The organism is Martinezella dioscoreae (assembly GCF_009176305.1).
Classification (GTDB): Bacteria; Pseudomonadota; Alphaproteobacteria; order Rhizobiales; family Rhizobiaceae; genus Rhizobium; species Rhizobium dioscoreae.
In genome coordinates, this window is the sequence record NZ_BLAJ01000010.1 from 56059 (window position 1) to 113097 (window position 57039).

The following is a 57039-nucleotide window of genomic DNA, read 5'->3' on the forward strand; positions in this document are numbered from 1 at the left end:
CCCATGCCGGTGACGCCCTTGACCATGCCGGCGATGAAGAAGGTCGCGAAGATCGCCGCGAGAAGCCATATCGAATGATCCATCATTCCCTTTCAGTAGCAGAGACAAAGACTGGCACAATGCGGATGATGCGAAGCCAGCCTTCGGCTATTCCGAAGACTGGACATGCGGTAATCTGCACGTCATGCGCTTCGATCTGACCGACCTTCGCCTTTTCCTCGCCGTCGTCGATGCCGGCAGCATCACGCATGGAGCCGCCGATATCGGGCTTTCGTTGCCGGCCGCCAGCGAGCGGCTGCGTGACATGGAGGCAAATGGCGGCGTACGGCTTCTGGAGCGCGGGCGACGCGGCGTGAGTCCGACGCCCGCCGGTGAGGCATTGGCCCATCATGCCCGGTTGATCCAGCGGCAGCTCACGCAAATGCGCGGCGAGCTTGGCGAGCACGCAAGCGGCCTGCGCGCAACCGTCCGGCTTCTCGCCAACACCGCGGCGATTGTCGAATACCTGCCGCCGCGCCTTGCCGAATGGATGGCCAGAAACCCGCGAACGGACATCGATCTCAAGGAGCGCCAGAGCATCGAGATCGCCCGGGCCGTTTCGGCCGGGCTGGCCGAGATCGGTATCCTGTCGGACGCGGCCGATACCTCCGGCCTGACATTGCGACCCTTCGCGATCGACCGGCTGGTGGTGGTGATATCTAGCGATCATGCGCTGGCAGCGGCAAAGCAGATCGCTTTCACGGAGATCCTGCATGAGCATTTCGTCGGACTTGCCGGCGGAGCGCTGCAGGATCACATCGACGCGCAGGCGGCCCGACTCGGCAGCCGGTTGAAAATGCGGGTGCGGATGCGGACATTTGAAGCCATCTGCCACATGGCCGGCCAGGGCATCGGCCTCGGCATCGTGCCCGAAACGGCGGCGCGTCGCTGCAGCCGATCCGCGAAAATTGCAGCCCTCCGCCTCACCGACCCATGGGCAACGCGCCGGCTTTCACTCTGCGCACGCTCCCTCGAAGAGCTTCCGTCGCCGGCCCGCGATCTTTTCGAGCATCTGGCAACGATATGACCGTAGCCTGTTGAAAAGACGCGTTGGGATCGACTAGTCTCGCCACGTGGCTGTCGGGGAGAGACGGCGCAATGGGAGGTCGGTATGGAATTTCACGACGACGAGCTTCACCGCTTCGAAGCCGAAGGGGCCGCTCCCTTGCCGCATACCGAGGTGGAAGGCCATGTCGATCATGATGGCGCGCGTATCTGGTATGCGTCCTACGGCAGCGGCGCTCCGGTGATCCTCCTGCATGGCGGGCTCGGAAACAGCGGCAATTGGGGCTACCAAGTACCCGCGCTCTTCGACGCTGGCCATCAGCCTATCGTCATCGACAGCCGCGGCCATGGCCGCAGCACACGCGACGAGCGGCCTTATACCTACGAGCTCATGGCCACAGACGTTCTCGCCGTCATGGACAGGCTGAAGATCGACAAGGCGGCAATCGCCGGATGGAGCGACGGCGCCTGTATCGGCATGGTGCTTGGAAAAACCCATCCGGAACGCGTTTCCGGTGTCTTCTTCTTTGCCTGCAACATGGACCCGAGCGGTACCAAGGAATTCGTGGCGACGCCGATCATTGAGCGCTGCTTCTCCCGCCATACGAAGGATTATGCCGCCCTCTCCGCCACACCCAGCGAGTTCGATGCTTTCGTCGAAGCGGTTGGCCTGATGCAGCGGACCGAGCCGAACTACACGGTCAAAGATCTCACGGAGATCAATGTGCCTGTCGCCATCGTGCAAAGCGAGCATGACGAGTTCATTAAGCGGGAGCATGCCGATTATCTCGTGCGGCACATTCCAGGCGCGAAGCTGATCCTTCTGCCCGGCGTCAGCCATTTTGCCCCCTTGCAGCGTCCGGCGCAGTTCAACGCCGCCCTGCTCGGCTTTCTTGCAACGATTTCAGCCTGACGGCAGATTCAGTTGCGCACGTCCGATCGTTCGGATAAATGATGATCATCATCTTATTCGAACTCCCGAGACCGAATCGCCGCTGACAGGCCCTTCCGCCCCGGGGAGCAATTTTGGCTCCAGGCAGGAGAATTTTATGACAGCCACTTTGTTTTCGCCTCTTTCCATTGGCCCTTATGAATTTGCGCATCGCGTCGTCATGGCGCCGCTGACCCGCATGCGGGCGAGCCAGCCGGGCAATGTGCCTTCGGCATTGAATGCCGAATATTACGCCCAGCGCGCCAGCGAGGGCGGGCTCATCATTTCCGAAGGGTCGCAGATTTCCCGAACAGGTCAGGGCATGCCGGCAACGCCGGGCATCCACACGGCCGAACAAATCGCCGGCTGGAGGGCCGTGACGGATGCGGTTCATTGCAAGGGCGGCAAGATCTTCCTGCAGCTCTGGCATGTCGGCCGCATCTCCCATTCCTCACACCAGCCGGGCGGAGCGGCGCCGATCGCTCCTTCAGCCATTGGCGCCAAGGGTGATGCGTTTACCGCTTCCTTCGAGCGCGTTCCCTTCGAGACGCCGCAGGCGATCGATATCGACCTGATGCCGCTTTTGATCGACGTCTACGCCCAGGCTGCCGCCAATGCCAAGCAGGCGGGCTTTGATGGCGTCGAGATTCATGGCGCCAATGGCTATCTGATCGAACAGTTCCTGCAGGCCCGCACCAACCAGCGCACTGACCAATATGGCGGCTCGATCGAGAATCGTACGCGGCTGCTGCTTGAGGTGGTCGAGGCGGTGTCCGAAGTTTGGGGTTCGGATCGCGTCGGTGTGCGCCTTTCGCCCTTCGGCATCGCCAATGACAGCGGCGAGGACGATCCATTGCGCCTCTACGGCCATGTCATTCGCGAACTGGACCGCCTCAACCTCGCCTATCTGCATCTGATTGAGCCGCGCGCCAGTGGTGCCGGCCAAGCCGAAGTAGACCACAAGAATGTGCCCTCGGCTGCGGAACTCTTTCGACCCGCCTGGTCCGGCAAGCTGATCGCCGCGGGCAATTTCCGGCCGGATACTGCCGAGGCAGCACTTGCCGCCGGCCATGCCGATGCCATCGCCTTCGGTCGTCTCTTCATCGCCAATCCCGACCTGCCGGAGCGCATTCGCCTCGGTGCCCCGCTCAATCCTTATCATCGCCCGACCTTCTACGGCGGCGGCGCCGAGGGTTACACCGATTATCCGACGCTGGATGCCAGGGAGGCCGCCGAATGAGCACGCCGAGCGCTATCATCGTCGGAGTAGGAGCCGAACAGGGGCTGGGGGCGGCGCTCTGCCGGCTTCTCGCGGACAAGGGCTATCATGTCGTCATTGCCGGCCGGACGGCGGCAAAGATCGATCAGGTGGCGGCTGCCATCCAGGCGTCCGGCGGCAGTGCCGAGGCGATCGAAACGGACGCCACGGATGAAGCTGCGGTCATCCGGCTGTTCGATCATGCCTTTACCGCTCGAGACGATATTGCCGCGCCTGACTTCGTCGTCTTCAACGCCGGCATCAATCGCCAGATCGGTTTTCGTAATCTGACGGCCGCTCAGTTCGAGGAATTCTGGCGTGTCTGCTGCTTTGGCGGCTTCCTCGTCGGCCGTGAGGCCGCGCGGCATCTGGCGCCGCTCGGCCGCGGCACCGTGATCTTCACCGGCGCCTCCGCGAGCCTGCGCGGCAAGGCGGGTTTCGCCCAGTTCGCCGCTGCCAAAGCCGGTCTTCGAATGATCAGCCAGAGCATGGCGCGGGAATTCGGACCGCTCGGCCTTCATGTCGCCCACACCATCATCGATGGCGGCATAGACGGCGAGCGGCTACGTTCGCGCCGGCCGGATGCGGATGCCGATGGGCTGCTGAACATCGATGCCATTGCCGAGAGCTACTGGCATATTCACCGGCAGCATCCTTCTGCCTGGACACAGGAACTCGATCTGCGTCCTTACAAGGAAAACTTCTGAGGCCGCCGTCGGAGCAACTCATGGCGTTGCTCTAGCAATTCCGCGACAGGGCTTTAGCGATGGCCAGGAATTTCGGGTCTTCTAACCCGGTGCGATGCTGGATCTCTGCTTCGCTCTCCGCGGCCGATATCTCGCTCGGAATCGTGAAGGACCACGCCGATGGTCGCTTCCGGCCGCGGAAGAACTGCGCCAGCCGGCTCAGCACGCTCTGTTTGTCAGCCCCGCCTCCACGTTCTGAAGGCGGATCGACGGCATTCGGATTGCAGGGATCACCCCATCGTTCATCATAGAGATCCTTGAAGAGATAATTGGTCAGCACTGGTTTGTCCTTATTTTGAATCGATTCAATTCCAGGTTACGCGACTTTCTTGAATCGGTTCAATCCTACGCTTCAAAAATCCGCTGTCAAGAAGAATTGAACCGATACAACTTCATTGCTAGTATCCGCCAGAAACAATTGGAGGATTTCATTGGCCAAAGGCACCATCAGGCTCGCGGACGTCGCCAAGGCAGCAGGCGTATCGCAGGGAACCGCCTCCAATGTTTTCAGCCGGCCCGAAGTGGTGCGCGAAGAAGTGCGCGAGCATGTGCTCGAGACGGCCAAGCGGCTTGGCTATGCCGGGCCGAGCCTGACGGGCCGGCTGCTGCGGGCCGGAAAGGTCAATGCCATTGGCGTCGCCGTCGTCGAGCCGCTTTCCTATTTCTTCAACGATCCCTGGGCCAGGGCGCTCCTGGCCGCTGTGTCCCAGGTCTGCGATGCCAGCGGCACAGGTCTCGCCCTGGTCTCGGCCAAGGATCGGCACAAGCTCGACTGGAACATCAAGAGCGCGTTGGTCGACGGCTTCATTCTGCTCTGCGTGGAAGGCGGCGAAAAGCTGGTTCAGTTGACGCGCGAGCGGCAATTGCCCTTCGTCGCCCTCGCTCTGAATGACGAAGATGCGTCGATCCCCTCGATCAGTGTCGACAATCTTGGTGGTGCGGCCGTTGCGGCCCGGCATCTGGCGGAACTCGGCCACAGGCGTTTCGGCGTGCTCGCGACCGAGCTTTCGGACGATCATGTCGGGCCGGTCAGCATCGCCGGGATCGGGCGGGCGATGTATTCCACCTCGCGCGATCGCGCACTCGGCTATTGGCAGGCACTCGAAGCCTTCGGAATTGGGCGCGAAAACGTGCCGATCTTTGAGACGCTCAACGACAAGCCAAGCGTCGAAGCCGGGCTTGACTACCTATTTTCCGCGCAGGAACCGCCGACGGCGATCCTTGCCATGTCCGACAATATCGCGCTTCTGGCGATCAATTGGCTGCGGGCACGGGGCCTCTCAGTACCGCAAGACGTCTCCGTCATCGGCTTCGATGGCGTGCCCGAAGGCGGCATGGTGGAGCCGGGCCTGACGACGATGGCCCAGCCCTTTGCCGAGATCGCGGAACGCGCGGTGCAGGCCGTTCTCCACGATGCCGTACCCGCAGAGCGCGAGATGATCGGCGTCACGCTGATCGTACGCGGCAGCACGGCAGCGCCGAGACCCGACCGAATCTAGTACTACAGTTGTAAATGAAATCAAATCATGATTCTCTTCAAGGGATTTCTTGAAGGAGATGCGGCATGTCGGTTTCGGAATGGTCGGGTTCGGGGATTTCCTGGGAAGGGGAACTGTCGGCGCTGAAGGCGCGTCTCGGCGTGGTGTTCCGCCGTTCTGAAGCGCGAGAGGGCTGCGGGGCGTTTATCGACGGGCTTTTATCGGGGATTGAGCGCAAGACCGGCTGGCTTCTTTCCGAGCAGGCCGGCCTTGGGCGCCCGTGGCGGATCCAGGCACTGCTGGGGCGCTCGCAATGGGATGCGGACCGGTTGCGCGACATCGTTTGCGACTACGCCATGGAGGCGCTCGGCGATCGATCGGGGGTGCTGGTGGTGGACGAAACCGGTTTTTTGAAGAAAGGCACCCATTCGGTCGGGGTGGCGCGGCAATATTCAGGCACCGCCGGCCGCATCGAGAGCTGCCAGATCGGCGTGTTTGTCGCCTATGCCAGCCGCTTTGGCCAGACGCTGATCGACCGGCGGCTCTATCTGCCGGAGGCCTGGGCGAAAGACCAGGCGCGGCGCAAGGCGGCCGGGATTCCACAGGAGACGGAGTTCTTGACTAAGCCAGCAATGGCACGCGCCATGCTGGCTGAAGCGCTTGATCGCGGCGTGCCATGCGCCTGGGTTCTGGCCGATGCGGCCTATGGCGGGGATTACCAGACGCGCCGCATGCTTGAGGAGCGCCGACAGCCTTATGTGCTCGCGGTGCGCTCCAACCATACCTTGCGAATGCTGACCGATCAGGGGTTGCTGCAGACGGACCCGAAAGAGATGGCCGAGGAACTGCCCGCTGCGGCCTGGGCCGCCTGTCCGGCCGGCGAAGGCGCCAAGGGATTGCGTCTCTACGACTGGGCCCGGATTGCCCTGCCTTATGTCGTCGAGGAAGGCTATGCCCGCTATGTCCTCATCCGCAAAAGCCGAACGGATCCGCGCGCCCTCAGCTACTATCTGGTCTTTGCGCCCGCCGAGGCTACGCTTCCGGAACTGGCCGGGGCGGCAGGATTGCGCTGGACGATCGAGGAATGCTTCCAGCGCGCCAAGGACGATCTCGGCCTTGACCATTGCGAGGCGCGCTCCTGGCATGGCTGGCATCGCCACATGACGCTCGTCATGGCGGCCGCTGCCTTCCTCGCCAAGCTCGGCGCCGATCTACGCCGCTCGGCCTGCGGCAAACCGAACGAAACGAGTCCAAATCCGCCAATCGCTGCCTGACGCGCAAGCTCAGCCTCATCCCCACCATCGCCGAAATCCGCACACTCATCGCTCGGCTGATCATGCGAAAGCCCGCAAAACGGGCCTTCATTCTCGCCTGGTCTCTCTGGCGACGAACCCATCAGGCGCAGGCTATGCTCGCCCACTACAGAAAACGAGGCCATTTACAACTGTAGCACTAGAGCGGTTCAGCTTTTCACGGAATCTCTGAACCGCTCTATCTCTTTGTTTTCACGCAATTCCGGACGCAAAACCGCTTCGCACTTTTGCCGGAAATGCTCTAGCTCGCCTGCTGCGCGCCATCCACGTTTGCAGCCCGCATCTCGATGAGCTGCCGGGCAGCGGCGACAGCGGCGTCCTTGTCGCTTGCCACCTGCACGGTGGGGAAGGCGAACTGGATGCCGTTCTCGTCGAAGGACTGCTTGATCAAAGCCAGCGCGCTGCGGCGGATGACGGAGAGCTCGTCGGGCTTGGCGGTGATGGCCAGCCTGATCTCGATCGCGAAATCGCCGAACTGCTCGACGCCCTTCATCTTCAGCGTCTGGATGATGCTCGGTTTCAGCTCCTCGTCGTCGAGCAGGCGCTGGCCGATGTCCTTGATAATGCGCTTCAGTTTCACGAGATCCGTATCGTAGGTCACCTTGACGATGATCTTATCGATTGCCCAGTCGCGGTTCATGTTGTTAACCGCACCGAGCGAACCGAAGGGGATCGTCGCCAGCGGGCCGCGCTGGTGACGCAGCTTGACCGAACGCAGGCTGAAGGATTCCACCACGCCCTTGTAATGGCCGCTTTCGATATATTCGCCGATGCGGAAGGCATCGTCCCAGAGGTAGAAGATGCCGCTGATGACATCCTTGACGATGGTCTGTGCGCCGAAGCCTACCGCGACGCCGACAACGCCGGCGCCGGCGATCAGCGGCCCGATCTGAACGCCAAGGCCCGACAGCACCATCATGACCGCAATGATGCCGATGACGACGGCAAGAATGTTGCGGAAGATCGGAAGCAGCGTCTGCAGCCGGGCGCGGCTCGCCCTCATCTCATCCGATTCGCCGGCGGCCGGCAGGGATTGCATGACTTTGCCGTCGATATAGGTTTTTGCCAACTGCCAGACGAGATCGGCAACCAGGAGGATAATGATGCCGCCCAGAATGCCGCGAGCGATGCGGCCGACATTCGATTCGCTGCCACTCATCATCGCATGCGCCTCGACCCCCAGCATGTGGCCGAGCCATAAAGCCGCAAAGGTAATGATCAGCGCGCGCAAGCCGCGGTCGAGCAACACGGCCGCGATCTTGCCGGTACCGAAGATGCCGTCGGCGGCATCATGCAAGGCTTCGATCGCCTTCGTCGATACCGAGAGGACGCGCGGCAGCAATATCGCATAGATGCCGAGCCACAAAAGGCCATCGAAACCGGCCACCCAGAGACACCATAGCGCCGCGAAGAAAATCGTCAGCAGCCAGGAAATCGTCTTCGCTCCACGCTTTTCCGGCGGAAGCGGCCTCGACCACACGGCAGCCGTAGCGATCAGAAACAGACCGATGCCGAGGGTGTAGCCGATGAGGTCGCGCGCCCCGACAGAAAAGTCCAGCGACGTGACGGCCTGTATGATCGCCCAGCCGCAGGCAAAATAGATAGCAAACAGCGTGCAGCGTCGATACCAATAGGATGCGACGCGCCGCCGTTCGGCGATGCGGGCGGCACCGCCGTCCTCATCCAGAACGTCGTTGGCGCGACGCATCGCTATCAATTCCATGACAAGCTTGCCGATGGAGATCGCCAGCCTGATCGACACCATCGCAATGACGCAAGCGATGGCAAAATTTTCAATAGCTGGCGGCCAATCGAAGGCAAGAAGCGGAACGAGCGTCACCAGGCCATGGATGATGGCGGGCACGACGCCGCCCAGAAACTGGAAGCGCGCTGCCTGCAATTCCGTCTCTGTACCGGCAGCCCTCTCGGTGCGCTGCATATGCCTGGTGTTGATGAAGCGTGCAACGGCGAGTTCGGCCGCCAACCCCAGGAAGAAGAGTAGGACAATCTGAATGATGATGCGTACGAGGCCGACCGACTTGCCTTCGCCTTCCAGCTTTTCCGATGCGGTCATGACCTCGTAGGGCAACGTCATCGCAGCGCCGGAGACTAGCTCAAGGTGATGCCGCGTATGGCCGAGCATGCCTGATAGAACCGACATCTGATTGCCGTCGGTCGGCGTCGGATCGCTGATGGTTGCGGGTTTATCGCTGGCGGGTGTCGGTTGACTATTGAGCTGCGCAGTAAGCCATTGCCTGACATCCGGCTCGTTCATCAGCTGGATCAGCTCGCGAACCTTGTCGGGCGGCGGGGCGGCCGGCTGTGGGGCAGCGGCATTCTGCGCGAACGCAGTCACAGGTGCAGCCAATGCAAAAAGACAAAAAAACAGGCCTCCGATCGTCCACCTGCCGCCCCCGACATTTCTCATCTGCGCTGCCCTTCCCGCAATCTGACCATTCGGCCCGCTCCTGCAGACTATACGCGTTTTTTGTACGGGCAAGCAGGCACTTACGGCCCCCACCCCCATCATGCCGCCATTGCCCCGCAACGGCTGCCGCGCTAGGTTCTACAGCAATACCGTTCGGTACTCGGGGATGCGCGTGTTCAATTTCCTGAAAAGGCTCTTCGGCAGAGGCAAGCGCGCGGAAATGCGCCCCGGCCAACCCTATCCGATGCAGGAGCCCGAGAGCGCGGCCATTGCCAAAACCCTCGATCTCAACATTCCCGACGAAGCCTTGCAGGATGAAGCAGCCTTTGCCGCCTATCTGCAGGAACGCCTGCCGTTCTTCGGAGATCTGATCCGCGTCGATTACGATGCTGCCGCCGGCAGTCTGACGCTGCACAGCCGCAACGGCGATACGATGACGAAATTCCTGAGCAATGCGCTGCTAGCGCTGCGCGAAAAGCGCGGGCCGGCACGCGCGCAGGCGCTCCTCAACTATCTCAACATGACGGAAGCCATGGTCGACAGCGGCGAGCTCGCCAAGGTCCTGCCGGTTCTGAAAGCGCGCGATTTCGTCGAGGTTGCGCGGCAGCAGATGATGCAGGCCGCCAAAGACGAGCCCAATCCGCCGCAATTCGTCTACCTCGATGAGGCCGAAAACCTGATCAAGCTCTTCGTCGTCAACGGCGAGACGACGGTCAACTACGTGATGGCCGAAGCACTCGACGACTGGGGTATCGATGTCCGAGAACTCGCCGAAACGGCACAGGCCAACCTGCAGAAATTCCTTGCTAAGACCGGCGTTCAAATCGCCAAACGCAGCCGGTTCCAATATGTCGAGGTGGACGGCCAGTTCGAGTCCAGCATTGCGTTCCTGCCGAATTTCTGGGCGCAGGTGCAGGAGCAATCCGGTGGCGCCGCGCCGATCGCCGCCTTCCTGTCGCGCGACAAGGTGTTCTTCACGCATGAGAACGATATCGAGGGCCTGCAGCTTCTGGAGCTGATCAGCGCCGATCTCAGCGACGTGCCCTACGGTATTTCGCCGGATCAATATCGCTGGGAAAATGGCCGCTGGACGCTATTTCGCCGTGTCGCCCGGATGGAAGCGGCGATCCGCCACTAGACCTTTTACGCATTGCGGACGGAAAACGCCTTAAACCAGCACTTCCTGATCGACGCGATCCTCTGCACCGAAGAACTTCAGATAACGCTCGACTTCCGCAGGCTCGCCCGTCGCCTTCTGAGGATTGTCCGAAAGTTTCACGGCCGGTCGGCCATTTGCCTCGATGACCTTGCAGACGATCGAAATAGGATTGAGGCCCTTGAGTTCGGTGGGCGCGCAGCCGGCGAAATCGTTGGTAAGGTTGGTGCCCCAACCAAAACTCATGCGGACTCGACCGTCGAAATGCTTGTAGGTGTCGATGATGGCATCGACATCGAGGCCGTCGGAGAAGATCAGTAGCTTCTGGCGGGGATCGCGGCCCATCTTCTTCCACCAGTCGATGATCTTCTCGCCGCCTTCGATGGGTGGGGCGCTGTCGGGGCGGAAGCCGGTCCAGTCGGCCACCCATTCCGGTGCGTTGCGCAGGAAGGAAGCCGTGCCGAAGGCATCGGGCAGCACGACGAGCAGATTGCCGCCATAGAGGCGGTTCCAGTCACGCAGCACCTTGTAGGGTGCCTTTCCGAGCTCTTCATCATTTTTCGCAAGTGCTGCGGCGACCATCGGCAACTCATGGGCATTGGTGCCGACGGCTTCGAGATCGGAATCCATGGCCAACAGCACGTTGCTCGTGCCGGTGAATGCGTGCGGCACGCCTTCCTTCAATGCCTCGACGCACCAGCGCTGCCAGAGGAAGCTGTGACGGCGGCGCGTCCCGAAATCGGAGATGCGCAAACCGGGCAGCTCGCGCAGCCGCTCCACCTTTTCCCACATCTTGGCCTTGGCGCGGGCATAGAGCACATCGAGCGTGAAGGGGCCGAGCGCCTTTAGAGCCGAGCGCGAACGAAGCTCGTTGATGATGGCGAGCGCGGGGATCTCCCACATCGTCGTTTCCTTCCACGAGCCGTGGAAGTCAAGAATATATTGGCCGTCGCGCTTCGAGAGCTCGTATTCCGGCAGCTGGAAATTCGACAGCCAGGCGAGGAATTCCGGTTCGAAGATCTGGGCGCGGCCGTAGAAACTGTTACCCGCCAGCCAGATCATCTCCTTCTTGGAGAGGCGGAGCGTGCGGGCATGGTCGAGCTGCTCACGCAATTCCTTCTCGTCGATCACTTCTGCGAGGCGAACGCTCTTGGTGCGATTGATAAGCGAGAAGGTGGCATCGACATCCGGATAGAGCTTCCAGATCATCTGCAGCATGAGGAGCTTATAGAAATCCGTATCGATCAGGCTGCGGATGATCGGATCAAGCTTCCAGGTATGGTTATAGACGCGGGTGGCGATATCCGTCTTGGTCATGTCGTTCCTGCCCCGTCTCCTGCCCTGCGGACGTCATGCTTTTCGCCAGCGGCGTGCCGGCATGCGGTTGTAGCGCCCTGTTATCAAAAAATGTTGAGCGAAAGTCCAGTCGCTGAAAGAAAATTGATACCAGGGCAAATGGGTCGCATTTTGCCGGCGCCAGCCGCGGCATAAGGCCCCGACCACCGCCATCCGAAGATAGACTTAGTAACCCCGACCGCGATCTACCAGATGCTGCAGCGGTTCGCCGCGTTCGAAGCGGGCGATCTGCTCTTCGACGTAGCGCATCAGTGCCTTTTCGTCAGACACGGCGGAATCATGCGGCGTAATGATGACATTTTCCAGGTCCCAAAGCGGATCGTCCGCAGCCAGAGGCTCGACGGCGAAGACATCGAGCGAGGCGCCGCCGAGGACGCCGGTGCGAACAGCCAAAGCGATATCGGCCGCAACCTGGCTCTTGCCGCGGCCGGCATTGATGAAGACCGGCTTGCCGAGCGGGCCGTTGCGATGCAGCTTGGAAAAGAGCGAAGCGTTGTAAATTCCTGTCGTCTCTGCGGTCAGCGGCAGCAGACCGACGAGAATGTCGGTACGCGCCAGAAACGCATCGAGCCCGCCAGCATCGAAGGTTTCCATGCCGTCGATCTCTTTCCTGCTGCGGGACCAGCCGATGACGTTGAAGCCCATAACTTTCAATTTCGCGGCTGCATCGCAGCCGAGAACGCCGAGGCCCATGACGCCGACGGTAACGTCAGCGGCTTCCGGACCATGCTGCGGCACCCAGACGTGCTGTCGCTGATTCCTGAAATGCCCCTGCACATCGCGCAGATGCATCAGGCATTGCATGACTACCCATTCGCTCATCCGCGTCGTGAGACTGCGATCGACGAAACGGACCATCGGAATATCGGGCAGGCCAGCGATCGACATCATGGAATCGACACCGGCGCCGCCCGAGAAGATGACCTTCAGATTGGGGGCGCGCTCGAAAAGATCGGCATCCGGCTTCCACAGCAGCGCGTAGTCGACATGCCTCAGATCCAGCCCCTTGCTGGCGGGGTCAGCGAGATTGATGCTGCCGCGATCGGCAAAAGCGGTTTCGAGTGCCCTGGCGACGGTCTCGGGGTTGAATTTGAGGTCGACGAGAACGGGGCTTTTGGCCGGCATGATGGTGGTCTCTATTGCTGGATGGCGGCGGTTGACACCGCCTCGATGTTGAAGGCGGCAGCGAGAAGCGCCCTGGTGTAATCCTCTTTCGGCGCCCGGAAAATATCGGCGGATGCGCCTTGCTCGACGACCTTGCCGAAGCGCATGACGATCAGCTCGTTGGCGAGCGCCTTCACCACCTTCAGGTCGTGGCTGATGAAGAGATAGGCGAGATCGTGCTTCTGCTGCAGGTCACGCAACAGATCGACCACCTGCGCCTGCACGCTCATGTCGAGCGCCGAGGTGGGCTCGTCGAGCATGACGAAGCGTGGCTTCAACACCATGGCCCGGGCGATGGCGATGCGCTGACGCTGGCCGCCGGAGAACTCGTGCGGAAAACGCCAGCGGGTGGACGGATCGAGGCCGACCTCCTCCAGTGCCCAGCAGACGCGCTTGTCGCGCTCATCGGCCGAAAGCGACCGCTCATGCACTTTGAGCCCCTCGGCAATGATCTCGCCGACCGACATGCGCGGGCTGAGCGATCCATAAGGATCCTGGAAGACCACCTGCAGCTGATTGCGCAGCGGCCGCATTTCGCGAAACGAATAGCCGGCTATATCCTTGCCGACAAAGGCGATACGGCCCTTGGAGGAAATAAGCCGGGCGAGCGCGAGGCCGAGCGTGGTCTTGCCTGAGCCGGATTCGCCGACGACACCGAGCGTCTGGCCGGCGCGGAGCTTCAGATCGATGCCATCGACCGCCTTCACATGATCGACAACCTTGCGCATGAAGCCCGCCTTGATCGGGAACCAGACGCGAATATCGTTGCCTTCCATGACCACGGGCTTGTTCGTATCGCTTGCGGGCGGTTCACCGCGTGGTTCAGCGGCGAGGAGATGGCGGGTATAATCATGCTGCGGCCGCGTGAAGACATCCTCCACCGTGCCGGTCTCAACGATCTTGCCCTTGGTCATCACGCAGACGCGGTCGGCGAACTTGCGGACGATGCCGAGATCGTGGGTGATGAACAACATCGACATGCCATGCTGACCCTTGAGCTCGCGCAGCAGTTCGAGGATCTGTGCCTGCACGGTGACGTCGAGCGCCGTCGTCGGCTCGTCGGCGATCAGGAGTTCGGGACGATTGGCAAGCGCCATGGCGATCATTACGCGCTGGCGCTGGCCGCCCGACAGCTCATGCGGATAGGCCTTTAGGCGCTTTTCCGGTTCGCGGATGCCGACCTGGTTCAAGAGCTCCAGCGTGCGGCTGCGGGCCGGCTCGCCCACCATGCCCTGATGCAGCGCCAGGATCTCGCTGATCTGCCGCTCGATGGTGTGGAGCGGATTGAGTGAGGTCATCGGCTCCTGAAAGATCATGGTGATGTCGTTGCCGCGCACGGCGCGCAGCTCGTTGTCCGATGCCTTCAGCAGGTCCCTGCCTTTGAACAGGATCTCGCCGGAAGGGTGGCTTGCAGCCGGATAGGGCAAGAGCTTCAAGATCGAATTGGCCGAGACCGATTTGCCTGAGCCGGATTCGCCGACCAGCGCCACGACCTCGCCCTTGCGGATATCGAAGGAGACGCCATCGACGGCGATCGACGTCTGCCCGCCCTGATGAAAGGCGACGGAGAGATTGCGGACTGACAGCAGCGATTCGGTCATTCGGCCATGCTTTTTAGGAGGGATGTCAGAGTGGGCTCATCGGGGCGAAGGATCGTCAAAGGGGTGATATCCAACGGCCCCGAGACAGGATGGACAAGGTCTGTGATATCGCCGATGCCCTTGTCCGCAGTCAGGAAGTGAGTGCAACGGCTATGAAGCGCGGTAGCGAGGTGGATCGCATCCGGCAATTTCAAACCGCCACGCGTTGCCCGCAGCAAGGCCGCACCATCAAGGATCGGCGGCGTGATGGACCAGATGTCCAGCCAGGAACGCGACGACGACCATTCTTCATAGGTTCTCAAAAGCTCGAAATTCTGCTGCTGTAACGGTTTGACCTTCAATTCGGCAAAGGTCAGCGCGCTGGTGGAGACGTAGACGGGTTTCTTCTCGATCACCTCTAAGATGGCCCAGAGAAGATCGTGAACGATGCCGCTTTGCTCCATCAACGCGACAACGACGTTCGTGTCCCAATAGATGCCCCGTGGTGCGGTCATCTATCATCCCACTCATCGCGCAGTTCACGAATACGGGCAACGATCTCTTCAGTCGTGGCAGTTCCGGCGTATCTATCGGGGTGCGCCCTGCGATCCCGTAAGAGAGCCTTGAGATTCGCGGACTGTGCACTTTTCGGAGAGAGCGAAGCAAATGGCGAACGGCTGTCGGTGGAAGACTTCTCTTCCGCCTCCACCACAACGCGCACCAATGCTTCCTTGGGCAGATCGCCGCGAATATCGTCCGGCAACCTAGACGCCGGATAATGTTCCAGTACCACCTTATTCATCGCATCCATCCATTGCCTGTCGTCGCCGACTGCAGTTTATCTTGTGCGCTGACCAATTGCGAGCACTCCTCATCGGAACGTCTTCCTCGGATCGAAGGCGTCGCGCACGGCTTCGCCGATGAAAATCAGCAGCGACAGCATGATCGACATGGTGAAGAAGGCCGAGAGCCCCAGCCAGGGAGCCTGCAGATTGGATTTGCCCTGGGCGATCATTTCACCCAGCGACGGCGAGCCGGGCGGCATGCCGAAGCCTAGGAAATCCAGCGAGGTCAGGGTGGTGATCGAGCCCGACAGGATGAAGGGAACGAAGGTCAGCGTCGCCACCATCGCGTTCGGCAGCAGGTGGCGATACATGATGGTGCGGTTGTTGACGCCGAGCGCGCGGGCGGCGCGCACATATTCGAAATTGCGCGCCCGCAGGAATTCGGCGCGCACGACGCCGACGAGCCCTACCCAGGAAAACAGCAGCAATATGCCGAGCAGGATGAAGAAGCCCGGCGGCAGCACCGAGGCGATGATCAGCAGGATATAGAGCACCGGCATGGATGACCAGATTTCGATGAAACGCTGCATCAAAAGATCGGTCCAGCCGCCGAAATAGCCCTGTATCGCGCCGGCGCAGACGCCGACGACGGCCGAGCAGATGGTGAGCGCCAGGCCGAACAGTACCGAGATGCGGAAGCCGTAGATCAGGCGTGCGAGCACATCGCGCGCCTGATCGTCGGTGCCGAGCCAATTGAAATTGCTCCAGTTGCAATTCGGATCGGCGATACCGCCAGGATAGCCTGAGCAGCGTGTCTCCTTGCTCATCGCCCAGAAAGGCGCCGTCGGCGCCGACATTCCTGTGGGAAGGTTGGAATTGGCGGTCTGATAGGAATAATGGATCGGCGGCCAGATCATCCAGCCATGGGCATTGATCTCATCCTGAATATCCGGGGCGCGATAATCTGTCTGCGCCAGGAAACCGCCGAACTTCTCCTCGGGATAATCGACGAAGACCGGCGCTAGGATCTCTCCCTTGTAGAAGACGAGGATCGGCCGGTCGTTGACGATGAACTCCGCGCCGAGGCTGACGACAAACAGCACCAGGAAAATCCAGAGCGACCAGTAGCCGCGGCGGTTTGCCTTGAAATTCTCCCAGCGGCGAATGTTGGTGGGCGAGAAAAGGCCTTTGCGGGGCGGCTTCACCGTCGTCGGAAGCGTCTGCTGATTGGCTGCGTCCATCACACGTCCCTCCGCTCGAAATCGATGCGCGGATCAATCCAGGTGTAGATTAGATCTGAGACGAGGCTGACGACGAGGCCGAGCAGCGAGAAGATGAAGAGAGTGGCAAAGACCACCGGATAGTCGCGCTGGACGACAGAGAGATAGCTCAGGCGCCCCAAGCCATCGAGCGAGAAGATATTTTCGATCAGCAGCGAGCCGGTGAAGAAGGCGGAGATAAAGGCGCCGGGAAAGCCGGCAATGACGATGAGCATGGCGTTGCGGAAGACATGGCCATAGAGCACGCGCCGTTCGGAAAGGCCCTTGGCGCGGGCGGTGATGACATATTGCTTCTTGATTTCCTCGATGAAGGAGTTCTTGGTCAGCAGCGTCGTGGTGGCGAAAGCGGCGAGCGACAGCGAAATCAGCGGCAGCACCAGATGCCAGAGATAATCGAGGATCTTCTGCCACCAGCTGAGATCGGCGAAATTATCCGAAACGAGACCGCGCAACGGAAACCAGTCGAAGAAGGAGCCGCCGGCAAACAGCACGATCAGCATGATGCCGAACAGGAAGCTCGGGACGGCATAGCCGACGATGATAATGCCCGACGTCCAGACATCGAAGGTCGATCCGTCCTGCACCGCCTTGCGGATGCCGAGCGGAATGGAAATGGCATAGGAGAAGATCAGGATCCAGATGCCGAGCGAGATCGACACCGGCAGCTTCTGGCCGATGAGATCGATGACGGTGGTATTGCGGAAAAAGCTCTCGCCGAAATCGAAGCGGATATAATTCCACATCATCTGACCGAAGCGCTCGAGCGGCGGCTTGTCGAAGCCGAACTGCTTGTCGAGCTTGGCGATCAGCTCGGGATCGAGCCCCTGCGCGCCCCGATATTTCGAGCTGCTGTCATCGAAGGATTGCTGTGCAGCCAGGTCCGTACCGCCACCCGACAGGCGGCCATTGGCATTGTCGCCCTGGCCGGTCAGCTGCGCGATGACCTGCTCGACGGGACCGCCCGGCGCAAACTGCACGATGGTGAAGGAAATCGCCATGATGCCGACGATGGTCGGGATCATCAGCAGGAGGCGTCGCAGAATATAAGCGCCCATCAGTCCGCCGCTCCCGCAAGCAGGGGTATGTTCCGCCTCGCCTCAATCCGTCCGTCGATCAAATCATAGTCCCTTCCGCCGGATCGAGACCGGCGCAATCATTTCAGCTGGAAACCATCCGAATCAGCCTCGAGCATTTGGAGCCAGCGAGCCCCTCATTGCAAGAGAGGCTCACTTTCCGGCGCTTTTCGACCACCAGACATCGGGAAAACCGATCGAGTAATAGGGCAGCTCGGGCAGATGCTCGAATTTGTCCCAATAGGCGATCTTGTTCGTCGTCCCATAAAACAACGGGACAACGTAATGGTGGGCGAGGAGTACGCGATCAAGCGCCTTGGCGGCAGCAGTCTTTTCTTCGAGGGTCGCGGCAGAGACAAGCTTACCGATCAATATATCGACACCCGGATCGGAAATGCCGGCGTAGTTGCGAGAGCCTTGGCGGTTTGCCGATGCCGAACCCCAGTAATCGATCTGTTCGCTGCCGGGCGGCAGCGCCGTGCCCCACACGTTCCAGGTCGCATCATAGTCGAAGCTACGAATGCGGTTGATGTATTGCGATGAATCGACCGTTCTGAGGGTCGCATCGATACCAATGCGACGCAGGTTCTGAACGTAGGGCAGGTTTGATCTTTCCAGCGAAGGACTGCCGAGCAGGATTTCCATCGTGAAGGGCTGGCCGGTCTTTTCGTTGACCATGCGATTGCCCTTCAACACATAACCGGCTTCCTTGAAAAGCGCGATCGCCTTGCGCAGATTGTCGCGTGCCTTCTGCGCGTCGCCGCCTACCGGATTGGTGTAGGGGGTGGTGAAGACTTCAGGCGGCACCTTATCCTTGACGCTGTTGAGGATATTCAATTCCTCGCCCGTGGGCAGCCCTGAAGAGGCAAGCTCGGTGCCGAAAAAGAAAGAGTTGACGCGGCTCAGCTGGCCAAAGGCAAGCGCCCTGTTCATCTCCTCGAAGTCATAGGCGTAGTTCAGCGCCTCACGTACACGCTGATCCTTGAACTGATCGCGCCGGAGATTGAGCACCATCGCCTGCATGATGCCGACCGAACGCAGCGAGTTGGGCAGTTCATCGCGCTTGATGCGGCCGTCCTTGGCGGCGGGAAAGTCGTATGCAGTCACCCAGTGGCTTGCCGACTGGTCCCGCCAGAAATCCGTATTCCCGCCGCGAAAGGCTTCGAATTCCACATCCTTATCGGCGTAGTAGGTGTAGGAAACCGCCCCGAAGTTATTCTGGCCGATATTGACCGGCAGGTTCTTGCCCCAATAGTCATCTCGCAGTTCATATCGGATTGACGATCCCGGCTGCACGGAGACGATCTTATACGGTCCGGATCCCATGACTGGCTCGAGTGTTGTGCGGGAGATATCGCGCGGCTTTCCATCGGCGCCGGCGCTCTCCCACCAATGTTTCGGCACGATCAGAAGCTGGCCGGCAATAAAAGGAAGTTCGCGATTGTTCTTTTCGTTGAAGTAGAAGGTGACGTCCCTGTCACCCGTCTTTTCGGCTCGCGTCACGTGGGAATAGATACTGGTCGCGAGAGGATTGAGCTCCTTGGTGCGATCGAAGCTGAAAACCACATCATCGGGGGTCACCGGTGTGCCGTCGGCCCATTTCGCCTCGGCGCGCAAGCGGAAGGTCGCGCTCGATATGTCATCGGGATAGGAGACCCCCTCGGCAAGCAAGCCATAGGAGGTGGCAACCTCGTCATTGGACGATTTCATCAGCGTATCGAAAACCATTGACAATCCGCTGACGGGGTTGCCCTTAAACAGCACCGGATTGAGCGTGTCGAACGTGCCTTCGTCCGAGAGCTTAAGCTCCCCGCCCTTTGGCGCATCCGGATTGACATAATCGAAATGCTTGAAGCCGGGCTGATATTTCAAGTCGCCGAGAATGGCCGTGCCGATGCGGAATTGCGGCTCTTCGGCTTTCGTGGCTAGAGGCACTGCCAGCAGGCAAAAAAGAGAAACGACCAAGCCTGCTTTCAACCGCGACAACGCCATTCATGATCTCCCGATGATTTCTGGAGAATCAGCATAAGGCAAATGAGGGCAAAAAACAGGACGCAATAACGCACCTCTTTGTAAAGAGGCCGAAGACTGTTTCCGGGAATCAACCCTTTGCCGCAGCTTCTTCAAGACGTTTGCGCAACATCAGCCGCAATTCGCCGGCGACGCGGCGATCCTCGGCAGCATCGGGCTCGGCGGCGACGGCGACGACGATGCGAAGCAGTTCGAGCACGATACCCGACATCAGCGCGATATCGTCCGATATAGGCGGCTGCGCCTGCCGCAGGATGCCGGCGATCAGCTCCTTCAGCTCTGCCCGTGAGCGCGCCTTGCGCTCCCTGGGAATATCGCGGCGACCGGCCAGTACCGAAAACTCCGGATATTCCTCCATGAAAGCACCGAGCGCATGGAAGATCGCCTCGCCGCTATCGGCTGCGGAAAGGCCGGTGCTCCGCTCGGCCATACCTCGAAGCCCGGCCTTCAATCGCTCCAGGCGTTCGATATGCAGTGCTTCGGCAAGTAGGGGCTTGGTCGGGAAGAACTGATAGAGCGAGCCGATAGAGGAATTTGCCTCGGCCGCAATCTCCGTCATCGTTGCCGCCTCATAGCCCTTGCGCGCGAAAACCTTTGCGGCCGCCTCCAGCAGTATGACGACCCGATCATGGCCGCGCTGCCGCTTCGGCGTGCGCGTCTTCAATTCTTCACTTGATTTTTGTGAGGCCATCCTCATATTTCCATTGTGAGGATATCCTCATATTTTATGGAGCTACCGCCCGATGTCACTTTACGACCCCAAAACTACCGCTCTCGTTTCTATCGACCTGCAAGGCCTCGTCCTGAGCCGGCCGCTCGCGCCCTACTCCGCCCAGCAGATCGTCACCAATACGGTCGCCATCGCAAACAAACTGAAGGCCGATGGCGGAACGACCGTTTTCGTGACGGTTGGATTTTCCGCAGACTATGCCGATGCTGTCAATCAGCCGACAGACGAAAGCTTTGCGCTTCCCCCAGGAGGTTTGCCGCCGGCCGCGCTCGAGGCTCCGGCCGAGATGGCAGCGCTGACGCCTGATGTCGCCATCGTCAAGCGCCAGTGGAGCGCCTTTTACGGCACGGAACTGGACCTGCAGCTTCGCCGTCGCGGCGTCAGGACGCTGATCCTGACCGGAGTCGCCACCAATTTCGGTGTCGAAGCAACCGTGCGCGATGCCTTCGCGGCAAACTACGCCGTCATTGTTGCCGAAGATGCGGTGACGACCTTCTCGCAGGACATGCAGGATTTCGCCTGCACGAAGGTCTTGCCGCGGCTGTCGCGTATCCGCAAGACGGCGGAAATCCTGGCGAACTGATCCATCCGAAGCAAAGGTCTATGCAAGCAAAGGCGGCCGACCGGTGGCCATCCGTGATTGGCGCGGATTCACTTCCATCCTGTTTCAGGATAGTCTCACGGCAAATCACTTCGGCTAATGCCGACCGCCTTTCAAGGATATGCATGGCTTCACTTCTGGCTCGCGCCTTTCGAACGATCGGCAAATTCTCTCTCGCCACCTCGATCGGGATGGGCCTTGTCGCCGGCGATGCGCTGGCGCAGCAGGCTACCCTTTCCCCCGGCAGCGCCAAGGCTGTTTTCGGCGCGGTCACGCTGCCGACGCAGGGACCGCCGCAATCGATCGGCTTCTATGCCAAGGGCTGCCTTGCCGGCGCGGTCGCCCTGCCCGCGGACGGCCCGACATGGCAGGCGATGCGCCTATCGCGCAATCGTCGCTGGGGACGACCGGAGATGATCGGCCTGCTCGAGCGCCTATCGCGCGATGCTGCGAAGAATGACGGCTGGCCGGGTTTGCTTGTCGGCGATATCTCGCAGCCGCGCGGCGGCCCGATGATCAACGGCCATGCCTCGCATCAGATCGGTCTCGACGCCGACGTCTGGCTGACGCCGATGCCGCGGCGCAAGATGACGGTGGAAGAGCGCGAAGCCCTGCCTTTCACCACGATGCTCGCCAAGGACAAGTTCCTGACGATCAACGACAAGGTCTGGACACCGGCACATGCCCGCCTCTTGATGCGCGCGGCAAGCTATCCGGAGGTCGAGCGCATCTTCGTCAACCCGGCGATCAAGAAGAAGATGTGCGGGACATGGACGGGCGACCGCACCAACCTCGGCAAGCTGCGGCCGGAATACGGGCACGACTCGCATTTCCATATCCGTCTCCGCTGCCCCGCAGGCTCCGTCGGCTGCACAGGACAGGCGCCGGTCGCCTCCGGCGATGGCTGCGACAAGTCGCTCGCCTGGTGGTTCGGGCCTGAGCCTTGGGCCAAGCCGAAGCCCAGCGACAAGCCGCCCCAAAAGCCGCGCGAAGTCATGGTTGCCGATCTGCCCAAGGCCTGCCAGGCCGTATTGGCGGCACCTTCGATTGCTTCCGCACGCCCCGCCGCCTCCGGCGCCAAAGCTGCCGACGTTTCAGCGGAGACGGACGCAATGCCGGTTTCGGGCGATACGCCGCCCGGTCAGATTCCGCAGCAGTAAGTCCTGCACCGTCCTTGCCGGAGGCGTCTTTCAAAACGCGCCCCCTTGGTATAGAAGGCGGGTAAATCGATTGAAAACATCGAGCGGAGCAAGGATTTCATGGCCGGCAGCAAATGCATTGCATTGATCGCGCATGATCAGAAAAAAGATGCGATGGCAGAATTTGCACGGCGTAACGAAGCCGCCCTTGCCGATTGGAACATCGTCGCCACGGGCACGACAGGCGGCCGCGTGCTGGATGCCTGCCCGGACCTCAAGGTCACCCGGCTGAAAAGCGGCCCGCTCGGTGGCGACCAGCAGATCGGCGCGCTCATCGCCACCGGCGAGATCGATATGCTCGTCTTCTTCATCGATCCCCTCACCCCCATGCCGCACGACGTCGACGTGAAGGCATTGACGCGGCTTGCCGTTCTCTACGACATTCCGATGGCGCTCAACGAATCCACTGCCGAGCGGCTGATCAAAACCCTGAACCATTAATCCGCCTTGCCGGCGGCAGACCACGGACCTGGCCATGCCCGAGCTCAATCACAGCGACGCCCCCCTGCCTTTCCCAATCCTGATCGGCGATATCGGCGGCACCAATGCGCGTTTCTCCATCCTCGTCGATGCGGACTCCGAACAGGAGCATTTTCCGGTCGTGCAGACGGCGAATTTCGCCACGATCGACGATGCGATCAAACTCGCCCTTGAAGACAGCAAGGTTCGGCCCCGCTCGGCAATTCTTGCCATGGCAGGTCCCGTGCAGGGTGACGAGATTCCGTTGACCAATTGCGATTGGGTGATCCGTCCGAAGACGATGATCGCCAATCTCGGCATCGAGGACGTGCTCGTCATCAACGACTTCGAGGCACAGGCGCTCGCGATCGCCGAGATTTCCGACGAGCATCGCCAGACTATCGGCAAAGCATCCGGTAACGCGGTTGCATCACGCGCCGTGCTCGGGCCAGGCACCGGGCTTGGCGTCGGCGCTCTGGTCCATACCCAGCATCAATGGGTGCCGGTACCGGGCGAAGGCGGGCATATCGATCTCGGGCCACGCACGGAACGCGACCTGCAGATCTGGCCGCATCTGGAACCCATCGAAGGCCGCATCTCGGCCGAGCAGGTGATCTGTGGTCGCGGCCTGCAGAACCTCTATCATGCGATCTGCGCGGCTGACGGCATCGAACCGAGCCTGAAGGAGCCGGCTGACATCACCAACCATGCGCTTGCCGGCACCAACAGGCAGGCCGAGGAGACGCTGACGCTGTTCGTCACCTATCTTGGCCGCGTCGCCGGCGATATCGCCATGATCTTCATGGCGCGCGGCGGCGTCTATCTCTCGGGTGGCATTCCGCAGAAGATCCTGCCGGCGCTGCAGAAGCCGGAATTTCGCGCCGCTTTCGAGGACAAGGCACCGCACACGGAACTGATGAAGACGATTCCGACCCATGTGGTCGTCAATCCGCTGGCAGCGCTTTCCGGCCTTGCGATCTATGCCCGCAAACCGACAAACTTTGGCCTTGCCACGGACGGCCGTCGCTGGCGGCGTTGATTGCTTGCCAAACAGCTCATGGTGCGCTGAAACCCGGCGCACCATACTTTTTGAAGGGGCCAGCATCCTCTATAATGGGCGCGGCTCCGCGATCGGCCTTAACCAGCCCGGCAGGCCACGTCTAGCCAAAGCCGTGCTAAGTCTTTAATAGAACCGCGAAAGCACGTGCCAGATGCGGCTCGCTTGGTTCAAGACAGGAAGCCGATTATTGAAATTGCCTGACCCGAAAAGCAAAAACGTCGACAGCGAAGCCATCACCGGCATGCTGAAGCGCATTATCGCCGAGAACGGCCGCGATCATATTCGCGGCTATGCCATCGCGATTACCTGCCTGATCCTCGTTGCGCTTTCGACTGCTTACATCGGCTATATCGTCAAATCTGTCATCGACAGCGCCTTCATCGCCCGCGATATCGTCGATGCCTGGAAAATCTGCTTCAGCATCTTCCTCGTTTTCGTGGTGCGCGGTTTTGCGGGATATTTCCAGTCAGTCATCCTGTCGAAGATCGGCAACAACATCATCGCCCGCTATCAGCGTCGCCTCTATTCGCATCTGATGACGCTGTCGGTCGGCTTTTTCAACGAAGCGCGCTCCGCGCAGCTCGCTGCCCGCATCAGCCAGAACGTCTCGGGCATCCGCGATGTCATGAACCTGACGATCACGTCGACGGCGCGCGACCTTCTGACCTTCGTCGCCCTGCTCTGCGTCATGGTCTTTCAGGATCCGGTGCTCAGCATTGCATTCGTCGTCATCGCGCCGCCGCTCTTCTTCGCGCTGCGCTATATTTCCAAGCGCCTGCGCGCAGCCACACGCGATGCGGTGGTCCTGAACAGCCATGTGCTCGGCGCGATGCAGGAGACCATTCAAGGCGTTTCCATCGTCAAGGCCTTTACGATGGAAGAGGAGCTCGAACGCAAGATCAACAAGCTGATCACCGCTGCAGAGCACCGGCAGAACCGCATCGCCCGCCTTTCGGAGCGCAACGGACCGCTGATCGAGACCGTCGCCGGTTTCACGATCGCCAGCCTCTTTGCCTATGCCGCCTACCGGTCGATCTACGATAATGTCTCGCCGGGTGTGTTCTTCTCCTTCGCCACTTCGCTGCTGCTCGCTTATGACCCGGCGCGCCGCCTCGCCAAGCTGCAGGTGCAGCTGGAGCGCGCGGTCGTCAATGCGCGGATGATCTACGAGCTGCTGGACATGGAGCCGCGCCAGCGCGACCTGCCAGATGCCAAGCCGCTTAACGTGACCGAGGCCAGGATCGAGTTCCGCGACGTGCATTTCGCCTATGGTGATGAATCCGTCCTCTCAGGCGTCAATTTCACCGCAGAAGGCGGGCAGACCACCGCGCTCGTCGGCCCTTCCGGTGCCGGCAAATCCACCGTCATCAATCTCATCCCGCGCTTCTATGATCCGAAGGCTGGCAGCATCTTCATCGACGGGCAGGACATCGCGCATGTGACGAAACAGTCGCTGCGGGAACAGCTCGCCTATGTTTCGCAGCAGCCCTATCTCTTCGAAGGCACGATCCGCGACAATATCCGCTATGGCCGCCCGAATGCGACGGATGCCGAGATCGAGGAAGCGGCGCGCCTAGCCTATGCCCATGATTTCATCGAAGCGCAGCCAATGGGCTACGATACACCGGTCGGCGAAAACGGTGTGACGCTGTCCGGCGGCCAGCGCCAGCGCCTGTCGATCGCCCGCGCGCTGGTGCGCAACGCGCCAATCCTGCTTCTGGACGAGGCGACCTCGGCGCTCGACACGGAATCCGAAGCGGCCGTGCAGAAGGCGCTGGAAGAAGCGATGAGCGGCCGCACGGTCGTCGTCATCGCGCACCGCCTGTCGACGGTTGTTCGCGCCGAAAAGATCGTCGTCATGCAGAACGGCCGCGTTGTCGAAGAAGGCAACCACGAGACGCTTGCGACATCAGACAATGGCCTCTACGCTCGGCTCAACAACCTGCAGCTACCGGCGATTTCAAGCAATTCCCGCAAATAGACGATAGAGACGACATGAGCGACGATGCGATGAAGCTGGTGGTGGTGGGCGCGGCGGGCCGCATGGGACAGGCTCTCATCCGCATCATTCACGCCACCGACGGCGTAACCCTGCATGCAGCCGTCGCCCGCCCCGGCTCCGCCTTCATCGGCAAGGATGCCGGCGAGATCGCCGGACTGGGGTCGATCGGCGTTCCCGTCACCGACGATCCGCTTGCCGCTTTCCTGCATGCCGAAGGCGTCATCGATTTTACGACGCCGGCAACCAGCGTCACCTTCGCCGGTCTCGCCGCCCAGGCGCGCATCGTTCATATCATCGGCACGACCGGATGTTCAGACGAGGACGAGGCGAAGTTCAAGGCTGCCGCACGCCACGCGCGCATCGTCAAATCGGGCAATATGGGCCTTGGCATCAATCTTTTGAGCGTGCTCGTCGAACAGGCCGCGCGGGCACTGCCTTCGAACGACTGGGACATCGAGGTGCTGGAGATGCATCATCGGCACAAGGTCGATGCGCCCTCAGGCACGGCACTCCTGCTTGGCCAGGCGGCGGCGAAGGGCCGCGGCATCGATCTTAATGACAATTCCGTGCGCGTGCGCGACGGCCATACCGGTCCGCGCTTGGCGGGCACGATCGGCTTTGCGACCCTGCGCGGCGGCGGCGTGGTCGGCGATCATTCGGTGATCTTCGCCAGCGAAAGCGAACGGCTGACGCTGTCGCACAATGCCGGCGACCGGTCGCTGTTTGCGCGCGGCGCGCTGCAGGCAGCACTCTGGGCGCGCGACAAGAAACCCGGCTTCTATTCCATGCTCGATGTTCTCGGGCTTTCCACACGTTGATCCGATCCTGGAGCGGATCGGCCTGGAACTGCCGATCCGCTCCAGCCTTTTGTTGTCTCGCAATTCCGGACGGAAAACCGCTACACACTTTTCCTGGAATTGCTTCATTAAGGAGAAATTTATGAGCGGCACTCTCGTTCTCGTTCGCCACGGGCAGAGCGACTGGAATTTGAAAAATCTCTTTACCGGCTGGAAGGATCCCGATCTGACGGCGCTCGGCATCGAAGAGGCCAAGACCGGCGGCAAGGCTCTGGCCGATTACGGTATCAAGTACGACATCGCTTTTACCTCGGCGCTGACGCGCGCGCAGCACACGTTGAAGATCATCCTCGATGAAATCGGCCAGCCCGGCCTTGAAACGATCAAGGATCAGGCGCTGAACGAGCGCGACTACGGCGATCTCTCCGGCCTCAACAAGGATGACGCCCGCGCCAAGTGGGGCGAAGAGCAGGTCCACATCTGGCGCCGCTCCTACGACGTTCCGCCGCCCGGCGGCGAAAGCCTGCGCGACACCGGCGCCCGCGTCTGGCCTTATTATCTCACGGAAATCCTGCCGCGCGTGCTTGCCGGCCAGAATGTGCTGGTCGCGGCGCACGGCAACTCGCTGCGCTCGCTCGTCATGGTCCTCGACCGGCTGAACAAGGAGCAGATCCTGGCGCTCAACCTCGCGACCGGTGTACCCATGGTCTACAAGCTGAAGGCCGATTCCACCGTCGCCTCGAAGGAAGTCCTCGGCGACATGTCCGGCGCGCATTGAGCTGTTGAACGGAAAACACCCCTCATATGCCTGAGATGAGGGGTGGGAAATGCCGCAATATGTGTTACATTGCACTGCGTATGTAACACATGGACTGACATGACCGACGCGACATTTACCTTCCGAGTTGAAGAAGAGTTGAAGGCGGCTTTCAGCGAGGCTGCGAAAGCGCATGATCAAACCGGTGCGCAGTTGCTCCGGGCTTTCATGCGCGATTATGTGCGGCGCCAGCAAGATGCCGCCGAATATGACATTTGGTTTCGCCAGCAGGTTCAGGCCGGTCTTGCTTCCGCTAATGCCGACAACCTCATTCCTGACGACGACGTGGACGCTGAATTTGCCGCCTTGCGAGAAGAAACACGCCGCAAACTCAGCGGGCGTTCTTCGTGAAACTTGCTTGGACTCCCGAAGCAAGGGCTGACCGACGCGCAATTTATACCTATATCGAGGCGGAGAACGTCCCCGCAGCACTCGCGCTAGACGAACTCTTTGCCAAACGGTCGAAACAGCTGATTACCCATCCAATGACGGGCGGGCCCGGCCGCGTGTCCGGGACACGAGAGCTTGTCGTACATCGAAACTATTTGCTGATTTACGATCTCGCAGGCGAGACGGTGCGCATAATCCGCATCCTGCATGCCGCACAGCAATGGCCGCCGAACGATTTTCAGCCGATTCCCTAGTGCGGCATCAATTCTCAACGGTGAAGCGCACTCTATCGGCGGCGAAGCGGGAAATCGAATATTGCACCGGGACATTATCGAGATCCGCATTGAGCGCCTGGGCGACGAGAACGATGGCGCCCGGGGATAATTGCAGATCGGTGAGGTCGCCTTCGTCGGCATGCGTCGCGGTGATCTCGGTGACGACGCGGACGTAATCGGGCACACCAAGCTCCTTGAATGCCTTGGTGATCGATCCGGTCGTCCGATAGATCTCGGCGATATCGCCGAAACGATCCGCCGGGAACCAGCTTGTTGCGCGCGATACCGGACGATGATCCGCCTGGCCCAGCGTTTCCAGCCGGATCAACGGCGTACCTGTCTTGAGCTTGAGCTGTTTGGCCAATTCGGCGCTGGCAGCTTCTTCGCCCGATGCAAGCAGCACGCTGCGGGTCTCACGTACCTGGTCGCCGATCCCTTGAGAAAATCGCGTGCGCCTTGAAATCGGGAAACTCAGCCGCTCCTTGCGCTCGATCAGCGTGCCGCGCCCCTGCACGGCGCGGACGATCCCCTCCTGCGCCAGTGCTGCGAGCGCACTCCTGATCGTGTGCCTGTTGACGCCGAACTGCAGCGCCAGCACCGTTTCCGGCGGCACCATGCCCGTCTCGTCGAAGTCGCCGTGGTTGATCGAGGTCCGAATCCGGTCGGCAATCTGCCGCCAGAGCGCCACGCCCGTCTGCCTCTGTATCTTCTGCCCTGCCATCTCGCCCACTCGCCCTGTCATACGCTTGTCACGACTCACTAATAAATATAAAACTATCTTGTATGGTTGTCTATATCAATAGACATTTAGAGGAAGGCGCGATGAATTCAGCACAGAGGCAGGAAGCTGCGGCACAAGAGCGTCGGGAACGCAAGCGTGTCGCCGATCTCTTGGCGCAGGCAGAACGCGACGAGCTAAAGGCTGCCTGGGAGGCATTGCCGAGCAAGCCGACGGTACAGCCGGTGCGCGGACCAGAGACAGGGCTCGTCATGGTGCGCGGCCGCATCGGCGGCGGCGGCTCCCCCTTCAACCTCGGCGAAGTCACGGTGACGCGCGCTACCGTCCGGCTGGCATCCAACACGATCGGCCACGCGCACGCGCTCGGCACGGATCGGGAAAAGGCCCGGCTTTCGGCCATCTTCGATGCACTCTGGCAGCAATCGGCCACGAAGGATTTCGTCGAAAAGGCTCTTCTGCAGCCGGTTACCGAGCGTATCGCCGAATATGACCGCAAGCGCGCCGAAGAGACGGCGGCAACCCGCGTCGATTTCTTCACCATGGTTCGCGGAGAAGATTGATGAGCCTTTCCAGCACTCCGACCTTCGGCAACGAGGCCCTGACCGGCGGTTTCACCGATCCGGTCTTCGACGCGCAAAGCGTCTTCAAGATGACGATGGATGCCATGGCACGTCCAGGCACCCTGCAAACCGTTGACGCTGACGTCGCGCCGCCCGCTCCGCTCGGTGTTGCCGCAGGCGCCATCGGCCTCACCCTTTGCGATCACGACACGCCTGTCTGGCTCTCCAACAGCCTGGCAAGATCAAGCCTGGCGGAATGGCTGGCCTTCCACACCGGAGCGCCCGTCATTTCGGAACGGCTGGAGGCGCAGTTCGCCTTCATCGAAGCCGGCATGGCGCTTTCCTCCTTCAGCCAGTTCGGCATCGGCACTCAGGAATATCCCGATCGGTCGACCACGATCGTTCTGGAAATCGAAAGCCTGGTGGGCGGCAAACAACTGGCGCTGTCAGGCCCCGGCATCAAGGATGTGACCATGATCGCCCCGATCGGGCTGCCGGATGCGCTGCTGCGCATCTGGAACGACAATCGCGCGCTCTTCCCGCGCGGCGTCGATCTCATCCTGACGGCGGGCCGGCAATTCATCTGCCTGCCGCGCACCACCAAGATCACCGCGACGGAGTTGTGACATATGTATGTTGCCGTTAAGGGCGGCGAAGCCGCCATCGCCAATGCTCACCGGCTGCTGGCCGACCGTCGCCGCGGCGACCGCTCGCTGCCGGCAATCGGTATCGACCAGATCGTGGCGCAGCTCGCACTCGCGGTCGATCGCGTCATGGCCGAGGCCTCTCTCTATGACCGAACGCTGGCCGCACTCGCCGTGCGCCAGGCGCGCGGCGACATGATCGAGGCGATCTTCTTGCTGCGCGCCTACCGCACGACGCTGCCGCGCTTCGGTTATTCCCAGCCCCTCGACACATCAGCAATGAAGATCGAACGCCGCATTTCCGCGACCTACAAGGATTTGCCGGGCGGCCAGCTTCTCGGCCCGACCTTCGACTATACGCACCGTCTGCTCGACCCCACTCTTTTGACGGACGAGCCTGTCGACGAGCCGATGCAGAGGCCGGCGGACGATGGCCGCGTGATGCGCGTCTCGGAAATCCTCAACCAGGAAGGCCTGATCGAGGACGACGGCACCATGCCTGTCGATCACGAGATCGGCGACCTGACGCGCGAGCCGCTGGAATTCCCGATGACCCGGGACCTTCGCCTGCAGGCGCTCGCCCGCGGCGACGAAGGCTTCCTGCTGGCACTCGGCTATTCGACCCAGCGCGGCTACGGCCGCACCCACCCCTTCACCGGCGAAATCCGCATCGGCGAAGTAGAGGTCGAATTTGAGGTGCCGGAACTCGGCTTTGCCGTTTCGCTCGGCCGCATCCAGGTAACGGAATGCCAGATGGTCAACCAGTTTAAAGGTTCGGCCAAGGCACCGCCGCAGTTCACCCGGGGCTACGGCCTCGTCTTTGGCCAAAGCGAGCGCAAGGCGATGGCGATGTCGCTGGTGGACCGGGCGCTGCGGGCAGAGGAGCTCGGCGAAGACATCGTTGCGCCGGCTCAGGACGAGGAATTCGTCATTTCCCACTCCGACAACGTGCAGGCGACGGGCTTCGTCGAACATCTGAAACTGCCGCATTATGTCGACTTCCAGGCCGAGCTCGACCTGGTGCGGCGCATGCGCCGCGACTTCGAGGCCGCTCGCGATCGCGGCATGGAACCCATGACGGAGGCAGCCGAATGACCGAACTCGCCACCTACAATTTCGCCTATCTCGACGAACAGACCAAGCGGATGATCCGCCGTGCCATCCTGAAGGCGATCGCCATTCCCGGCTATCAGGTGCCTTTCGCCTCCCGCGAAATGCCGATGCCTTACGGCTGGGGCACCGGCGGCGTACAGCTGACGGCGGCGATCATCGGCCCGCAGGATGTGCTGAAGGTCATCGACCAGGGGGCCGACGACACGACGAACGCCGTCTCCATCCGCGCCTTCTTCCAGAAGGTCGCCAATGTCGCCGTCACCACCCGCACGGACGAGGCGACCATCATCCAGACGCGCCACCGCATTCCGGAAGCCAAGCTCGGGCCGAACCAGGTGCTCGTCTATCAGGTGCCGATCCCGGAGCCGTTGCGCTTCCTGGAGCCTCGCGAGACCGAGACGCGCAAGATGCATGCGCTTGAGGAATATGGCCTCATGCATGTGAAGCTCTATGAGGATATCGCCCGCAACGGACGCATTGCCACCACCTACGCCTATCCGGTCAAGGTCGCCGGCCGCTACGTCATGGATCCCTCACCGACGCCGAAGTTCGACAATCCGAAAATGCATCTGTCGGATGCGCTGCAGCTCTTCGGCGCCGGCCGCGAGAAACGCATCTATGCCGTGCCGCCCTATACCGAAGTCGTCAGCCTGGATTTCGAGGATCACCCCTTCGAAGTGCAGCGCTTCGACAAGCCCTGCGCGCTTTGCGGCGCCGAGCAGGTCTATCTTGACGAGGTGATCCTCGACGACAAGGGCGGCCGCATGTTCGTCTGCTCCGATACCGATTTCTGCGAGGATCGTCGCGCCCACGGCCATGCCGGGCCTATGCTGGCGCCAAATGGGCTCGCATCCAAGGAGGCTGCCGAATGAGTGACTCACCCCTTCTCAAGGTCAAGGACGTCTCGAAATTCTACGGCAGCCGCATCGGTTGCCGCGATGTGTCCTTCGAACTCTGGCCCGGCGAAGTGTTGGCTATCGTCGGCGAATCCGGCTCCGGCAAGACGACGTTGCTCAACTGCATCTCGACCCGGCTGCTGCCGACGACGGGCAGTGTCGAATACCACATGCGCGACGAGACCTATCGCGATCTTTTCCGCATGAACGAGGCCGAGCGCCGCTTCCTGATGCGCACCGACTGGGGCTTCGTGCATCAGAACCCGGCCGATGGCCTGCGTATGACGGTGTCCGCCGGCGCCAATGTCGGCGAGCGGCTGATGGCGATCGGCAACCGCCACTATGGCAACATCCGCAATACCGCCATCGACTGGCTCGAGCGGGTCGAGATCGACGCCGACCGCATCGACGACCAGCCCCGCGCCTTCTCCGGCGGCATGCGCCAGCGCCTGCAGATCGCCCGCAACCTTGTGACCGGCCCGCGCCTCGTCTTCATGGACGAGCCGACCGGCGGCCTCGACGTGTCCGTGCAAGCCCGCCTGCTCGATCTGGTCCGCGGTCTCGTCAACGATCTCGGCCTTTCGGCGATCATCGTCACGCACGATCTCGCGGTCGCCCGTCTTCTGTCGCACCGCATGATGGTGATGAAGGACGGCCAGGTGATCGAGCATGGTCTTACCGACCGCGTGCTCGATGACCCACGCGAACCCTATACGCAACTGCTGGTCTCTTCGATCCTGCAGGTCTGAGGAAGAAATATGGCAACCCCACTCGTCGTTTCCGAAGTCTTCAAAAGCTTCACCATGCATCTGCGCGACGGCATTCGCCTGCCCGTTGTCGCCGATGTCTCCTTCTCCGTCGCCGCGGGCGAATGCGTCGTGCTCGGCGGCCCGTCGGGTATCGGCAAGAGCTCGCTCTTGAAAATGATCTATGGCAATTATGCCGTCGACAGCGGCCAGATTCTTGTCACGCACAAGGGCAGGATCGTCGATCTTGCGACAGCCGATCCGCGCACCGTGCTCGATGTCCGCCGCCAGACCATGGGGTATGTCAGCCAGTTCCTGCGCACGGTGCCGCGCGTTGCCGCTATCGATGTCGTTGCCGAGCCGCTGCTCGCCCGCGGTGTGAGCGTGACCGATGCCCGCGACAGGGCAGCGGAACTGCTCGCACGGCTGAACCTGCCCAGGGAACTCTGGCAGCTGCCGCCCGCCACCTTTTCCGGCGGCGAGCAGCAGCGCGTCAACATCGCCCGCGGCTTCATCACCGATCACGCCATCCTGCTGCTCGACGAGCCCACGGCGTCGCTCGACGCCCGTAACCGGGCCGTCGTCGTCGACATGATCGAGCAGAAGAAGGAGGCCGGCGTCGCCCTTCTCGGCATCTTCCATGACGAGGAAGTGCGCGAAGCCGTCGGCAGCCGAATTCTCGACGTCTCGCAGTTCTCGCCGCGGAAGGTCGCCGCATGAGCCGCAAATTGGGCGAAACGCCCTTCATCAGCCCGTCGGCCAGCGTCAACAATTCGACGCTCGGCCGCTATACCGAAGTCTCCGACCGCTGCCGCATCGATGAAGTCGAGATCGGCGACTATTCCTATATCATGCAGGACGGTGCGGTCTGGTGCGCGACGATCGGCAAGTTCGTGAACATTGCCGCCGCCGTGCGCATCAATGCCACCAACCATCCGACATGGCGCGCGACCCTGCACCACTTCACCTATCGCGCCGCCGACTACTGGCCGGATGCCGATATGGAGACGGATTTCTTCACCTGGCGGCGCGACAACCGGGTCGTCATCGGCCATGACGTCTGGATCGGGCATGGCGCGACCGTGCTGCCCGGCGTGACAGTCGGCAATGGTGCCGTCATCGGAGCCGGCGCCGTCGTTTCCAAGGACGTTGCGCCCTACACCATCGTCGGCGGTGTGCCGGCCAAGCTGATCCGCGAGCGTTTCACGTCCGAGGTCGGCGCGCGCATGGACAAGCTTTCATGGTGGGATTGGGATCACGATCGCCTGCGCACAGCGCTTGCGGATTTCCGCGCCCTTTCGGCGGAGGAATTTCTGGATCGCTACGAAGCCTGAGAACGGTTTCCACCCTCATCGGACTTGCAAGGCGCTGACAAGCGATCCAGCTTAGCCGGTCCTTTCAATGCGGGATCGAGAGGAGTTTTCATGGCAAAGCAGTTTTCCAGCATCGACGATCGGCTGCGCGATTTCATCGCGCGGCAACACATCTTCTTCACGGCATCCGCAACATCGGATTCCCGTGTCAATGTTTCGCCCCGCGAGACACAGTGCCTGCGCATCATCTCTCCGAACACCGCCATCTATCTCGACCGCACCGGCAGCGGCAACGAGACCGCTGCGCATATGAAGGCCGACGGACGGCTGACGATCATGTTCTGCGCCGTCGAAGGGCCGCCGATGATCCTGCGCCTCTATGGCCGCGGCCGGATCATCCATCGATCGACACCCGAATATCGCGAATTGCTGCACGATCACTATGAGGGCGAAGAACCGCTCGGCGCACGGCAGATCGTATGGCTGGACTTCGATCTCGTACAAACGTCCTGTGGTTTCGGCGTACCGCTCTTCAGCTATGAAGGCGAACGGCCGAGCCTGGACCAATGGGCGAAAGCCAAGGGTCCCGACGGCATCGAGGAATACCGGCGCGAGAAGAACAGCTTCAGCATAGACGGTCTGCCGACCGGCATGTTTGACGGCTAAACTTAAAGGAAAGCTCTCAGCCGGCTAATCTTGCAAAATCGCCGGGAATTGTAACAGCAGTTACACAAAACTGACATTGGAGCTTCATGAAGCGGGACTAATCGGTTGCCTTGTGGTTGGCGCCAGCCCCCTCGAAACTCCTTTCGAGACAGGGGCACGCGCCCGTTCTAGCACCGGTACCGCTGAAATTTCTGCAGCCCGGGAGCCGCGAAAGGGAAGCACTATGTTCGAACTCAGGAATGTCTCACGCCGGTTTGGTAACAAGCTCGCCGTCGATTCCGTGACTTTGGACATACCGCAGGGACAGATGGTCGGCGTCATCGGCCGTTCGGGCGCCGGCAAGTCCACCTTGCTGCGCATGATCAACCGCCTGGCCGATCCGAGCTCCGGTTCCATCCATTTCGCCGGCACCGAAGTCTCCAAGCTGACCGGTCGTGCACTGCGCAGCTGGCAGCGCGATTGCGCCATGATCTTCCAGCAGTTCAATCTGGTGCCGCGCCTCGACGTGCTCACCAACGTCATGCTCGGCCGCCTCAACCATCGTTCGACGATGCTGAGTCTCCTTTCGGTCTTCACCCGCGAGGAGCGCATCGAGGCGATTGCGGCGCTGGAGCGCCTCGGCATCGAGCAGACGGCACTGCAGATGGCCGGCACGCTTTCCGGCGGCCAGCAGCAACGCGTTGCCATCGCCCGTGCCCTGATGCAGCAGCCGAAGATGATGCTGGCCGACGAGCCGATCGCCTCGCTCGATCCGCTGAACGCCAAGATCGTCATGGATGCGCTGCGCGATATCAATGAGCGCGAAGGCATCACCGTCATCACCAATCTGCATACGCTGGATACGGCGCGCAACTACTGCGAACGCATCGTCGGCATGGCGGCCGGCAAAGTCGTCTTCGACGGCAAGCCGACCGATCTGACGGCAGCGGCCGTCAAGGAAATCTACGGCACCGACAAGGACGGCGCCGGCATCGACGAGACCATGACGTCGACATCGATCAACATTGCCGATCCGGCCGTGCAAGCCGCGGCGACTGAATCTGCCGGCCCGCAACCGCTGGCACTGGCCGGTCTCTGAGAGGGACGGCCGGGATCGAAGGCCCGCGTCAAGGGCGCATTTCTTCTATCAGACCGAAGACATCCGGGGACACCGGTTAATCAGGAGACGAACCCATGTTGAAGAAAGCACTCTTTGCCGCTACGGCGCTTGTTGCGCTCGCAGTCGGCGCTGCTGCCAACGCAGCAGACCTCAAGGAATTGCGCATCGGCATTCTCGGCGGCGAAAACGAAGCCGACCGCCTGCGCAACTATGCCTGCCTTTCCGACCACCTGAAGAAGGAATTCGGTTTCGAGAAGGTTTCGCTGTTCCCGGCCGCCGACTATAACGGCGTTATCCAGGGCCTGCTCGGCGGCACGCTCGACTTCGCCGAACTCGGCGCTTCCGGCTACGCAGCCGTCGCCATCAAGGACCCGAAGGCCGTTACCCCGATCCTGACGACGCAACAGACCGACGGTTCGACCGGCTACTACTCGATCGGCCTCGCCCTCAAGTCCTCCGGCATCAAGACGATTATGGACGCCAAGGGTAAGAAGCTCGGCTACGCCGACCCGGACTCCACCTCGGGCTACCTCGTTCCGCTGACGCAGATTCCGAAGACCACCGGCATGCCGAACGACAAGTTCTTCGGCTCGACCCAGTTTAACGGCGGCCATGAGAACAACCTGCTCGCCGCCTACGACGGCAAGGTCGATGTTGCTGTCGACGACTCCTCGGGCGTTGGCGATTTCAAGGACGGCTTCACCTCCGGTACCTTCCGCAAGGAAGTCGACAAGGGCGCCGTAGATCCGAACAAGCTCGTCGAAGTCTGGCGTTCGCCGCTGATCCCGAACGGCCCGCTCGTCGTTCGCAACGCTCTTGGCACCGAATGGCAAACGAAGCTGACGGACTTCTTCATGAAGCTCCCGACGGCTGACGCCAAGTGCTTCAACGCCATCGAAGGCGGCGACTTCAAGGGCTACGTCAAGGTTACCCCGGACTTCTACAACGCCGTCATCGACGTTCGTAAGGCTGCCATCGGCGGCTGATCCGCATTCCTATAATTGGGCGGCCGGCAACGGCCGCCCTTTTGCTATTCACACCCCTTTGCGATTCACAAGGGCAGGATTTCATGACGATCGCCGATACGCACCCGAACATGCAGAGCGCGCCACAGAGCGCCAAGGAGATCGGCGACGCCTGGAGCAAGATGGTGGCCAAGCGCCGCTTCTACACCGGCATCGGTCTCGTGATCCTGCTCGTCGCCTTCGTCAGCTCGGTGCGCTTCGCCGACGAAAACAACGCCGGGCATTTCTTTGACCGCCTGCCGCATCTCTTCGATTTCCTGAGCTGGCTCATTCCGAAGGACTGGGCCGACGTCTACCGCGCGCTCTTCGACCTGCCGAGCCCGAACGGGGCCAATGGCGCCGGCGGCGAGGAATTCAATTTCCCGCTCGGTCGCGTCTATGTCTGGGGCGATTTCTATATCCCCGAATATTTCGAGCTGATGATCATCACGATCAACGTGGCACTGGTATCGACCATCATCGGCTTCGTCTTTGCCGTACCCTTGAGCTTCTTTGCCGCCCGCAACATGTCGCCATCCCATCCGATCCGGCTGGTGACGAAGCGCATCATGGAACTTCTGCGCGCCTTTCCGGAAATCGTCATCGCCGGCCTGTTTTCGGCGATCTTGTCGATCGGCCCGATCGCCGCGATCATCGCCGTCGGCCTGCATACGATCGGCGCGCTTGGCAAGCTCTTCTACGAAGTGGTCGAGAATATCGACATGAAGCCTGACGAAGGCATGCGTGCCGTCGGCGCGAGCTGGAGCGAGCGCGTGCGCTTTGCCGCCCTGCCGCAAGTGCTGCCGAACTTCATGTCCTACGCGTTGCTGCGTCTGGAGATCAACGTTCGCGCCTCAACCATCATCGGCGCCGTCGGCGGCGGCGGCATCGGCGAGGAGCTCAAACTTGCGATTTCACGCGGTTTCGGCGCCAAGACATTGGCGCTGGTGCTGCTTCTCTTCCTGACGATCATCGCCGTCGACCAGTTTTCCGCATGGCTCCGCCGCCGCCTCGTCGGCGAGCATGCCTTCCTTTTGCAGCATTGAGGTTATCCATGTCCGTCATCGACGCCGGCCGCATGCAGGAAATCGAAGCGCGTTACCCGGAAGTTCTTCACCGGTCCTTCCGCCAGCGCTTCGGCGCGCTGATGATCTTCATCGGCGTCATCCTCTACGGCATCTATGCCGTATGGTTCTTCGACCTGCCGAAGGTCATTTCGGAAGCGCATTGGGAGCGCGTCGGCATCTATCTCAGCGAATGGGTGAGCTATGACGTGCAGCCGGAATTCCGCATCTCCGGAGACAAGATCAGCATCAAATATCCGCGCTTTTCGCCCCTGGGCGATAATCCAAACCCGGACTGGGTGAAGACCAATCCCGATGGCAGCATGACCGTTTCTGTCAGCGGCACAAGCCGCACGGTAACCGTCACCAAGACGCAGGCCATCGTGACCGCGCATGGCATCACGATTCCGATCGATATTGCCGGCGATGTGCCGAAAATCGTCGGTTCCGAGCCCGTTCCAAGCTGGATGACCGTCTATGACGACAATATTCTCGTCAATCTCGGCTTTGCAGGCGACGCCAGCATTTCCACCGACCGCGTGAAGATCCGCAAGCGGTTCATCGGCTGGGCCAACTTCGTCTTCGATACGCATTCGCCCTTCTTCGACAAGCCGGCGAGCGAAGTCATCAGCCTGATCGTTTCGGGGCCGCGGCTCGATCCTGCTCAGTCCAATCTCTCGCTGGCCTTCGACAATATCTGGAACAATGGCGCATGGCAGCATGGCGACGTCTGGACCAAGCTGTTCCAGACCATCGTCATGGCCTTCCTCGGCACGCTGCTGGGCTCGCTCGCGGCCTTCCCACTCGCCTTCCTGGCGGCTCGCAACATCACGCCGAGCCGACTCGTCAACCAGATCCTCAAGCGCTTCTTCGATTTCCTGCGTTCGGTCGACATGCTGATCTGGGCGCTGTTCCTGACGCGCGCCTTCGGCCCCGGCCCGCTCGCGGGCAGCGGCGCGATCTTCCTCACCGAGACGGGCACGCTTGGCAAGCTCTATTCCGAGGGCCTCGAGAACATCGACAACAAGCCGCGCGAAGGCGTGAAATCCACCGGTTCGCCGACCATTCTCGTGCATCGCTACGGGATCATGCCGCAGATCGTGCCCGTCATCGTCAGCCAGACGCTCTACCAGTGGGAATCGAACGTGCGCGGCGCGACCATCATCGGCGCCGTTGGCGCGGGCGGCATCGGCCTCAAACTTTGGGAAGCAATGCGCACCAATGCCAACTGGGAAAACGTCGCCTATATGGTGCTGCTGATCCTCATCGTTGTCTTCCTGTTCGACGCCGCATCCAACGCCCTGCGCTCTCGGCTGATGGGCACGCGAACGAAATAAAAAAGAACGGGAAAAAATCGTTCCGCATCATCATTCTGTCACGGGAATCCGATAGCGCAGGCCGGCAAGACCGCAGCGGTCAAGCTGGCTTTAGCCGGATTCGAACTGTTGCTGCCTTGCTGCTCTTGCGGTTTGTCGCAAATCACCCAACAGTGTCTCGCGCAGCCGATTTTTCCAAGGAATGCAGCCTTGCGCTATGCTCTCTATTTCACGCCGCCCAAAGACGATCCGTTGACATCTCTCGCCGCCCGCTGGCTGGGCCGCGATGCATTTTCGAATGAGATTTTTTCAGACAAGGCCATGGCGCCGCTGCCGGAAGGTCATGCCGAGCTGACGGCCGATCCGCGCCGCTACGGCTTCCATGCCACGCTGAAGGCGCCGTTCGAGCTAGCCGCTTCTGTGACCGAGCGCGATCTCCTCGAAGTCGCCGCCGAATTCGCCTCGCAAACCAAGGCTTTCACCATTCCGGAGCTGGTGCTTGGCCAGCTCGGCCATTTCTTTGCGCTCGTTCCCGGTTCCGTTTACCAGCCGCTGCAGGATTTCGCCTCGCGCGTCGTCAAGACCTTCGAGCCATTCCGCGCGCCGCTGTCGGATCACGATATCGCGCGACGCAAGCCGGAAGGCCTGACCGAGCCGCAGCGCGCCAATCTGCTGCGCTGGGGCTATCCTTACGTCAACGACGAATTCCGCTTCCACATGACGCTGACGGGACGCGTACCTTCCGAGCGTCAGCCCGAATTGCAGGCAATCCTCGCCGAGCGCTTCGCCGAACATACCGGCAAGCCGCTCGATATCTCCGGCCTCGCCGTCTTCGTCGAAGAAGAGCGTAGTGCTCCCTTTACCGTCCGTTCCTGGCTGCCGCTTGCCGGCGCCTAATATGAAAGAGCCGATATGACCAAAGAAACCGTCCTTTCCAACGCCCGCATCGTCCTCGAAGACAAGATCGTCGAAGGTTCCGTGCTGATTCGCGACGGTCGCATTGCCGCCATTTCCGAGGGCAAGTCCGATATCGGCGAAGATTTCGAGGGCGATTTTCTGATCCCTGGTCTGGTCGAGCTGCATACCGACCATCTCGAGGCGCACTATTCCCCGCGCCCGGGCGTGCGGTGGAATAAGACGGCGGCGATCCAGGCGCATGATGCCCAGATCGTCACCTCGGGCATCACGACCGTGTTCGACTGCCTACGCATGGGCTCGGACGAGGACGGCGGTTTCGAAAAGGGCGAGATGCGTGATATGGCCGATGCCATCCAGGCCGCCCAAAGCGAAGATCGCCTGCGCGCCGATCACCTGATCCATCTGCGCTGCGAAGTCTCCTCCGACAACGTGCTCGACCACTTCCAGGATTTCGAGAAGGACCCTTACGTGCGTCTGGTCTCGCTGATGGACCATGCACCGGGTCAGCGCCAGTTCCAGACCATGGATCAGTATATCTTCTACTATCAGAAGAAGCGCGGGCTCAGCGACGAGGCCTTTGCCAAGTTCGTCGCCAAGCGCCAGGAGGAATCGGCCAAGTATGCTACGCCGCATCGCGACGCGATCTCCAAGGTCTGCGCCGATCGCGGCATCACCGTTGCCAGCCATGACGACGCGACGCTTGCCCATGTCGACGAAGCCATCAACTACGGCGTTCGCCTCGCCGAATTCCCGACCAGCATCGATGCCGCCAAGGCTTCGCACGGCGCCGGCATGAGCGTGCTGATGGGCGCGCCGAACATCGTCCGCGGCAAGTCGCATTCGGGCAATATCGCCGCCCGCGATCTGGCCGAACTCGGCGTCCTTGACGTGCTGTCTTCCGACTATGTGCCGCTCAGCCTGCTGCATGCACCCTTCATCTTGGCTGATGAGGTTGAGGGCATTTCGCTGCCGCAGGCGATTGCCATGGTGACGGCGACGCCGGCAAAGACGGTCAGTCTCAATGACCGCGGCCGCATTGCCGAAGGGCTGCGGGCGGATCTCGTGCGCGTTCGCCGCGATCACGGCGTGCCGGTCACGCGCTCCGTCTGGCGAGAAGGGCGGCGGGTCGCATGAGCCCGGAAACCAAGATCAAGCCGGCTAACCTCGGCCTGACGGATGCGACAGCAGGCACGCTGGCCGTCGTTGTCGGGCCGAGCGGCGCCGGCAAGGATACACTGATGAATCTGGCCGCCCGGCATTTTGCCGGCCGGTCTGACGTGCATTTCGTCCGCCGCGTCATCACGCGGGACGGCGATGCCGGCAATGAAGACCACAGAAGCGTTTCCGAAGCTGACTTCGATGGAATGGAGCAAGCCGGCGCCTTTGCCGTTTCCTGGGAGGCGCATGGGCTGAAATACGGCATTCCGGCTGAAGTCACCGATGAACTCGCTCGCGGCAATCTGGTCATCGCCAATGGCTCGCGCTCGGCGCTTCACCGCTTCCAGGCCGCATTTCCGCGGCTGAAGGTCATCAACATCACGGCGTCCCGCGAAGTGCTGGCCGAACGACTGATGGCGCGCGGACGCGAGAGCCGCGAAGATGTGCTGAAGCGTCTGGAGAGAAGCGCACTGACCGTTCAGGGCAGCTACGACGTCGCCGATATCGACAATAGCGGCACGCTCGAAGAGGCCGAACGCGCCATTATTTCCGTCCTGGAAACGCTGGTCCGCAAATAGTCTGATGGCGACAATCGAAGATCATTCGACCCGCCACACATCCTCATAACCCTGATCGTCGATGATGAACCGCGTTCCGACCGGAAGCCGGAGGTATTTGACTACGCCAGGCAACAGCTCGCTTAGGTGGGCTGTGTGAACAGGCTGGTAAAAGTCTTCGGCGTCGGAATATTCACCGCAATAGAAGAACCAGCTGACGGTTCCGCCCTTCGGCATGGCCTGCCGCACGCCATAATCGGCATGCGGCCTATCGTCGATAAGGCGACGGCCACCATGTCTTCCGGCTCGGATTCCGGTTTGACCGGTTCCAGATCGCTTCCGCTCAGTGCGCCTCATCCCAATTGTGGGCGGCGCGCGCATCGACCTTCAGCGGCACGGCCATATCAACCGCCGGCATGGCAGCGTTTTCCATGACCGAGACAATGATCGGCGTGGTGCGCTCGACATCGGCATCCTCGACTTCGAAGATCAGTTCGTCGTGCACCTGCAAGAGCATGCGGACGCGATCGCCCAAGCCGGCCGAAGCCAGTGCTGGCTCCATCTTGATCATGGCGCGGCGGATGACATCAGCCGCCGAACCCTGGATCGGCGCGTTGATCGAGGCGCGTTCGTTAAAGGCGCGGACGGAGGGGTTGGAGGAGCGAATTTCCGGGAAATGGATGCGGCGGCCGAAAATCGTCTCGACATAGCCCTTGTCGCGAGCGGCCTGCTTGGTGCCTTCCATGTAATCGCGGATGCCGGGGAAGCGCTCGAAATACCTCTTGATGTAGTCACCGGCTTCCGAGCGCTCGATCGACAGCTGGTTGGCGAGACCGAAGGCGGAGATGCCGTAGATGATGCCGAAGTTGATCGCCTTGGCGCGGCGGCGCACCTCGCTCGGCATGCCATCCACAGGCACGCCGAACATTTCAGAGGCCGTCATGGCGTGAATATCGATGCCGTCCTCAAAGGCCTGCTTGAGCTGCGGGATGTTGGCGACATGCGCCAGGACGCGCAGTTCGATCTGGCTGTAGTCGGCGGAGACGAGCTTGTGGCCCGGCGTCGAAATGAAGGCTGTGCGGATCTTGCGGCCTTCTGCCGTGCGCACCGGAATATTCTGCAGGTTCGGCTCGGAGGACGACAGGCGCCCTGTCGTGGTGGAGGCCAGCGAATAGGAGGTGTGAACGCGCTTCGTCTCGGGATGGACGTAGCTCGGCAGCGCATCCGTATAGGTGGACTTCAGCTTGGTGAGCTGACGCCAGTCGACGATCTTGCGCGGCAGTTCGAAGCCGGCCGCGGCCAAATCCTCCAGCACCTGCGCCGAGGTCGACCACTGCCCGGTCTTGGTCCTGCTGCCGCCGGCCAATCCCATCTTGCCGAAAAGGATATCGCCGAGCTGTTTCGGGGAGCCGATATTGAAACGCTCGCCGGCCAGATTGTAGATCTCGTCCTCGAGCGCGGCGGCGCCCTGCGCCAGCTCGCCGGAAAGGCGAGAAAGGATCTGCCGGTCGATGGTGATACCGCGCTCTTCCATATGGGCAAGCACCGGCACCAGAGGCCGCTCTAACCGCTCGTAGACGACTGAGAGTTTTTCTGCCGCCAGTCGTGGTTTCAAGACCAGCCAGAGACGCAGCGTCACATCGGCATCCTCAGCGGCATAGGCTGTGGCGCGGTCGATATCGACGAGGTCGAAGGTGACATTGGACTTGCCGCTGCCGGCCACATCCTTGTAGGCAATCGGCTTGTGGCCGAGCCAGCGCTCGGAAAGGCTGTCCATGCCATGCGTGGCGTTGGCGCCGCCGTCGAGCACATAGGAGAGCAGCATCGTGTCATCGAACGATTTCATCTCGATGCCGTAACGCTTCATCAGAAGATAGTCGTATTTCAGGTTCTGCGCGATCTTCAGGATGGAGGCATCCTCCAGCAGATCCTTCAGGCGCGGCAGTGCATCGCGAAGCGGAATCTGGTTTTCCGCCAGGCCGCCGCCGAGCAGATCGCCGACACCGGTCTTGTGACCGAGCGGAACATAGGCGGCGCGGATGGAAGCGCCAGTCGGATCATCGCGATTATCGGCGATCGCCAGCGAGAAGCCGACGATTTCGGCCTGCATCGCATCGAGCGACATCGTTTCCGTATCGAAGGCGACGATGCCGGTTTCGCGCGCATCCGCGATCCATCGGTCGAGCGTGGCGAGATCGCGGATGGTCACATATTTCGAATGATCGATCGGCGCGCTCGCGAAACTTGCGGCGCGCGCATTGGCGAGATCCTCCGGCGCAGTGGTGCCATCCAAAGCCAGACGCGCCTTGGCCGATGGCGCCGGGACCGATGCCCCTTCGGCTTCGACAACGCTGCCGGCGACGAGATCGACATTCTCGCCGACATCGAGATCGGGCCCATGAGCGCCCTCGCCCCATTCGATCTTGACGATGGAGGGCTCGATTGCCGCCGCATCGCAGTCGCAGGCCTCCGCCACGCGCCGCGTCAGGGTCGTGAATTCCATTGCCTTCAGGAAACCGATCAGCTTCGGGCCGTCCTGCGGATCGAGCACCAGCGCATCGAGCGCAAGTTCCAGCGGCACGTCGGTCCTCAGCGTCACCAGCTGCCGCGAAATGCGCGCGAGTTCAGCATTGGCGATGATGTTTTCGCGGCGCTTCTGCTGCTTGATCTCGCCGGCGCGGGCGAGCAGGGAATCGAGATCGCCGAATTCTTCCAGAAGCTGCGCCGCCGTCTTCGGGCCGATGCCGGGGATGCCGGGGACATTGTCGACGGAGTCGCCGGTCATGGCCTGCAGGTCGATCATCTTGTCGGGTGGCACGCCCCATTTTTCGATGACATCGGGAATGCCGATCTGCTTGTCCTTCATGCTGTCATACATGTGGACCATGGGTGTGACGAGCTGCATCAGATCCTTGTCGGACGAGATGATCGTCACGTCGGCGCCGGCTGCCTCCGCCTGACGGGCATAGGTGGCGATGATGTCGTCGGCCTCGAAGCCGTCAGTCTCGATGCAGGGCAGATTGAAGGCGCGGGTCGCCTCACGGATGAGGCCGAATTGCGGGATCAGCTCTTCCGGCGGCGCCGAGCGATTGGCCTTGTATTCCGGGAAGATGTCCTTGCGGAAGGTCTTCGACGAATAGTCGAAGATGACGGCGAAATGGGTCGGCGTCACCCCGACGGAGGTATCGCGCGCCGAAGTCAAAAGCTTCCACAGCATGTTGCAGAAACCCGAGACGGCGCCGACGGGCAATCCGTCCGACTTGCGCGTCAGCGGCGGCAGGGCGTGAAAGGCCCGGAATATGAAACCGGAGCCGTCGACGAGGAAGAGATGATCACCTTTTTTCATGGAAGCATGGATAGCGTGACGTACCTCCAACGTCCATATAAACTTCAGTTTTGCAGGCTAGAGCGCTTCCGCTTTTCTTCAAATCGCGCAAACGCTTTATCTTTTGTTTTTACGCAATTCCGGACGGAAAACCGCGATACACTTTTCCTGGAATTACTTTGGTGGGAAGGCCAAATCTCTCACCGAAACGTTACTAACTTTTAATCAATCTAATCTGCGCATTCCCTTGAAAAACCACATTCGAAACCTCAAATCATACTCACCGGCGATTGATACGCCGCGGGTCTGGCAACCGGCCTGTCCCCCGCCATGTCAGACTTGGACAAAGGCCTATCCCCTCTCCGGGCCTTTGTCCCCCTTTCGAAAGCCGCCATGGCGTCCCCTCCAGGCCATGGCGGCTTTTTCATGCAAAAAATACAACCAGTGAACGTGAAAAAATCGACTGAAGTTGCTGATTTCAGGGGTCTCTACCTGAATAATTGCCGATTGTCTTGACCTTGAATTGTCGGCATATTTGCAATCATGGGATTTAATCGGATGGACTCCGCCGCCTACCTTGCCAGTCAGATGGCAAAGGGATTCGCTCGCTCGCTACAACAACGCGCGGCGAAGCTCGGCTTTTCCCCCGGTCAGTTTCCAATCCTGCTGGAACTGTGGTCCGAGGATGGGCTCACGCAGAAACAGCTGCTCGATAGGGTCGACATCGAACAGGCGACAATGGCCAATACGCTGTCGCGCATGGAACGGGACGGATTGGTGGAGCGCCGCCCGCATCCTTCGGACAAGCGGGCGCAACTGGTCTTCCTGACGAACAAGGCCGCAGCCATGCAGGCGGAAGCGATCGAAGCCGCCATGGCCGCGGACACGGATCTCCTCAAAGACTTTCGTCAATTCGAGCGCGAACTGCTGCTGGAATATATCCGGCGTGTGCTAGAGAATGCCAAGCAGCTCTAGGGCATTCCATGGAAGGACTTAACGGTTTTCCGCCTAGGATTGCATGAAATGGCTGCACGCGTCAAAGCGGCAAAAAGCCCTAGCCCCGTCCGACCACCTTATCCAGCGCAGCTTGATGTTGGCTGGGTCCGACATCCGGCCTGCCGAAGAATATTCCCTGAAGCTGAGCGCAGCCTTCCTCGATGACGATGCGACGCTGGGTTTCCGTTTCCACACCTTCCGTAACGACAGGCATGTTCAGGCTGTGGCCGAGGCCGATGATGGCGCGGACGATCGAGCGTGCTGCCGGATCGTGTTCGAGGGCGCCGGTGAAGCTGCGGTCGACCTTGATCTTGTCGAAGGGGAAGGCGCGCAGATTGCTGAGCGAGGAAAAGCCGGTGCCGAAATCATCCATGACCACGCGCACACCGAGGCGATGCAGCCGCTGCAGGGTCGCGATGACAGCCGTGCGCTCGCGCATCAGGGCAGCCTCTGTGATCTCCAGTTCGAGGCGCTGCGGATCGAGGCCGGTTTTGCGCAGGATCCGTTCGATCTGGTCGTAAAGGGTCGGGACCATGAATTGCAGCGGTGAGAGATTGACCGCGACATTCGCGGGCTCGCTCCAGCGCGTCGCCTCCTGGCATGCCTGCTGCAGCACCCATTCGCCGATCGCCACAATCGATCCGCTTTCCTCGGCAATGGGAATAAACGTCTCCGGGTCGATCACGCCGCGATCCGGATGCGCCCAGCGCAATAGCGCCTCATAGCCGCTGACGCTGTCGCTGCCGACGTCGTAGATCGGCTGATATTCCAGAAAGAGCTGCCGGCGGAGAATGGCCTGGCGCAGATCGTTCTCTAGCTGACGGCGCGTGCGCACGGCCTTGTCCATTTCCGCATCGAAGAAGCAGGCATGGCCACGGCCCGCATGCTTGGCGCGATAAAGCGCCATATCCGCATTGGCGTAAAGCTGCTCTGCGCTCGTGCCGTCACGCGGATAGATGGCAATGCCGATGCTGACGCCGACAGCCGTCGGATCGCGCGCCGTATCCATCTCCATGCCGAATTCGGCGAGAATGCGCTCGGCAAGGCGGGTTGCTCCTTCGGGCTGCCGGCGCTTCGGCTGGATGATGGCGAACTCATCGCCCCCGAGCCTTGCCACCGTATCGCCATCCTCGATTGCGCGCTGCAGGATGCCGGCGACCTTGCAGAGGATACGGTCTCCTTCGGCGTGACCGAAGACATCATTGATCGCCTTGAAGCGGTCGAGGTCCAGGCAGAAGATCGCGACTTCGCCGCCCCTGCGGTTTACCATCTGCAGTGCCTGGCGCATGCGCTGATCGAACAGCGAGCGATTGGGCAGATCGGTCAATATATCGTGATGGGCCAGGTGCTCGATCATCTGTTGCGCCTGGCGACGCTCAGTCAGGTCGCGCACGACAAGCACGCTGCATTCGTGGCCTCGATAGGTGATGGAGCGCCGCACGGTCTCGACGGGGATCGCCTTGCCATCGCACCCCGACAGCGTTGTTTCCAGCGGAATGGCGGCTTCGGTATGGATATCCATGTCGATGCTCAGAAAGACATCTGGCGCGACACCGATCACCTGCTGCGCCGACCAGCCGGAAATGGCGAAGAACCGCTCGTTCGCGTCGATCACCCGACCGTCGCGGACGATGAGCAGCCCTTCCAGCGAAGCATTGGCGAAACCCCGGAGGTCGGTCAAATGACGATCGATGAAGATGGCGCCGAGAGCGATGAGGATCAGCCCCATCGCGGCAGCCATGACGATGCCGGCAAGGATGCTTCGATCCATGGCGAGGGCAGCACCCGGCAGGGTCACTTCGGGCGTCAGCGTGACGCCGCTCATCGCGGTGAAATGCAGGGAGCAAATCGCAAGCAGCAGAAGAAGAGCGCCAGCCATGATACGCCTGAAGCCAGGAAAGCTGCGAAACACTAGGAAAGCCAGTGAGGAGAAGACGCCACCAATGGCGATGGAAGCGACGACGCGCGGTATATCGAAGGAGAGCTCTGCCGAGGCCTCGACGGCCTGCATTCCCGTGAAATGCATGGCGGCTATTCCAAACGCCATCAGCATGCCGCCGACCGCAAAGGAAACGCGATTATCCCATTCGAAGGCAACGGCAATCGCGAGCCATGAGCCGACGATGGCAAAGACCACCGAAAGCACCGTCAGTGAAACGCCATAGGAGATCGGAAGACTGCTCTGATAGGCGAGCATGGCGATGAAATGCGTTGCCCAGATGCCGACACCGCTGGCAAAAGCCGCAGCAACAATCCAATAGCGGCGCTGATGCGACTGGCATTCCTGCGCACGCGAAAAAAGGAGCATGGTGGCAAGACTGCCGATAAGGCAGATGATCGCCGCTACAATAATAAGCCTGAAGTCATGATCGTCACGAATACATGCAATCACTGAAAACATTACGCGTCTCCAGAATACGCTTCTGGATTGACGTTATTTCTAATAATCTAAAAAACTTGTAAACTACATGCGCAACTAATCACATAAGAGCGTGCCTCGATCGAAAGACGCAAGCTACGGTAAATTTTCAGTTTTAACGCCTCGAAACCCGGCGGGCTTTGGTCTATCGTCCATCCAAATCTCATGTAAGGAGTCGGATATGACCGATCTATCGCCCGTTCTCGACCGCGCCGATCAGAACCTCCCTTCCAGCCTCGACAATCTCTTCGAACTGCTGCGCATCAAGTCCATCTCGACCGATCCGGACTACAAGGCGGAATGCCGCAAGGCGGCGGAATGGCTCGCCACCTACCTGAACTCGATCGGCTTCAAGGCCTCCCTGCGCGATACACCCGGCCATCCGATGGTGGTCGCCCATCACGATGCCGGCAGCGCAGATGCACCGCATGTGCTGTTCTACGGCCACTATGACGTGCAGCCCGTCGATCCGCTCGAGCTTTGGGAAAGCGACCCATTCGCTCCGGAAATCAAGGACCTGGGCGATGGCCGCAAGGTCCTAACCGGCCGCGGCACGTCCGACGACAAGGGGCAGCTGATGACCTTCGTCGAAGCGGTGCGCGCCTATAAGGAAACGAGGGGCGCACTGCCGGTGCGCATCACCATCCTCTTCGAAGGCGAAGAGGAATCCGGCTCGCCCTCGCTCAAGCCCTTCCTCGAAGCCAATGCCGCCGAGCTGAAGGCGGATTTCGCCCTCGTCTGCGATACCGGCATGTGGGATGGTGAAACGCCGTCCATCTCGGCCAGCCTGCGCGGCCTTGTCGGCGAGGAGATCATTATCAACGCCGCCGACCGCGACCTGCATTCGGGCATGTTCGGCGGTGCCGCCGCCAATCCGATCCACATCCTCTCCGATATTCTCGCCGGCCTGCATGACGAGACCGGGCGCGTAACGCTCGACGGCTTCTATGACGGCGTCGAGGAAACGCCGGCTAATATCAAGGCCTCCTGGGAAACGCTCGGGATGACGACGGAAAAATTCCTCGGCGAAGTCGGCCTGTCCATTCCCTCGGGGGAGAAGGGCCGTTCTGTAATGGAGCTGATCTGGGCGCGGCCGACCGCGGAAGTCAACGGCATCACCGGCGGCTATACCGGCGCCGGTTTCAAGACCGTGATCGCCGCCAAAGCATCGGCGAAGGTCTCCTTCCGCCTGGTCGGCCAGCAGAACCCGGCGGCGATCCGCGAGAGCTTCCGCGCCTATGTACGCTCGAAGATCCCTGGGGATTGCTCGGTGGAATTCCATGAGCATGGCGGCTCGCCGGCTATCCAGCTTTCCTACGACTCGCCGGTGCTGAGCAAGGCAAAGACGGCACTTTCCAACGAGTGGCCAAAGCCCGCTATCGTTGTCGGCGAAGGCGGCTCGATCCCGATCGTCGGCGACTTCCAAAGGATGCTCGGCATGGAATCGCTGCTCGTCGGTTTCGGCCTCTCCGACGACCGTATCCATTCGCCGAACGAGAAATACGAGCTGCGCTCCTATCACAAGGGCATCCGCTCCTGGATCCGCATCCTCGACGCCCTCGCCAGCTAAGCCATCTGCGGGTGCGCGTCCTTGCGCGCCCCGCGTCCATCTCGCCGGATGGCAAGGGATGCCGTCATCCGAAGCGACGGGCCGAGACGGCCGTCGCGTCAATTCATACCGTCGATGAGATAAGGCATGGGAATCTGGATCGATACCGATATGGGATTCGATGACATCGCCGCCATCCTGGTGGTGGCGCATTCGGATCTTGTCATCGACGGTGTTTCGCTTGTCAGCGGCAATGCGCCACTGTCTCATGTCCAGGTTAATGCCGCGAGCGCGGCTGCGGTTTTCAACTGGACGTTTCCGATCCATACCGGACGTGAGCTGCCCGTGCTTTGCAAGCTGGAGACGGCACAGGGCATTCTCGGCCAGACCGGCATTCCCACTGCGGGCAGAAGCCTGCCGCCGGCCAACCCGCTTCCGGCGAGCGATGCCTTTGACGCCCTCAGCAATTGGCTTTCCGACGGAAACGGCCCGAAGCGCATCCTGGCGCTCGGACCGCTTACGAACATCGCGGCGCTGGCGCTGGCACGGCCGGATCTCGCCGCCCGCATCGACGAGTTGACCTGGATGGGTGGCGGCGTCACCTCGGGCAACCACACGGCGTCGGCGGAATTCAATGCCTTTGCCGATCCGGAGGCGCTTGGGATCGCCCTTGCGCATGGCCTGCCATTGCGTATGGTCGATCTCGATATCTGCCGCAAGGTGCTGGCTTGGCCGGAAGATGTCACCCATATCCGGAAGATAGCCGGAGAAAAGGCGCAACTGCTTGCAGACCTGCTGGAAGGCTACATCAACATCGCCGTCAGCCGCGGCAGACCGGCCATGGCGATCTACGATCCAACAGCGGCCGCCATTTTCGTCGAACCTGACATCGCCACCCTTCGGCATGCTCGGATCGACGCGGAACTGCAGGGGCAGCATACGCGCGGGCGCACCGTCGTCGAAACGCGGGCCTCGCATGGGCAATTCAATGCGCATTTCGCCGCGGAGATAGACGCGGAAAGGGCGCGCCGGATCGTCTTCGATGCGCTGATGCGGGAAGCCGGCCGCTGAGAAGTGACGGAGAAATATCGTATCTCAAACTCTCAAGCTGCGGTGATACAGGATGTACTGCAGTGAGGCACGTTGAGAATCGTCTCACTGCTCTCTCAATTCCTGCTCGACCAGTGTCGTCCAGAAGGCCACGCCGGAGGCGATCGCCTCGTCGTTGAAATCATAGGCGGTATTGTGATGCAGGGCACCGTCAACGGCGGGGCCATTGCCGAGCCAGACATAGCAGCCGGGGGCGTTCTGGCCGAAAAAGGCGAAATCGTCGCCGGCTGTCGATGGCGGAAAGCGGGTCAGCACATTCTCGCCGAAAACAGTCGTCGCAGCTTGCAGCGCCCGCGCCGTGGCATCGGCATCGTTGACGACGGGCGGGATGCGGCGCTCGAATTGATAGTCGACGGCAATGTTGAACATGGCTGCAGTCCCATGCGCCAGACGACCGATCTCCTCTTCCAGCTGATCGCGGACCTCAGGCGTATAGGCGCGCGCCGTGCCGCCGATCTCGACCGTATCTGGTATCACATTCAGCGCCTTGGGATCGCCCGCCTGTAGCGAGCAAGCGCTGACGACGGCTGGCTGCAGCGGATCGACGACGCGGCCGACGATGGTTTGCAGCGCGGAAATGAAGGTTGCTGCCGCCGTGATCGGGTCCTTGCCGAGATGCGGCTTGGCGCCGTGGGTTCCGGTACCGCGGAAGGTGATGCGCCAGCTGTCCGACGAGGCAAGCTGCGGCCCTTCGACAACGGCCATCTCGTCGACCGCGAGACCGGGCATATTGTGCAACCCGTAAACGGCATCGCAGGGAAAGAGATCGAAAAGGCCTTCGTCCACCATGCGCTTGGCACCACCTCGACCTTCTTCGGCGGGCTGGAAGATGAAATGCACCGTGCCGGAAAAGCTGCGCGTGGCCGCCAGATGACGAGCGGCACCGAGCAGCATGGTTGTATGGCCATCATGCCCGCAGGCATGCATCTTGCCCGGAATGGTGGATTTATACGGGCGATTGGCCTTTTCCGGCATGGCGAGTGCATCCATATCGGCGCGAAGGCCGATGCGACGCGTGCCATTGCCGACCTGCAGCGTGCCGACGACACCGGTCTTGCCGAGGCCGCGATGCACCGTCAGCCCTGCCTCTTCCAGCAAAGTGGCGACGATGCCGCTGGTGCGCTCCTCCTCGAAGCCGAGTTCGGGATGGGCATGAAGATTGCGGCGAAGCGAGGTGAGGAAAGGAAGATCCGGCTCGATCTCGTCGGGAAAAGACATGGTAAGGTTCCTTCGGCATGGCGCATGATGATGGCGTGCCTAAAGCGCACCGAGATCTTTCAGATTCGCTTCTTGCGCTTTAGGATCTTGATTTGACGCAGGTCGTTGTCGCAAAACCGCTGCACACTTTTGCGCGACATGCTCTATCTTCCCGAAAGCATCGCCTGCTTCAACCCAAATGACGCTCAGGCCGTGAGCTTGTTGAAGACATGTGCCTTTCCGATGACGCTCACTGAAACCATGCTGCCGACCTCGGGCAGGCCGACGCCGGAGCTCTTGATATTCAAGGTCTCGGAGCCGTTGGCATTGGAGAGTACAACCGTAACGGCGCAGACGGCACCGCCGAATTCGATTTCCGTGACCTTGCCGATGCAGGCAGCTCCCGCTCCGGCCTCATCAATGGCCTCGAGGCGCAATTGCTCGGGCCGCAACATGATGTCGGTGCGTCCCTGGCGATTATCGGCATCGACCGCAATCTGCCCGAGGACGCATTTGGCAGACCCTTTGTCGAGATCAGCCGAAAGTACGATGGCATCGCCGAGAAAGAGCGCAGTCTCGCGATCCCTGGGGCTGAGATAGAGCGCCTGCGGCGTGCCGGCCTGTATGAGCCTGCCCTCGCGCAGGACAGCAACCTGATCGGCAAAGGACAGCGCCTCCGCCTGATCATGCGTCACCAGGACCGCGGTGATGCCGGCGATCTGCAGGACACGGGCGACGGCCTTGCGCATGTTTTCGCGCAAGCCGGTATCGAGAGCGGAAAAAGGCTCGTCGAGCAGCATCAATCGCGGCTTGCGGCCGAGCGCACGGGCAAGCGCGACGCGCTGCTGCTGGCCGCCGGAGAGCTGATGCGGGCGGCGATCGAGCATGCCGCGGTCGAGTTCGACCATATCGATGAGAGCATTGATGCGCTGATCGCGGTCGCGCGCGCCGCGCTCCATGCCGAAACCGATATTCTCCGATACGCTCAGATGCGGGAACAGGGCACCGTCCTGCGAGACGATGCCGATGCCACGGCGGTGCGCCGGCACGATGGCTTCGCCATCGGCCAGGGTCTCGCCCTGCAGCACCACTTGGCCCGCATCGGGAACCTCGAAGCCGGCGATGATCCGCAGCAGCGTCGTCTTGCCCGAACCGGACGGGCCGACGATCGCGGTGCGGCTGCCAGCAGCCACCGTGAGATCGATATTATCGAGCGCATGCACGGGGCCGTAGCGTTTGCTGATGTTCTTGATTGCCAGAAAGGTCATTGTCCGGCCGTTCGCTTGGATTGCACGTAAAGGAGAAGGGTGAGCGGCAGCGACAGGACGACCATCATGAAGGCGTAGGGTGCTGCGGAAACATAATCGATCTCGCTGGTCAGCGACCAGAATTTCGTCGCCAGCGTTTCCGTACCGTTGGGAGAGAGCATCAGCGTCGCCGTCAGCTCGTTGGTGATGCCAAGCGCGACCAACGCGACGCTCGCGGCAAAGCCGGGCGCGGCAAGCCGCATGGTGATCTGCCGCACCGCCTGCGCTGGCGTGCGGCCGAGCGCCATGGCTGCACGCTCAAGCTCGACGGGCGCCTGGGCGATGCTGGCGCGCAGGCCGACCATGGCACGCGGCAGGAACAGAAGCACATAGGCGAGCAGCAGCGTCGCAAAGGTCTGGTAGAGCGGCAGGATCAGCCGGACGGTGATCGACACCAGGGCCAGGGCGACGACGACGCCGGGCAGCGAGCCGACATAATAGTGGCATGCTTCGAGAATGCGCTGCAGCCGGCCGGGCGCACGCACCGACAGCCATGCCATGGGGGCTGCTGCAATGGTGGCAAGAAGGCCTCCGGCGATCGCGAGAAGAATGGTCTGCAGCAAGGCCGAGCCGACCGTATCGATCCGCCAGACGTCGGCACCGCCAAGATAAAGCCAGCGCGCCAAGGTGACGAAGGGAATGCCGAGGGTCAGCGCAGCCGTGACGATGGGCAGCGCGACCGCGGGAACGACGAACCAGCCGAGACGACGGCGATCGGCGGGGCGGGCGGCACCCGAGCCGATACGGGCATAGCGCTCGTTGCCACGCACCAGCACCTCGATGCCGAGCAGCAGCAGGCAGCAGAAGACCAGCACGCCGCCGAGCATGTTTGCCGCTGGGCTGTTATAGGCGGACTGAAACTGGTCGACGATCGCCGTCGAGAAGGTATCGAAGCGGATCATCACGTAGAGGCCGTATTCCGCCAGGAGATGCAGGCCGATCAGCAGCGAGCCGCCGCAGATGGCGAGGCGAAGCTGCGGCAGGATTGCGCGGAAGAAAACGCGCCAGGGGCCGAGGCCGAGCGAGGCGGCGGCGTCCTCGATCGCCGGATCGAGCCGGCGCAGGGCGGCCGCGACCGGCAGGTAGAGGAAGGGAAAATAGGCGAGCACCGAGACCAGCACGCCACTCCAGAGCCCGCGCATGCTCGGCACGAGGCTGACCCAGGCATAGCTGTGCACGAAAGCGGGCACGGCAAGCGGTGCCGCCGCAAGCCAGGACCAGAGGCGCGCGCCCGGAATATCGGTGCGCTCCGTCAGCCAGGCGAGCGTGACCGCCAGCAGGATGGAAAGAGGGATGGTGCAGACTTCGAGCAGGACGGTATTGACGAGCAGCTCGCCGACGCGATTGCGGAAGATGAGCGCTATGACTTCGGCCCAGCCTGTGTCGATCGTGATCCAGACGATGAAGCCGAGGGGCACGAGGCTCAAAAGCGCGACGACGGAAGCAAGGGCGACAACGGAGGCATGCCGGACGCGGCTGCGGGGGGCAGCCGTCAACGGGGGCATTCGCATGGCGGCAGGCTCGCCGGCATATGTGTTTTTCTGCAGCAAATCCGAGCTGCCTTTCACGCCCTGAAATAGGAAGGCAACCGCCGTTGACGGCGATTGCCCGATCGGTCGGCCTTAAAGGCCATCCCATGCCCCTAGCAGGGCATGCGACTGCGATGCAAGAGCAAAGCCCGGCCGAACGCGCGCGAAAGGCGCTGCGGGACGGGCTTTCGCCTTAGATGAGACCAGCTTCCGTCATCAGATCGGTGACCTTCTTGCTATTCAGCTTCGAAGGCTCGATCTTTGGAGCCTGCAGGTCGGGAATCGGCACCAGCTTCGGATTGGAAGCTTCGCCGTTGCCGACGGCATATTCATAGGAATCGCCATCGCGCAGAACGGCCTGACCGCCCTTGCCGGTGATCCACTTCAGGAAAGCCTGCGCTTCCTTCTGATGCTGGCTGGATGCCAGGACGCCGCCGCCGGAGATGCTGACGAATGCACCCGGATCCTGGTTCTTGAAATAGTGCAGCGAGACATTCTTGCTGTTTTCGCCGGTCTTGGCCTGATCGCCGAACCAGTAATAGTGATAGATGACAGCGCCTTCGATCTCGCCGGCATTGACAGCCTTCATCGCGACACTGTTGCCCTTGTAGAAGCTCGCATTTTCCTTCATCGCCTTCAGCCAGGCACGGGTCGCGTCTTCGCCCTTCAGTTCCAGCAGCGCGCTGACGATCGCCTGGAAATCGGCGCCGGCCGGCGAAGCGCCCCAGCGGCCCTTCCACTTGGGATCTGCGAGATCGAGTAGAGATTTCGGCAGATCGGCTTCCTTCAGCTTGGTCTTGTCATAGGCGAAAACGGTGGAACGCGCGGCGACACCGACCCAGTTGCCATCGGCAGCCTTGAAGGTTTCCGGCACCTGGGCGAGCGTGGCGGCATCGACGGGAGCGAAGAGCTTGTTGGCATCGACCAGCGTCATGCCAGGGGAATTTTCCGTCAGATAGACGTCAGCGGGAGAGGCAGCACCTTCCTGGACGATCTGGTTGGCAAACTGCATATCGCTACCGTTGCGGATCGTGACCTTGATGCCGGTTTCCTTGGTGAAGCCATCCGCCCAGGCCTGCGTCAGCGCTTCATGTTGAGCGTTGTAGACGACGATGCCTTCGGAATCGGCGGCATTCGCCATCATCGGAGCAACCGCAAGGCCCGCGGCGAGCGCCAGCGCACTGGTGAGATGTGAAAAGGAAAAAGTCATTAAGTCCTCTCGCTTGGAAACCACCGCCTGCAGCGGCAATGGAATAGCCTATATTTTTCCTGACCGTTTATTTCAAGTTTACGGTCGTTCCCGCTTATCACAAAAGTTTGAGAATAGAGTCAAGATTTCGCCGCTATCTCAGCAGCGAGGTCGAGCCAGGCGCGACCGGCATGTGACAGATATCCGCCGCGCCGCCAGATCCAGGCCATGTTCCACTCCATGCCCGGTTCGACGACAAGCGCATGGGCGATGCCCGAACGCTGGCGCTGTTCGGCGATCAGCCGCGGCAGGAAACCTACACCGAGGCCCGCAGCGACCAGTTCGACAATGAAATTGATCTGGCTCGAGCGCGCGGCAATGTCAGGCGCAAAGCCAGCCGCGCGGCAGGCGTCGAGAATGATGCCGTTCAGCGCGAAGCCGGTTTCGAAGAGGAGAAAGGGATTGTCCTTGAGTGCCGCCAGCGGCACCGTTTGCTGCCCGGCGAGAGGATGCGCCGACGGTAGGAGGACATGCATCGGCTCGCAGCGCACGGTCTGCCACTCGAAGACATCGGGCATCGGCAACAGCGAGGCGCCGAGATCGACCTCATCGGCCAGTACCATTTCCTCGAGCCGCTTGGCGCCCTGCTCCACCAGTCTGATCTCTATGCCC

General features: G+C 61.2%; 55 protein-coding genes (2 of these 55 cut by a window edge). 34 read left to right on the plus strand and 21 right to left on the minus strand.

The features are described 5' to 3' along the window. A protein-coding gene (locus GDN47_RS26620) for a sulfite exporter TauE/SafE family protein (RefSeq protein WP_145323314.1) crosses the window boundary here: on the minus strand, positions 1-86 show its beginning. 664 nt of this gene lie to the left of the window's left edge; 86 of the gene's 750 nt are visible here — the first part of the coding sequence; its start codon is at positions 84-86; its stop codon lies beyond the left edge, outside the window. 98 nt (positions 87-184) lie between these two features. On the opposite strand from GDN47_RS26620, the gene GDN47_RS26625 reads away from it, so the two are divergent. The 4 genes from GDN47_RS26625 (at position 185) to GDN47_RS26640 (ending at position 3940) form a co-directional block, all read left to right on the plus strand. After that, entirely contained in the window at positions 185-1066 is an 882-nt protein-coding gene (locus GDN47_RS26625) for a LysR family transcriptional regulator (RefSeq protein WP_145633859.1), read from the plus strand. Between the two features lie 84 nt (positions 1067-1150). Next, entirely contained in the window at positions 1151-1957 is an 807-nt protein-coding gene (locus GDN47_RS26630; RefSeq protein WP_145323311.1) for an alpha/beta fold hydrolase, read from the plus strand. A 136-nt stretch (positions 1958-2093) separates the two neighbouring features. Continuing rightward, complete coding sequence (locus tag GDN47_RS26635; protein WP_152094625.1) at positions 2094-3215, plus strand: alkene reductase; 1122 nt, start codon at positions 2094-2096, stop codon at positions 3213-3215. Further along, the gene (locus tag GDN47_RS26640) at positions 3212-3940 is read left to right on the plus strand and encodes an SDR family NAD(P)-dependent oxidoreductase (protein WP_145323307.1); all 729 of its coding nucleotides are present in this window, start codon (positions 3212-3214) and stop codon (positions 3938-3940) included. The genes GDN47_RS26635 and GDN47_RS26640 overlap by 4 nt, the downstream gene beginning before the upstream one ends. Positions 3941-3971: 31 nt before the next feature. Here the strand turns inward: GDN47_RS26640 and GDN47_RS26645 are convergent, their stop codons facing one another. Beyond that, positions 3972-4259, minus strand: a complete 288-nt coding sequence (locus GDN47_RS26645) for a hypothetical protein (protein WP_145323305.1) — start codon at positions 4257-4259, stop codon at positions 3972-3974. Between the two features lie 151 nt (positions 4260-4410). On the opposite strand from GDN47_RS26645, the gene GDN47_RS26650 reads away from it, so the two are divergent. Further along, on the plus strand, positions 4411-5478 hold the full coding sequence (locus GDN47_RS26650; protein WP_152094626.1) for a LacI family DNA-binding transcriptional regulator: 1068 nt from the start codon (positions 4411-4413) through the stop codon (positions 5476-5478). A gap of 65 nt (positions 5479-5543) precedes the next feature. Continuing rightward, positions 5544-6731: an IS701 family transposase gene (locus GDN47_RS26655; protein WP_113391341.1), complete on the plus strand. Its 1188-nt coding sequence runs from the start codon at positions 5544-5546 to the stop codon at positions 6729-6731. A gap of 280 nt (positions 6732-7011) precedes the next feature. Here the strand turns inward: GDN47_RS26655 and GDN47_RS26660 are convergent, their stop codons facing one another. Next, a complete protein-coding gene (locus GDN47_RS26660; RefSeq protein WP_152094627.1) occupies positions 7012-9198 on the minus strand; it encodes a mechanosensitive ion channel family protein in 2187 nt (728 codons plus the stop codon). Between the two features lie 166 nt (positions 9199-9364). On the opposite strand from GDN47_RS26660, the gene GDN47_RS26665 reads away from it, so the two are divergent. After that, positions 9365-10336: a DUF1444 domain-containing protein gene (locus tag GDN47_RS26665; protein WP_233790153.1), complete on the plus strand. Its 972-nt coding sequence runs from the start codon at positions 9365-9367 to the stop codon at positions 10334-10336. Positions 10337-10366: 30 nt separating this feature from the next. On the opposite strand, the gene pncB is transcribed toward GDN47_RS26665, so the two are convergent. The 9 genes from pncB to GDN47_RS26710 form a co-directional block, all read right to left on the minus strand. Then, positions 10367-11671 (minus strand): nicotinate phosphoribosyltransferase, encoded by a 1305-nt coding sequence (gene pncB, locus GDN47_RS26670; RefSeq protein ID WP_095433592.1) that lies wholly within the window; start codon positions 11669-11671, stop codon positions 10367-10369. Between the two features lie 204 nt (positions 11672-11875). Beyond that, the gene (locus GDN47_RS26675) at positions 11876-12835 is read right to left on the minus strand and encodes a 2-hydroxyacid dehydrogenase (RefSeq protein ID WP_152094629.1); all 960 of its coding nucleotides are present in this window, start codon (positions 12833-12835) and stop codon (positions 11876-11878) included. 11 nt (positions 12836-12846) lie between these two features. After that, positions 12847-14475, minus strand: a complete 1629-nt coding sequence (locus tag GDN47_RS26680) for an ABC transporter ATP-binding protein (protein ID WP_152094630.1) — start codon at positions 14473-14475, stop codon at positions 12847-12849. Beyond that, positions 14472-14969: a type II toxin-antitoxin system VapC family toxin gene (locus GDN47_RS26685; protein WP_152094631.1), complete on the minus strand. Its 498-nt coding sequence runs from the start codon at positions 14967-14969 to the stop codon at positions 14472-14474. Before GDN47_RS26685 ends, GDN47_RS26680 begins: the two co-directional genes overlap by 4 nt. After that, positions 14966-15256: a hypothetical protein gene (locus tag GDN47_RS26690; RefSeq protein ID WP_145633886.1), complete on the minus strand. Its 291-nt coding sequence runs from the start codon at positions 15254-15256 to the stop codon at positions 14966-14968. The genes GDN47_RS26685 and GDN47_RS26690 overlap by 4 nt, the downstream gene beginning before the upstream one ends. 69 nt (positions 15257-15325) lie before the next feature. Next, positions 15326-16480: an ABC transporter permease gene (locus tag GDN47_RS26695; RefSeq protein WP_152094632.1), complete on the minus strand. Its 1155-nt coding sequence runs from the start codon at positions 16478-16480 to the stop codon at positions 15326-15328. After that, positions 16480-17574, minus strand: a complete 1095-nt coding sequence (locus tag GDN47_RS26700) for a microcin C ABC transporter permease YejB (protein WP_113351489.1) — start codon at positions 17572-17574, stop codon at positions 16480-16482. The genes GDN47_RS26695 and GDN47_RS26700 overlap by 1 nt, the downstream gene beginning before the upstream one ends. A 171-nt stretch (positions 17575-17745) precedes the next feature. Continuing rightward, positions 17746-19584, minus strand: a complete 1839-nt coding sequence (locus tag GDN47_RS26705; RefSeq protein WP_152094633.1) for an extracellular solute-binding protein — start codon at positions 19582-19584, stop codon at positions 17746-17748. A gap of 109 nt (positions 19585-19693) precedes the next feature. Then, positions 19694-20314 carry a TetR/AcrR family transcriptional regulator gene (locus tag GDN47_RS26710; RefSeq protein WP_152094634.1) on the minus strand — a complete coding sequence of 207 codons (621 nt, stop codon included), beginning with the start codon at positions 20312-20314 and terminating at the stop codon, positions 19694-19696. Between the two features lie 52 nt (positions 20315-20366). Between GDN47_RS26710 and GDN47_RS26715 the strand changes: the two genes are divergently transcribed. The 9 genes from GDN47_RS26715 (at position 20367) to GDN47_RS26755 (ending at position 27932) form a co-directional block, all read left to right on the plus strand. Then, positions 20367-20936: an isochorismatase family protein gene (locus tag GDN47_RS26715; protein ID WP_113395904.1), complete on the plus strand. Its 570-nt coding sequence runs from the start codon at positions 20367-20369 to the stop codon at positions 20934-20936. Positions 20937-21079: 143 nt separating this feature from the next. Then, on the plus strand, positions 21080-22114 hold the full coding sequence (gene mepA / locus GDN47_RS26720; RefSeq protein ID WP_145633888.1) for a penicillin-insensitive murein endopeptidase: 1035 nt from the start codon (positions 21080-21082) through the stop codon (positions 22112-22114). 99 nt (positions 22115-22213) lie between these two features. Beyond that, on the plus strand, positions 22214-22594 hold the full coding sequence (locus tag GDN47_RS26725) for a methylglyoxal synthase (protein ID WP_113330590.1): 381 nt from the start codon (positions 22214-22216) through the stop codon (positions 22592-22594). Between the two features lie 34 nt (positions 22595-22628). Next, positions 22629-23651 carry a glucokinase gene (locus GDN47_RS26730; protein ID WP_152094635.1) on the plus strand — a complete coding sequence of 341 codons (1023 nt, stop codon included), beginning with the start codon at positions 22629-22631 and terminating at the stop codon, positions 23649-23651. Positions 23652-23913: 262 nt separating this feature from the next. After that, complete coding sequence (locus tag GDN47_RS26735; protein WP_371865537.1) at positions 23914-25653, plus strand: ABC transporter ATP-binding protein; 1740 nt, start codon at positions 23914-23916, stop codon at positions 25651-25653. A gap of 14 nt (positions 25654-25667) precedes the next feature. Continuing rightward, positions 25668-26492, plus strand: coding sequence for a 4-hydroxy-tetrahydrodipicolinate reductase (gene dapB, locus GDN47_RS26740; protein ID WP_152094637.1), 825 nt, complete (start codon positions 25668-25670; stop codon positions 26490-26492). Positions 26493-26613: 121 nt separating this feature from the next. Beyond that, entirely contained in the window at positions 26614-27249 is a 636-nt protein-coding gene (locus tag GDN47_RS26745) for a 2,3-bisphosphoglycerate-dependent phosphoglycerate mutase (RefSeq protein ID WP_152094638.1), read from the plus strand. A gap of 99 nt (positions 27250-27348) precedes the next feature. Further along, on the plus strand, positions 27349-27639 hold the full coding sequence (locus GDN47_RS26750) for a CopG family ribbon-helix-helix protein (protein ID WP_152094639.1): 291 nt from the start codon (positions 27349-27351) through the stop codon (positions 27637-27639). Then, positions 27636-27932, plus strand: a complete 297-nt coding sequence (locus tag GDN47_RS26755) for a type II toxin-antitoxin system RelE/ParE family toxin (RefSeq protein WP_152094640.1) — start codon at positions 27636-27638, stop codon at positions 27930-27932. Before GDN47_RS26750 ends, GDN47_RS26755 begins: the two co-directional genes overlap by 4 nt. A 7-nt stretch (positions 27933-27939) precedes the next feature. Here the strand turns inward: GDN47_RS26755 and phnF are convergent, their stop codons facing one another. After that, positions 27940-28674, minus strand: coding sequence for a phosphonate metabolism transcriptional regulator PhnF (phnF, locus tag GDN47_RS26760; protein ID WP_145645957.1), 735 nt, complete (start codon positions 28672-28674; stop codon positions 27940-27942). A 101-nt stretch (positions 28675-28775) separates the two neighbouring features. Between phnF and phnG the strand changes: the two genes are divergently transcribed. From phnG to phnN, 15 genes are all read left to right on the plus strand, one after another. Next, a complete protein-coding gene (gene phnG / locus GDN47_RS26765) occupies positions 28776-29252 on the plus strand; it encodes a phosphonate C-P lyase system protein PhnG (RefSeq protein ID WP_152094641.1) in 477 nt (158 codons plus the stop codon). Next, positions 29252-29878 carry a phosphonate C-P lyase system protein PhnH gene (phnH, locus tag GDN47_RS26770; protein ID WP_152094642.1) on the plus strand — a complete coding sequence of 209 codons (627 nt, stop codon included), beginning with the start codon at positions 29252-29254 and terminating at the stop codon, positions 29876-29878. The genes phnG and phnH overlap by 1 nt, the downstream gene beginning before the upstream one ends. A 3-nt stretch (positions 29879-29881) precedes the next feature. After that, entirely contained in the window at positions 29882-30991 is a 1110-nt protein-coding gene (locus GDN47_RS26775; RefSeq protein WP_152094643.1) for a carbon-phosphorus lyase complex subunit, read from the plus strand. After that, positions 30988-31881 carry an alpha-D-ribose 1-methylphosphonate 5-phosphate C-P-lyase PhnJ gene (locus GDN47_RS26780; protein WP_152094644.1) on the plus strand — a complete coding sequence of 298 codons (894 nt, stop codon included), beginning with the start codon at positions 30988-30990 and terminating at the stop codon, positions 31879-31881. The genes GDN47_RS26775 and GDN47_RS26780 overlap by 4 nt, the downstream gene beginning before the upstream one ends. Continuing rightward, positions 31878-32654, plus strand: coding sequence for a phosphonate C-P lyase system protein PhnK (gene phnK / locus GDN47_RS26785; protein ID WP_015338361.1), 777 nt, complete (start codon positions 31878-31880; stop codon positions 32652-32654). Before GDN47_RS26780 ends, phnK begins: the two co-directional genes overlap by 4 nt. 9 nt (positions 32655-32663) lie before the next feature. Further along, entirely contained in the window at positions 32664-33371 is a 708-nt protein-coding gene (phnL, locus tag GDN47_RS26790; RefSeq protein WP_152094645.1) for a phosphonate C-P lyase system protein PhnL, read from the plus strand. Continuing rightward, positions 33368-33985 carry a DapH/DapD/GlmU-related protein gene (locus GDN47_RS26795; protein WP_152094646.1) on the plus strand — a complete coding sequence of 206 codons (618 nt, stop codon included), beginning with the start codon at positions 33368-33370 and terminating at the stop codon, positions 33983-33985. Before phnL ends, GDN47_RS26795 begins: the two co-directional genes overlap by 4 nt. 90 nt (positions 33986-34075) lie before the next feature. Then, positions 34076-34630 (plus strand): pyridoxamine 5'-phosphate oxidase family protein, encoded by a 555-nt coding sequence (locus GDN47_RS26800; RefSeq protein WP_113351504.1) that lies wholly within the window; start codon positions 34076-34078, stop codon positions 34628-34630. 223 nt (positions 34631-34853) lie between these two features. Further along, positions 34854-35708, plus strand: coding sequence for a phosphonate ABC transporter ATP-binding protein (gene phnC / locus GDN47_RS26805; protein ID WP_113351505.1), 855 nt, complete (start codon positions 34854-34856; stop codon positions 35706-35708). A gap of 95 nt (positions 35709-35803) precedes the next feature. Then, entirely contained in the window at positions 35804-36715 is a 912-nt protein-coding gene (phnD, locus tag GDN47_RS26810; protein ID WP_113351506.1) for a phosphonate ABC transporter substrate-binding protein, read from the plus strand. 83 nt (positions 36716-36798) lie between these two features. Then, positions 36799-37779: a phosphonate ABC transporter, permease protein PhnE gene (gene phnE / locus GDN47_RS26815; protein WP_113351507.1), complete on the plus strand. Its 981-nt coding sequence runs from the start codon at positions 36799-36801 to the stop codon at positions 37777-37779. Positions 37780-37787: 8 nt separating this feature from the next. Continuing rightward, the gene (phnE, locus tag GDN47_RS26820; RefSeq protein ID WP_113333864.1) at positions 37788-39134 is read left to right on the plus strand and encodes a phosphonate ABC transporter, permease protein PhnE; all 1347 of its coding nucleotides are present in this window, start codon (positions 37788-37790) and stop codon (positions 39132-39134) included. 189 nt (positions 39135-39323) lie between these two features. Further along, on the plus strand, positions 39324-40010 hold the full coding sequence (locus GDN47_RS26825; RefSeq protein WP_113351508.1) for a DUF1045 domain-containing protein: 687 nt from the start codon (positions 39324-39326) through the stop codon (positions 40008-40010). Between the two features lie 15 nt (positions 40011-40025). Continuing rightward, entirely contained in the window at positions 40026-41165 is a 1140-nt protein-coding gene (locus tag GDN47_RS26830; RefSeq protein WP_113351509.1) for an alpha-D-ribose 1-methylphosphonate 5-triphosphate diphosphatase, read from the plus strand. Then, positions 41162-41767 (plus strand): phosphonate metabolism protein/1,5-bisphosphokinase (PRPP-forming) PhnN, encoded by a 606-nt coding sequence (gene phnN / locus GDN47_RS26835; protein ID WP_113351510.1) that lies wholly within the window; start codon positions 41162-41164, stop codon positions 41765-41767. The genes GDN47_RS26830 and phnN overlap by 4 nt, the downstream gene beginning before the upstream one ends. Before the next feature lie 21 nt (positions 41768-41788). Here the strand turns inward: phnN and GDN47_RS32845 are convergent, their stop codons facing one another. Together GDN47_RS32845 and polA are read right to left on the minus strand one after the other, a co-directional pair. After that, a complete protein-coding gene (locus tag GDN47_RS32845; protein ID WP_442966481.1) occupies positions 41789-42127 on the minus strand; it encodes an immunity protein Imm33 domain-containing protein in 339 nt (112 codons plus the stop codon). Beyond that, positions 42090-45092 carry a DNA polymerase I gene (gene polA / locus GDN47_RS26845; protein ID WP_152094647.1) on the minus strand — a complete coding sequence of 1001 codons (3003 nt, stop codon included), beginning with the start codon at positions 45090-45092 and terminating at the stop codon, positions 42090-42092. Before polA ends, GDN47_RS32845 begins: the two co-directional genes overlap by 38 nt. A 537-nt stretch (positions 45093-45629) precedes the next feature. Here polA and GDN47_RS26850 point away from each other — a divergent pair. Continuing rightward, positions 45630-46046, plus strand: a complete 417-nt coding sequence (locus GDN47_RS26850; RefSeq protein WP_113333869.1) for a MarR family winged helix-turn-helix transcriptional regulator — start codon at positions 45630-45632, stop codon at positions 46044-46046. 79 nt (positions 46047-46125) lie between these two features. Here the strand turns inward: GDN47_RS26850 and GDN47_RS26855 are convergent, their stop codons facing one another. After that, positions 46126-48468, minus strand: a complete 2343-nt coding sequence (locus tag GDN47_RS26855; protein ID WP_113352063.1) for a bifunctional diguanylate cyclase/phosphodiesterase — start codon at positions 48466-48468, stop codon at positions 46126-46128. A gap of 199 nt (positions 48469-48667) precedes the next feature. On the opposite strand from GDN47_RS26855, the gene GDN47_RS26860 reads away from it, so the two are divergent. Next, entirely contained in the window at positions 48668-50056 is a 1389-nt protein-coding gene (locus GDN47_RS26860; protein WP_113352064.1) for a M20/M25/M40 family metallo-hydrolase, read from the plus strand. Between the two features lie 126 nt (positions 50057-50182). Next, on the plus strand, positions 50183-51106 hold the full coding sequence (locus GDN47_RS26865; protein ID WP_113390786.1) for a nucleoside hydrolase: 924 nt from the start codon (positions 50183-50185) through the stop codon (positions 51104-51106). Positions 51107-51190: 84 nt separating this feature from the next. On the opposite strand, the gene GDN47_RS26870 is transcribed toward GDN47_RS26865, so the two are convergent. The 5 genes from GDN47_RS26870 to GDN47_RS26890 all read right to left on the minus strand — a co-directional run. Then, positions 51191-52363, minus strand: coding sequence for a M20 aminoacylase family protein (locus tag GDN47_RS26870; RefSeq protein ID WP_113352066.1), 1173 nt, complete (start codon positions 52361-52363; stop codon positions 51191-51193). Positions 52364-52548: 185 nt separating this feature from the next. After that, complete coding sequence (locus GDN47_RS26875) at positions 52549-53610, minus strand: ABC transporter ATP-binding protein (protein ID WP_113352067.1); 1062 nt, start codon at positions 53608-53610, stop codon at positions 52549-52551. Beyond that, entirely contained in the window at positions 53607-55154 is a 1548-nt protein-coding gene (locus GDN47_RS26880) for an ABC transporter permease (protein ID WP_233790154.1), read from the minus strand. The genes GDN47_RS26875 and GDN47_RS26880 overlap by 4 nt, the downstream gene beginning before the upstream one ends. A 217-nt stretch (positions 55155-55371) precedes the next feature. Next, a complete protein-coding gene (locus tag GDN47_RS26885) occupies positions 55372-56388 on the minus strand; it encodes an iron ABC transporter substrate-binding protein (protein ID WP_113333572.1) in 1017 nt (338 codons plus the stop codon). Positions 56389-56507: 119 nt separating this feature from the next. Then, positions 56508-57039, minus strand: partial view of a LysR family transcriptional regulator gene (locus tag GDN47_RS26890; protein ID WP_173002579.1) — the 3' portion only. It continues 353 nt past the right edge of the window; the window shows 532 of its 885 coding nt (coding positions 354-885); the start codon falls outside the window, past its right edge; it ends in the stop codon at positions 56508-56510.

Coding starts and splice junctions, on each gene's coding strand:
- GDN47_RS26850 (WP_113333869.1), top strand. CDS start 45,630: ATGGACTCCGCCGCCTACCTTGCCAGTCAGATGGCAAAGGGATTCGCT.
- GDN47_RS26800 (WP_113351504.1), top strand. CDS start 34,076: ATGGCAAAGCAGTTTTCCAGCATCGACGATCGGCTGCGCGATTTCATC.
- GDN47_RS26630 (WP_145323311.1), top strand. CDS start 1,151: ATGGAATTTCACGACGACGAGCTTCACCGCTTCGAAGCCGAAGGGGCC.
- GDN47_RS26700 (WP_113351489.1), bottom strand. CDS start 17,574: ATGGGCGCTTATATTCTGCGACGCCTCCTGCTGATGATCCCGACCATC.
- GDN47_RS26655 (WP_113391341.1), top strand. CDS start 5,544: ATGTCGGTTTCGGAATGGTCGGGTTCGGGGATTTCCTGGGAAGGGGAA.
- GDN47_RS26860 (WP_113352064.1), top strand. CDS start 48,668: ATGACCGATCTATCGCCCGTTCTCGACCGCGCCGATCAGAACCTCCCT.
- GDN47_RS26735 (WP_371865537.1), top strand. CDS start 23,914: ATGCTGAAGCGCATTATCGCCGAGAACGGCCGCGATCATATTCGCGGC.
- GDN47_RS26855 (WP_113352063.1), bottom strand. CDS start 48,468: ATGTTTTCAGTGATTGCATGTATTCGTGACGATCATGACTTCAGGCTT.
- phnN (WP_113351510.1), top strand. CDS start 41,162: ATGAGCCCGGAAACCAAGATCAAGCCGGCTAACCTCGGCCTGACGGAT.
- GDN47_RS26880 (WP_233790154.1), bottom strand. CDS start 55,154: ATGCCCCCGTTGACGGCTGCCCCCCGCAGCCGCGTCCGGCATGCCTCC.
- GDN47_RS26665 (WP_233790153.1), top strand. CDS start 9,365: ATGCGCGTGTTCAATTTCCTGAAAAGGCTCTTCGGCAGAGGCAAGCGC.
- mepA (WP_145633888.1), top strand. CDS start 21,080: ATGGCTTCACTTCTGGCTCGCGCCTTTCGAACGATCGGCAAATTCTCT.
- GDN47_RS26635 (WP_152094625.1), top strand. CDS start 2,094: ATGACAGCCACTTTGTTTTCGCCTCTTTCCATTGGCCCTTATGAATTT.
- phnL (WP_152094645.1), top strand. CDS start 32,664: ATGGCAACCCCACTCGTCGTTTCCGAAGTCTTCAAAAGCTTCACCATG.
- GDN47_RS26780 (WP_152094644.1), top strand. CDS start 30,988: ATGACCGAACTCGCCACCTACAATTTCGCCTATCTCGACGAACAGACC.
- GDN47_RS26885 (WP_113333572.1), bottom strand. CDS start 56,388: ATGACTTTTTCCTTTTCACATCTCACCAGTGCGCTGGCGCTCGCCGCG.
- GDN47_RS26725 (WP_113330590.1), top strand. CDS start 22,214: ATGGCCGGCAGCAAATGCATTGCATTGATCGCGCATGATCAGAAAAAA.
- GDN47_RS26640 (WP_145323307.1), top strand. CDS start 3,212: ATGAGCACGCCGAGCGCTATCATCGTCGGAGTAGGAGCCGAACAGGGG.
- GDN47_RS26685 (WP_152094631.1), bottom strand. CDS start 14,969: ATGACCGCACCACGGGGCATCTATTGGGACACGAACGTCGTTGTCGCG.
- GDN47_RS26745 (WP_152094638.1), top strand. CDS start 26,614: ATGAGCGGCACTCTCGTTCTCGTTCGCCACGGGCAGAGCGACTGGAAT.
- GDN47_RS26695 (WP_152094632.1), bottom strand. CDS start 16,480: ATGGACGCAGCCAATCAGCAGACGCTTCCGACGACGGTGAAGCCGCCC.
- phnE (WP_113351507.1), top strand. CDS start 36,799: ATGACGATCGCCGATACGCACCCGAACATGCAGAGCGCGCCACAGAGC.
- polA (WP_152094647.1), bottom strand. CDS start 45,092: ATGAAAAAAGGTGATCATCTCTTCCTCGTCGACGGCTCCGGTTTCATA.
- GDN47_RS26705 (WP_152094633.1), bottom strand. CDS start 19,584: ATGGCGTTGTCGCGGTTGAAAGCAGGCTTGGTCGTTTCTCTTTTTTGC.
- phnK (WP_015338361.1), top strand. CDS start 31,878: ATGAGTGACTCACCCCTTCTCAAGGTCAAGGACGTCTCGAAATTCTAC.
- GDN47_RS26730 (WP_152094635.1), top strand. CDS start 22,629: ATGCCCGAGCTCAATCACAGCGACGCCCCCCTGCCTTTCCCAATCCTG.
- GDN47_RS26870 (WP_113352066.1), bottom strand. CDS start 52,363: ATGTCTTTTCCCGACGAGATCGAGCCGGATCTTCCTTTCCTCACCTCG.
- GDN47_RS26625 (WP_145633859.1), top strand. CDS start 185: ATGCGCTTCGATCTGACCGACCTTCGCCTTTTCCTCGCCGTCGTCGAT.
- phnD (WP_113351506.1), top strand. CDS start 35,804: ATGTTGAAGAAAGCACTCTTTGCCGCTACGGCGCTTGTTGCGCTCGCA.
- GDN47_RS26775 (WP_152094643.1), top strand. CDS start 29,882: ATGTATGTTGCCGTTAAGGGCGGCGAAGCCGCCATCGCCAATGCTCAC.
- GDN47_RS26680 (WP_152094630.1), bottom strand. CDS start 14,475: ATGACCGAATCGCTGCTGTCAGTCCGCAATCTCTCCGTCGCCTTTCAT.
- phnG (WP_152094641.1), top strand. CDS start 28,776: ATGAATTCAGCACAGAGGCAGGAAGCTGCGGCACAAGAGCGTCGGGAA.
- GDN47_RS26660 (WP_152094627.1), bottom strand. CDS start 9,198: ATGAGAAATGTCGGGGGCGGCAGGTGGACGATCGGAGGCCTGTTTTTT.
- phnF (WP_145645957.1), bottom strand. CDS start 28,674: ATGGCAGGGCAGAAGATACAGAGGCAGACGGGCGTGGCGCTCTGGCGG.
- GDN47_RS26795 (WP_152094646.1), top strand. CDS start 33,368: ATGAGCCGCAAATTGGGCGAAACGCCCTTCATCAGCCCGTCGGCCAGC.
- GDN47_RS32845 (WP_442966481.1), bottom strand. CDS start 42,127: ATGCGCGCGCCGCCCACAATTGGGATGAGGCGCACTGAGCGGAAGCGA.
- GDN47_RS26830 (WP_113351509.1), top strand. CDS start 40,026: ATGACCAAAGAAACCGTCCTTTCCAACGCCCGCATCGTCCTCGAAGAC.
- GDN47_RS26675 (WP_152094629.1), bottom strand. CDS start 12,835: ATGCCGGCCAAAAGCCCCGTTCTCGTCGACCTCAAATTCAACCCCGAG.
- pncB (WP_095433592.1), bottom strand. CDS start 11,671: ATGACCAAGACGGATATCGCCACCCGCGTCTATAACCATACCTGGAAG.
- GDN47_RS26875 (WP_113352067.1), bottom strand. CDS start 53,610: ATGACCTTTCTGGCAATCAAGAACATCAGCAAACGCTACGGCCCCGTG.
- phnH (WP_152094642.1), top strand. CDS start 29,252: ATGAGCCTTTCCAGCACTCCGACCTTCGGCAACGAGGCCCTGACCGGC.
- GDN47_RS26710 (WP_152094634.1), bottom strand. CDS start 20,314: ATGGCCTCACAAAAATCAAGTGAAGAATTGAAGACGCGCACGCCGAAG.
- GDN47_RS26715 (WP_113395904.1), top strand. CDS start 20,367: ATGTCACTTTACGACCCCAAAACTACCGCTCTCGTTTCTATCGACCTG.
- phnE (WP_113333864.1), top strand. CDS start 37,788: ATGTCCGTCATCGACGCCGGCCGCATGCAGGAAATCGAAGCGCGTTAC.
- GDN47_RS26690 (WP_145633886.1), bottom strand. CDS start 15,256: ATGAATAAGGTGGTACTGGAACATTATCCGGCGTCTAGGTTGCCGGAC.
- GDN47_RS26750 (WP_152094639.1), top strand. CDS start 27,349: ATGACCGACGCGACATTTACCTTCCGAGTTGAAGAAGAGTTGAAGGCG.
- dapB (WP_152094637.1), top strand. CDS start 25,668: ATGAGCGACGATGCGATGAAGCTGGTGGTGGTGGGCGCGGCGGGCCGC.
- GDN47_RS26865 (WP_113390786.1), top strand. CDS start 50,183: ATGGGAATCTGGATCGATACCGATATGGGATTCGATGACATCGCCGCC.
- phnC (WP_113351505.1), top strand. CDS start 34,854: ATGTTCGAACTCAGGAATGTCTCACGCCGGTTTGGTAACAAGCTCGCC.